The sequence below is a fragment of the Halorubrum sp. FL23 genome (assembly GCF_052439115.2).
GTDB classification, from domain to species: Archaea; Halobacteriota; Halobacteria; order Halobacteriales; family Haloferacaceae; genus Halorubrum; species Halorubrum persicum.
Genome location: NZ_JBQVRO020000002.1, coordinates 269,819 through 323,849, shown reverse-complemented (window position 1 = coordinate 323,849; position 54,031 = coordinate 269,819). Strand labels below are relative to the sequence as shown.

58 protein-coding genes and 1 pseudogene (2 of these 59 cut by a window edge) are annotated in these 54,031 nt (G+C 70.3%); 23 read left to right on the top strand and 36 right to left on the bottom strand.

Annotation, left to right across the window (positions count from 1 at the left end; translation table 11 throughout):
• On the top strand, positions 1-297 hold the final stretch of the coding sequence (locus tag ACT4MF_RS03820) for a hypothetical protein (protein ID WP_444681789.1). 297 nt of this gene lie to the left of the window's left edge; 297 of the gene's 594 nt are visible here — the last part of the coding sequence; its start codon lies off the left edge, out of view; it ends in the stop codon at positions 295-297.
• A gap of 28 nt (positions 298-325) precedes the next feature.
• On the opposite strand, the gene ACT4MF_RS03815 is transcribed toward ACT4MF_RS03820, so the two are convergent.
• Positions 326-1,681 carry a putative ATP-dependent zinc protease gene (locus ACT4MF_RS03815; RefSeq protein WP_180271789.1) on the bottom strand — a complete coding sequence of 452 codons (1,356 nt, stop codon included), beginning with the start codon at positions 1,679-1,681 and terminating at the stop codon, positions 326-328.
• Between the two features lie 136 nt (positions 1,682-1,817).
• Between ACT4MF_RS03815 and ACT4MF_RS03810 the strand changes: the two genes are divergently transcribed.
• On the top strand, positions 1,818-2,855 hold the full coding sequence (locus ACT4MF_RS03810; protein ID WP_099255588.1) for a succinylglutamate desuccinylase/aspartoacylase family protein: 1,038 nt from the start codon (positions 1,818-1,820) through the stop codon (positions 2,853-2,855).
• 33 nt (positions 2,856-2,888) lie between these two features.
• Here ACT4MF_RS03810 and ACT4MF_RS03805 read toward each other — a convergent pair whose 3' ends face one another.
• The 5 genes from ACT4MF_RS03805 to ACT4MF_RS03785 all read right to left on the bottom strand — a co-directional run bounded on the left by ACT4MF_RS03805 (position 2,889) and on the right by ACT4MF_RS03785 (position 5,614).
• Complete coding sequence (locus ACT4MF_RS03805) at positions 2,889-3,419, bottom strand: DUF7979 domain-containing protein (RefSeq protein WP_444681788.1); 531 nt, start codon at positions 3,417-3,419, stop codon at positions 2,889-2,891.
• A gap of 88 nt (positions 3,420-3,507) precedes the next feature.
• On the bottom strand, positions 3,508-4,053 hold the full coding sequence (locus ACT4MF_RS03800; RefSeq protein WP_444681787.1) for a DUF1684 domain-containing protein: 546 nt from the start codon (positions 4,051-4,053) through the stop codon (positions 3,508-3,510).
• Between the two features lie 107 nt (positions 4,054-4,160).
• Positions 4,161-4,862 carry a helix-turn-helix domain-containing protein gene (locus tag ACT4MF_RS03795; protein ID WP_099255585.1) on the bottom strand — a complete coding sequence of 234 codons (702 nt, stop codon included), beginning with the start codon at positions 4,860-4,862 and terminating at the stop codon, positions 4,161-4,163.
• A gap of 93 nt (positions 4,863-4,955) precedes the next feature.
• Positions 4,956-5,234 (bottom strand): DUF7521 family protein, encoded by a 279-nt coding sequence (locus ACT4MF_RS03790; RefSeq protein ID WP_444681786.1) that lies wholly within the window; start codon positions 5,232-5,234, stop codon positions 4,956-4,958.
• A complete protein-coding gene (locus tag ACT4MF_RS03785) occupies positions 5,231-5,614 on the bottom strand; it encodes an ArsR/SmtB family transcription factor (RefSeq protein ID WP_099255583.1) in 384 nt (127 codons plus the stop codon). Before ACT4MF_RS03785 ends, ACT4MF_RS03790 begins: the two co-directional genes overlap by 4 nt.
• A 100-nt stretch (positions 5,615-5,714) precedes the next feature.
• Between ACT4MF_RS03785 and ACT4MF_RS03780 the strand changes: the two genes are divergently transcribed.
• From ACT4MF_RS03780 to rnhB, 3 genes are all read left to right on the top strand, one after another.
• On the top strand, positions 5,715-7,349 hold the full coding sequence (locus ACT4MF_RS03780; RefSeq protein ID WP_444681785.1) for a potassium channel family protein: 1,635 nt from the start codon (positions 5,715-5,717) through the stop codon (positions 7,347-7,349).
• 111 nt (positions 7,350-7,460) lie between these two features.
• Positions 7,461-7,832: a 30S ribosomal protein S8e gene (locus tag ACT4MF_RS03775; RefSeq protein WP_099255581.1), complete on the top strand. Its 372-nt coding sequence runs from the start codon at positions 7,461-7,463 to the stop codon at positions 7,830-7,832.
• 70 nt (positions 7,833-7,902) lie between these two features.
• Positions 7,903-8,601, top strand: coding sequence for a ribonuclease HII (gene rnhB / locus ACT4MF_RS03770; RefSeq protein WP_444681784.1), 699 nt, complete (start codon positions 7,903-7,905; stop codon positions 8,599-8,601).
• 17 nt (positions 8,602-8,618) lie between these two features.
• Here the strand turns inward: rnhB and ACT4MF_RS03765 are convergent, their stop codons facing one another.
• The 3 genes from ACT4MF_RS03765 to secF form a co-directional block, all read right to left on the bottom strand.
• Positions 8,619-9,350, bottom strand: a complete 732-nt coding sequence (locus tag ACT4MF_RS03765; RefSeq protein WP_444681783.1) for a TMEM165/GDT1 family protein — start codon at positions 9,348-9,350, stop codon at positions 8,619-8,621.
• Positions 9,351-9,593: 243 nt separating this feature from the next.
• Complete coding sequence (locus ACT4MF_RS03760; protein WP_099255578.1) at positions 9,594-11,183, bottom strand: preprotein translocase subunit SecD; 1,590 nt, start codon at positions 11,181-11,183, stop codon at positions 9,594-9,596.
• On the bottom strand, positions 11,183-12,064 hold the full coding sequence (secF, locus tag ACT4MF_RS03755) for a protein translocase subunit SecF (RefSeq protein ID WP_099255577.1): 882 nt from the start codon (positions 12,062-12,064) through the stop codon (positions 11,183-11,185). The genes ACT4MF_RS03760 and secF overlap by 1 nt, the downstream gene beginning before the upstream one ends.
• 212 nt (positions 12,065-12,276) lie before the next feature.
• Here secF and ACT4MF_RS03750 point away from each other — a divergent pair, with 212 nt between their 5' ends.
• Positions 12,277-12,624: a DUF7968 family protein gene (locus ACT4MF_RS03750; RefSeq protein WP_099255576.1), complete on the top strand. Its 348-nt coding sequence runs from the start codon at positions 12,277-12,279 to the stop codon at positions 12,622-12,624.
• An 18-nt stretch (positions 12,625-12,642) separates the two neighbouring features.
• Here the strand turns inward: ACT4MF_RS03750 and ACT4MF_RS03745 are convergent, their stop codons facing one another.
• The 3 genes from ACT4MF_RS03745 to ACT4MF_RS03735 form a co-directional block, all read right to left on the bottom strand.
• The gene (locus ACT4MF_RS03745; protein WP_099255575.1) at positions 12,643-13,113 is read right to left on the bottom strand and encodes a DUF5812 family protein; all 471 of its coding nucleotides are present in this window, start codon (positions 13,111-13,113) and stop codon (positions 12,643-12,645) included.
• A gap of 111 nt (positions 13,114-13,224) precedes the next feature.
• The gene (locus ACT4MF_RS03740; protein WP_444681782.1) at positions 13,225-13,980 is read right to left on the bottom strand and encodes a DUF2064 domain-containing protein; all 756 of its coding nucleotides are present in this window, start codon (positions 13,978-13,980) and stop codon (positions 13,225-13,227) included.
• A 111-nt stretch (positions 13,981-14,091) separates the two neighbouring features.
• The gene (locus ACT4MF_RS03735; protein WP_444681781.1) at positions 14,092-14,688 is read right to left on the bottom strand and encodes an NUDIX hydrolase; all 597 of its coding nucleotides are present in this window, start codon (positions 14,686-14,688) and stop codon (positions 14,092-14,094) included.
• Between the two features lie 205 nt (positions 14,689-14,893).
• Here ACT4MF_RS03735 and ACT4MF_RS03730 point away from each other — a divergent pair, with 205 nt between their 5' ends.
• The gene (locus ACT4MF_RS03730; protein ID WP_099255572.1) at positions 14,894-16,300 is read left to right on the top strand and encodes an ATP-binding protein; all 1,407 of its coding nucleotides are present in this window, start codon (positions 14,894-14,896) and stop codon (positions 16,298-16,300) included.
• A gap of 43 nt (positions 16,301-16,343) precedes the next feature.
• Here ACT4MF_RS03730 and ACT4MF_RS03725 read toward each other — a convergent pair whose 3' ends face one another.
• The gene (locus ACT4MF_RS03725; RefSeq protein WP_444681780.1) at positions 16,344-17,351 is read right to left on the bottom strand and encodes a sulfurtransferase; all 1,008 of its coding nucleotides are present in this window, start codon (positions 17,349-17,351) and stop codon (positions 16,344-16,346) included.
• A 153-nt stretch (positions 17,352-17,504) separates the two neighbouring features.
• Positions 17,505-18,080, bottom strand: coding sequence for a class I SAM-dependent methyltransferase (locus ACT4MF_RS03720; protein WP_099255571.1), 576 nt, complete (start codon positions 18,078-18,080; stop codon positions 17,505-17,507).
• A gap of 83 nt (positions 18,081-18,163) precedes the next feature.
• On the opposite strand from ACT4MF_RS03720, the gene ACT4MF_RS03715 reads away from it, so the two are divergent.
• Positions 18,164-18,757 carry a GNAT family N-acetyltransferase gene (locus ACT4MF_RS03715; RefSeq protein ID WP_444681779.1) on the top strand — a complete coding sequence of 198 codons (594 nt, stop codon included), beginning with the start codon at positions 18,164-18,166 and terminating at the stop codon, positions 18,755-18,757.
• A 70-nt stretch (positions 18,758-18,827) separates the two neighbouring features.
• Here the strand turns inward: ACT4MF_RS03715 and ACT4MF_RS03710 are convergent, their stop codons facing one another.
• On the bottom strand, positions 18,828-19,868 hold the full coding sequence (locus ACT4MF_RS03710; RefSeq protein ID WP_099255569.1) for an AI-2E family transporter: 1,041 nt from the start codon (positions 19,866-19,868) through the stop codon (positions 18,828-18,830).
• A 74-nt stretch (positions 19,869-19,942) separates the two neighbouring features.
• Positions 19,943-20,539, bottom strand: a complete 597-nt coding sequence (locus ACT4MF_RS03705) for a DUF6149 family protein (protein WP_099255568.1) — start codon at positions 20,537-20,539, stop codon at positions 19,943-19,945.
• Between the two features lie 118 nt (positions 20,540-20,657).
• On the opposite strand from ACT4MF_RS03705, the gene ACT4MF_RS03700 reads away from it, so the two are divergent.
• From ACT4MF_RS03700 to ACT4MF_RS03675, 6 genes are all read left to right on the top strand, one after another.
• A complete protein-coding gene (locus tag ACT4MF_RS03700) occupies positions 20,658-21,236 on the top strand; it encodes a DUF1684 domain-containing protein (protein WP_099255567.1) in 579 nt (192 codons plus the stop codon).
• Positions 21,237-21,402: 166 nt separating this feature from the next.
• On the top strand, positions 21,403-22,641 hold the full coding sequence (locus ACT4MF_RS03695) for an NAD(P)/FAD-dependent oxidoreductase (protein WP_444681778.1): 1,239 nt from the start codon (positions 21,403-21,405) through the stop codon (positions 22,639-22,641).
• 74 nt (positions 22,642-22,715) lie between these two features.
• Positions 22,716-24,941, top strand: coding sequence for a PAS domain S-box protein (locus ACT4MF_RS03690; RefSeq protein ID WP_444681777.1), 2,226 nt, complete (start codon positions 22,716-22,718; stop codon positions 24,939-24,941).
• A 57-nt stretch (positions 24,942-24,998) separates the two neighbouring features.
• Positions 24,999-25,214: a DUF7979 domain-containing protein gene (locus ACT4MF_RS03685; RefSeq protein ID WP_245851617.1), complete on the top strand. Its 216-nt coding sequence runs from the start codon at positions 24,999-25,001 to the stop codon at positions 25,212-25,214.
• 85 nt (positions 25,215-25,299) lie between these two features.
• The gene (locus ACT4MF_RS03680; protein WP_099255564.1) at positions 25,300-25,716 is read left to right on the top strand and encodes a DUF7124 domain-containing protein; all 417 of its coding nucleotides are present in this window, start codon (positions 25,300-25,302) and stop codon (positions 25,714-25,716) included.
• Positions 25,717-25,794: 78 nt separating this feature from the next.
• Positions 25,795-26,418 (top strand): MogA/MoaB family molybdenum cofactor biosynthesis protein, encoded by a 624-nt coding sequence (locus tag ACT4MF_RS03675; protein ID WP_444681776.1) that lies wholly within the window; start codon positions 25,795-25,797, stop codon positions 26,416-26,418.
• Positions 26,419-26,468: 50 nt separating this feature from the next.
• On the opposite strand, the gene trpG is transcribed toward ACT4MF_RS03675, so the two are convergent.
• The 6 genes from trpG to ACT4MF_RS03645 form a co-directional block, all read right to left on the bottom strand.
• Positions 26,469-27,062: an anthranilate synthase component II gene (gene trpG / locus ACT4MF_RS03670; RefSeq protein WP_444681775.1), complete on the bottom strand. Its 594-nt coding sequence runs from the start codon at positions 27,060-27,062 to the stop codon at positions 26,469-26,471.
• Positions 27,059-28,738, bottom strand: coding sequence for an anthranilate synthase component I (gene trpE, locus ACT4MF_RS03665; RefSeq protein WP_444681774.1), 1,680 nt, complete (start codon positions 28,736-28,738; stop codon positions 27,059-27,061). The genes trpG and trpE overlap by 4 nt, the downstream gene beginning before the upstream one ends.
• Positions 28,735-29,379, bottom strand: a complete 645-nt coding sequence (locus ACT4MF_RS03660; RefSeq protein ID WP_444681773.1) for a phosphoribosylanthranilate isomerase — start codon at positions 29,377-29,379, stop codon at positions 28,735-28,737. Before ACT4MF_RS03660 ends, trpE begins: the two co-directional genes overlap by 4 nt.
• Entirely contained in the window at positions 29,379-30,464 is a 1,086-nt protein-coding gene (gene trpD, locus ACT4MF_RS03655) for an anthranilate phosphoribosyltransferase (protein ID WP_444681772.1), read from the bottom strand. The genes ACT4MF_RS03660 and trpD overlap by 1 nt, the downstream gene beginning before the upstream one ends.
• Before the next feature lie 120 nt (positions 30,465-30,584).
• Positions 30,585-33,026, bottom strand: coding sequence for a DUF2309 domain-containing protein (locus ACT4MF_RS03650; RefSeq protein WP_444681771.1), 2,442 nt, complete (start codon positions 33,024-33,026; stop codon positions 30,585-30,587).
• A complete protein-coding gene (locus tag ACT4MF_RS03645) occupies positions 33,023-34,525 on the bottom strand; it encodes a proton-conducting transporter transmembrane domain-containing protein (protein WP_444681770.1) in 1,503 nt (500 codons plus the stop codon). Before ACT4MF_RS03645 ends, ACT4MF_RS03650 begins: the two co-directional genes overlap by 4 nt.
• Before the next feature lie 363 nt (positions 34,526-34,888).
• Between ACT4MF_RS03645 and ACT4MF_RS03640 the strand changes: the two genes are divergently transcribed.
• Entirely contained in the window at positions 34,889-35,905 is a 1,017-nt protein-coding gene (locus ACT4MF_RS03640) for an amidohydrolase family protein (RefSeq protein WP_444681769.1), read from the top strand.
• Between the two features lie 11 nt (positions 35,906-35,916).
• Here the strand turns inward: ACT4MF_RS03640 and ACT4MF_RS03635 are convergent, their stop codons facing one another.
• The 3 genes from ACT4MF_RS03635 to ACT4MF_RS03625 all read right to left on the bottom strand — a co-directional run bounded on the left by ACT4MF_RS03635 (position 35,917) and on the right by ACT4MF_RS03625 (position 38,506).
• Complete coding sequence (locus ACT4MF_RS03635; RefSeq protein ID WP_099255556.1) at positions 35,917-36,390, bottom strand: Lrp/AsnC family transcriptional regulator; 474 nt, start codon at positions 36,388-36,390, stop codon at positions 35,917-35,919.
• A 79-nt stretch (positions 36,391-36,469) separates the two neighbouring features.
• Complete coding sequence (locus ACT4MF_RS03630) at positions 36,470-37,168, bottom strand: universal stress protein (RefSeq protein WP_444681768.1); 699 nt, start codon at positions 37,166-37,168, stop codon at positions 36,470-36,472.
• Positions 37,169-37,222: 54 nt separating this feature from the next.
• Positions 37,223-38,506, bottom strand: a complete 1,284-nt coding sequence (locus ACT4MF_RS03625) for a tRNA pseudouridine(54/55) synthase Pus10 (protein ID WP_444681767.1) — start codon at positions 38,504-38,506, stop codon at positions 37,223-37,225.
• Between the two features lie 124 nt (positions 38,507-38,630).
• Here ACT4MF_RS03625 and ACT4MF_RS03620 point away from each other — a divergent pair, with 124 nt between their 5' ends.
• Positions 38,631-39,023, top strand: a complete 393-nt coding sequence (locus tag ACT4MF_RS03620; protein WP_444681766.1) for a DUF5830 family protein — start codon at positions 38,631-38,633, stop codon at positions 39,021-39,023.
• A 120-nt stretch (positions 39,024-39,143) separates the two neighbouring features.
• Here the strand turns inward: ACT4MF_RS03620 and ACT4MF_RS03615 are convergent, their stop codons facing one another.
• Positions 39,144-39,467, bottom strand: a complete 324-nt coding sequence (locus tag ACT4MF_RS03615) for a hypothetical protein (RefSeq protein WP_444681765.1) — start codon at positions 39,465-39,467, stop codon at positions 39,144-39,146.
• 225 nt (positions 39,468-39,692) lie between these two features.
• Here ACT4MF_RS03615 and ACT4MF_RS03610 point away from each other — a divergent pair, with 225 nt between their 5' ends.
• From ACT4MF_RS03610 to ACT4MF_RS03595, 4 genes are all read left to right on the top strand, one after another.
• The gene (locus tag ACT4MF_RS03610; RefSeq protein WP_444681764.1) at positions 39,693-40,553 is read left to right on the top strand and encodes a TatD family hydrolase; all 861 of its coding nucleotides are present in this window, start codon (positions 39,693-39,695) and stop codon (positions 40,551-40,553) included.
• On the top strand, positions 40,550-41,671 hold the full coding sequence (locus ACT4MF_RS03605) for an SDR family oxidoreductase (protein ID WP_444681763.1): 1,122 nt from the start codon (positions 40,550-40,552) through the stop codon (positions 41,669-41,671). The genes ACT4MF_RS03610 and ACT4MF_RS03605 overlap by 4 nt, the downstream gene beginning before the upstream one ends.
• Before the next feature lie 203 nt (positions 41,672-41,874).
• Positions 41,875-42,456 (top strand): DUF2150 family protein, encoded by a 582-nt coding sequence (locus ACT4MF_RS03600; protein ID WP_444681762.1) that lies wholly within the window; start codon positions 41,875-41,877, stop codon positions 42,454-42,456.
• A gap of 153 nt (positions 42,457-42,609) precedes the next feature.
• On the top strand, positions 42,610-43,092 hold the full coding sequence (locus tag ACT4MF_RS03595; protein ID WP_444681761.1) for a DUF456 domain-containing protein: 483 nt from the start codon (positions 42,610-42,612) through the stop codon (positions 43,090-43,092).
• 32 nt (positions 43,093-43,124) lie between these two features.
• Here the strand turns inward: ACT4MF_RS03595 and ACT4MF_RS03590 are convergent, their stop codons facing one another.
• The 5 genes from ACT4MF_RS03590 to ACT4MF_RS03570 form a co-directional block, all read right to left on the bottom strand.
• The gene (locus tag ACT4MF_RS03590) at positions 43,125-43,943 is read right to left on the bottom strand and encodes a DUF63 family protein (protein WP_099255547.1); all 819 of its coding nucleotides are present in this window, start codon (positions 43,941-43,943) and stop codon (positions 43,125-43,127) included.
• Positions 43,943-44,392: a universal stress protein gene (locus ACT4MF_RS03585; protein ID WP_444681760.1), complete on the bottom strand. Its 450-nt coding sequence runs from the start codon at positions 44,390-44,392 to the stop codon at positions 43,943-43,945. Before ACT4MF_RS03585 ends, ACT4MF_RS03590 begins: the two co-directional genes overlap by 1 nt.
• A gap of 70 nt (positions 44,393-44,462) precedes the next feature.
• Positions 44,463-45,389, bottom strand: coding sequence for a DNA adenine methylase (locus ACT4MF_RS03580; RefSeq protein ID WP_444681759.1), 927 nt, complete (start codon positions 45,387-45,389; stop codon positions 44,463-44,465).
• A gap of 114 nt (positions 45,390-45,503) precedes the next feature.
• On the bottom strand, positions 45,504-45,806 hold the full coding sequence (locus tag ACT4MF_RS03575; protein WP_444681758.1) for a DUF7344 domain-containing protein: 303 nt from the start codon (positions 45,804-45,806) through the stop codon (positions 45,504-45,506).
• Between the two features lie 70 nt (positions 45,807-45,876).
• The gene (locus ACT4MF_RS03570; protein WP_444681757.1) at positions 45,877-46,281 is read right to left on the bottom strand and encodes an abortive infection protein; all 405 of its coding nucleotides are present in this window, start codon (positions 46,279-46,281) and stop codon (positions 45,877-45,879) included.
• Positions 46,282-46,535: 254 nt separating this feature from the next.
• Between ACT4MF_RS03570 and ACT4MF_RS03565 the strand changes: the two genes are divergently transcribed.
• Positions 46,536-46,814: a hypothetical protein gene (locus tag ACT4MF_RS03565; protein ID WP_444681756.1), complete on the top strand. Its 279-nt coding sequence runs from the start codon at positions 46,536-46,538 to the stop codon at positions 46,812-46,814.
• An 83-nt stretch (positions 46,815-46,897) separates the two neighbouring features.
• Here ACT4MF_RS03565 and ACT4MF_RS03560 read toward each other — a convergent pair whose 3' ends face one another.
• Both ACT4MF_RS03560 and ACT4MF_RS03555 read right to left on the bottom strand, forming a co-directional pair.
• Positions 46,898-47,935, bottom strand: a complete 1,038-nt coding sequence (locus tag ACT4MF_RS03560; protein ID WP_444681755.1) for an NAD(P)/FAD-dependent oxidoreductase — start codon at positions 47,933-47,935, stop codon at positions 46,898-46,900.
• 69 nt (positions 47,936-48,004) lie between these two features.
• On the bottom strand, positions 48,005-48,526 hold the full coding sequence (locus tag ACT4MF_RS03555) for a universal stress protein (protein ID WP_444681754.1): 522 nt from the start codon (positions 48,524-48,526) through the stop codon (positions 48,005-48,007).
• 398 nt (positions 48,527-48,924) lie between these two features.
• Between ACT4MF_RS03555 and ACT4MF_RS03550 the strand changes: the two genes are divergently transcribed.
• On the top strand, positions 48,925-50,253 hold the full coding sequence (locus tag ACT4MF_RS03550; protein WP_444681753.1) for an OFA family MFS transporter: 1,329 nt from the start codon (positions 48,925-48,927) through the stop codon (positions 50,251-50,253).
• 45 nt (positions 50,254-50,298) lie between these two features.
• Here the strand turns inward: ACT4MF_RS03550 and ACT4MF_RS03545 are convergent.
• The 3 genes and pseudogenes from ACT4MF_RS03545 to ACT4MF_RS03535 form a co-directional block, all read right to left on the bottom strand.
• Positions 50,299-50,490 (bottom strand): annotated as a pseudogene (locus ACT4MF_RS03545) (DUF7260 family protein); the annotation flags it as partial.
• A gap of 46 nt (positions 50,491-50,536) precedes the next feature.
• A complete protein-coding gene (locus tag ACT4MF_RS03540; protein ID WP_099255539.1) occupies positions 50,537-50,872 on the bottom strand; it encodes a hypothetical protein in 336 nt (111 codons plus the stop codon).
• Entirely contained in the window at positions 50,869-53,307 is a 2,439-nt protein-coding gene (locus ACT4MF_RS03535; RefSeq protein WP_444681752.1) for a penicillin acylase family protein, read from the bottom strand. Before ACT4MF_RS03535 ends, ACT4MF_RS03540 begins: the two co-directional genes overlap by 4 nt.
• Before the next feature lie 94 nt (positions 53,308-53,401).
• On the opposite strand from ACT4MF_RS03535, the gene ACT4MF_RS03530 reads away from it, so the two are divergent.
• Positions 53,402-54,031: the 5' portion of a competence/damage-inducible protein A gene (locus tag ACT4MF_RS03530; RefSeq protein WP_444681829.1), read on the top strand. Its footprint extends 120 nt past the window's final position; the window shows 630 of its 750 coding nt (coding positions 1-630); its start codon is at positions 53,402-53,404; the stop codon falls past the right edge of the window.

The following is a 54,031-nucleotide window of genomic DNA, read 5'->3' as shown; positions in this document are numbered from 1 at the left end:
GCGTTCCTCGCCTTCCTCGAGGCCGCGGGCGTCTCGCCGCTCGACGTCGACGAGGTCGTCGGCGCCCGAGTGCCGGCGACGTACGAGGGCGACGGCTGGCGGCTCGACGAGTCGTACCTGCCCGACGCGGTCGACGACGCAGGGGCCGCCGCCGGCGATAGCGACGGTCTCCGCCCCGGATCGGCGTGGGCGCGGTCGAAGGAGTGGCTCTGGACGTACCGCTACTGGCTGTTCGCGGCGGTGCTGATCGGCGGCGAGCTGCTGTTCGTGGCGCTCGTCATCGCGCTGTTCACCTGACCCCGCCGCTGCCGGCGCGAACGGGCGATTACTCCTCCTCTTCGAGGATCTCGCCCGCCTCGCCGCGCTCGGTCTCCTCCACGTCGGCGCGCTTCCGGACGTCGACCCGGTAGTCGGTGAGGATGTCACGGCCCAAGAGGAGCGGGTACTCCATGTGTCCGCGGTCCTCGACGCTGGCGGTGACGGTGTGCTGGTTGCCGCCGATCCCGATGACGAGGTCGACGACGGGGCGGGCCTTCCCGCCCTTCATGCTGCCCGACTTGACTCGGGTCATGCTCTTGATCGGGCCGGCGCCGATCTCGGCGGCGAGCTGGGTGTCGATGCTGGTCCGGGTCGCTCCCGTGTCCGACTTCGCGAGCGCCTGGTCCGACCCGGAGGTGCCGGTGACGACAACCTCCTCGATGTAGCCGATCACCGGCTGTTCGGTGGGCGTCGGCTTCGGCATCGGCGCGCAGGAGGGACGCGAGTCGTCGAGCGTCGCCGAGATGCGCTCGACCTCGTCGTCGTCGACCTCGCCGCCGACCGCCTCGATCGCGAGCTTCGCGATGTGCGGGGCCGGGCTCGTACCGGTCGCCTCGAACAGCCCCTTGAACCCGGCCGTCGGGTTCACTTCGAGGACGTACCAGCCGTCGTACCCCTCGACGAGGTCGACGCCGGCGTAGTCCAGATCCATCACGTCGGCCGCGTACAGCGCGGTCTCGGCGGCCTCCTCGGGCATGTCGTCGGTGGCGTCCTCGACCGCCCCGCCGAGCGCGACGTTGGTGCGCCAGTCGCCCTCGGGGGCGTAGCGGTACATCGAGCCGATGATCTGGTCGCCGACGATGTACACGCGCAGGTCGCGGTGCTTCTCGTCGTCGCGGTCGATGAGCCGCTGGAGGAACGCCTGCCGGTTCCCGACCTTCGGGTTCACGCGCTCCGTCAGGTCGACCTTCCACGTCCCGCCGCCGTGCGTGCCGATGGCGGTCTTGTACACGCCGACCTCGCCGAAGCGCTCGCGCCCCTCGTTCAGCCGGTCGTTCGACAGCGCGAGCAGGGCGTCCGGCACGCGGATGTTCCAGTCGGCGAGCGTCGCCGCTGTCGCGAACTTGTGGATCGACGCGAGCACGGCGTTCGGCTCGTTGAGCATCGGCCGGATGCGCTCGAACGTGGTCGCCAGCCCGAGCAGCTCCGCGGGCTGGTCGGTGTTCGAGAGCAGCAGCCGGTTCGCGATCACGTCGACGGCGGGCTCGACCGACACGTCCCCGTCGTCGACGCTGATCGCGGCGTTCTCCTCGCGGAGCCAGACGGGCTCGTGTCCGAGGTCCTCGACGGCGTTGCAGATCGCCTTCGTTTCCTTGCTGTTGTGTAGCGACAGCACTCCCACCCGTACCGGATCCGAACTCATGCGAGCATCTGCGCGGTCCCCCGTAAAAATTCGACCGATCGGTGAGTCCGGGGTGCAGTGCCGTCGACGGGGGCGGCTCGGGGGACCGAATCCGCGGGTCGCCATATATATACCTGCCGCCGTGCTCCGCTCTGGCATGAGCGACGATCGGATGTTCACGTACAACGGCGGCGCGGTGTCGCCGGGCGAGACACAGAACATCCGCTACGGCATCAGCGAGACGTACCTCGGCGACCCGGTCCGGATCCCCGTCACCATCGTCAACGGCGAGCGCGACGGCCCCACCGCGTTCCTCACGGCGGCCGCCCACGGCGACGAGCTCAACGGTATCGAGGTCGTCCGCGAGGTCGCCCACGACTGGGACCTGTCGGAGCTCGCGGGCACGCTCGTCTGTCTCCCCGTGCTCAACGTGCCGGGATTCATCGCCCAGCAGCGGTACCTCCCCGTCTACGACCGCGACCTGAACCGGTCGTTCCCCGGAAAAGCCGGATCGACCAGCTCGAAGCGGATGGCCCACCAGATATACGAGAACTTCATCGCGCCCTGCGATTTCGGGCTCGACTTCCACACCTCCACCCGCGGTCGGACGAACATGCTCCACGTCCGCGGCGACATGACCGACGACGGCGTCCACCGGCTCGCGCTGTCCTTCGGCTCGAAGGTGATCATCGACAGCGACGGCCCGAGCGGCACCCTCCGCGGCGAGGCGACCGACGCCGGGATCCCGACGATCACGATCGAGATGGGGGAGGCCCACCGGTTCCAGCGCCCGCTCATCGACGACGCGCTCGCGGGCGTGCGCTCGGTGTTCGCCGAGTACGGCCTCCTGGAAACCGACACGGTGCGGTGGCCCGGCTGGCGGACGATCGTCGCCGGCACCGGCGAGAAGACGTGGCTCCGCGCCGACTCCGGCGGGATCGTGGACACGCACTTCGAGAGCGGCTCGCTCGTCCACGAGGGCGAGCGGATCGCGACGATCACCAACCCGTTCAAGGAGGACGCGGTCGCGATCGACGCGCCGTTCACCGGCCTGTTGATCGGACTGCTGGAGAATCCCGTCGTCTACCCCGGAAACCCGCTGTGTCACCTCGTCGAGATCGACGAGTCGACGCGTCGCGCGATCGAGACCGGCGACGCTCCGAAACCGGTCGGACAGCCGAACGCGGCGGACTGAGGCCGGTAGATCGCCCGGATCGATGGGAGGTAGCTAGCGCCGTCTCCGTTCTCCCGTCCCCTCCGAGCGTCCCCGAACCCCGAGTGCGGCCGCGGCGAGCACGGCGACGAAGCCGGCGAGGAACGCGACCGGCTGGACCGCGATCCGCTGGGCGACGACGGCGCCGGGCTCGCGCTCGACGGTCCGCGTCCAGAACTCGTAGCGTGCGCCCTCGTACTCGACCACGAGGAGGCCGTCACCGAGCGTCGGATCGGTGGGATACGACAGCGAGTCGACGCGGTCGTCCGGGTCCTCGACGCCGAATCCGGTCTCAGCGTCGAGCGCGCGGTCGAACGCCGCCCGGGCCGCGGGGTCGAGGTCGTCGTAGTCGACGACGCCGGCGGCGGTCCCGTTCCCCACGTCCGGCGTCTCGATCCCCGCCACGGGCGACCCGCTCTCGACCGGGCGGACGGTGTGGGTGTACGCGGGGTCGGGGTCGCCGATCGGCACGGGGAGGTACAGCGGGTTCGCCATCAGGAGGACGCCGACGGCGACGAGGCCGGCGGCGGCGAGCCGGGCGCGCATGTGCGGGGTTCAGCGGGGGAGGGTTTGAGGCTTTCCGCGCGCGGTGCGTCCCGGCTGCCGGTCCGCGGCGCGGCGACGCCGCCCTCGACTACTCGATGTCGGGCGCCTTCTCGCCCGCGGGCACGACGATCTCCAGCCAGTTCTCCTCCGGCGGGAGCGGGCAGGAGAACGTCTCGCTGTACGCGCAGAAGGGGTTGTACGCGAGGTTGAAGTCGACCGTCACCGTGTCGCCGTCGGTGAGGTCGCCCTCCGGCTCCAGCTCCATGTACCGCCCGTTGTGGTACGTCTGCTGGCCGGTCGTCTTGTCGCGGAAGGGGACGAAGATGGCGCCCTCGTCGCCCTCCTGACGGTACCCCGCGAGGGTGTGCTCCTCGCCTCTGACTTCGAACGCGAAGGTGACGATCCGGAGGTACCGCACCGGGTTGCTCGCGGTGGTCTCCATCTCGACGGGCTCGGGGTCGTCGTGGACGGTGACCGTCGCCTCGACTCGGTAGTCGGGGTTCGGCTCGAAGTAGTCGAGTCCCTCGAAGTCGTCGCGGTGCTCGGGCGGGATCGGCGACTGGGGGTGGTCGCCGAAGAACTCGTCTTTCTCGCGGCGGTTCGCGCGGAGCCGCTCGGCGTAGTCGTCGCTCATACCCGCGGAGAGGGACGCCGGGGGTTTCAGGGTCGCGGTCCGGTGGCGAGCGTCGACCGGAGAGGGAGCGAACGTCTACCGGGAAGGGATCGCCCGGTGTGACCGCCTCACAGCGCCTGCAGATCCGCCAGGCAGTCGTCTAAGTCGCGGGTCGAGGTCGCCAGCGAGAACCCGTCGACCCGGGCGAGATCGGCGGCGTGGTCCCACAGGTCGCCGTCCTCGATCCCGTGGAGCACGACGGCGTTCGGCGTCGGGCTCACGACCCGCAGCGCGACCAGCGGCGACTCGCCGCGCGTGACGCGGGTGAACACGAGCGCGCGGTTCGTCGACTGGCCGTACAGCCGGTAGAACTCCTCGCTCGACAGGCGGGTGATCGCCTCGATCGAGTTGATGACGGTGTGGCCGTTGACGTGGTCCTGCTCGCCGCGGACGATCTCCGTCGCCCCCATCGCCTCGTAGAACTCCGCCAAGGGGACGGCCGTCGAGTACTCCCGGAGATCGTGGACAATGTCGCTCTCGAACCCGGCGGAGAGCACCCGCGCGTACTGACGGAGCCGTCCGCCGCCGCGCCGCTCGTCGATGTCCAAGAGCCCCTCGACGGTCCGCCGGACGACGCCGATTCCCGGACTCTCGCGGCGCCCGCTCTCGTAGTCCGAGACGACCGACGAGGAGACGTCGAGCTGGTCGGCCAGCTCCGTCTGCGAGACGTCGAAGTCGGTCCGCCACTTCCGGAGGGTCGCTCCGGGGTCGTCGCTGAGCGCGATCTCGCCCGCGATCCGGCGAGAGAGTTCTTCGCGTGCGTCGCTCATGACGCGAACCGACGACCGAGCGCCGCAAAAGGGTACCGAAAGCGGGGTTCGTCGAACGTCGATAGCGACCGGGGCGCGGAGCCGCCGCCCGGCTCACTTGACGATCAGCGAGTAGACGACGACGCCGAAGCCGACCGCCGTCAGCAGGCTGTTGATCGCGATCCCGACAGCCAGCGTCGATCCGATGATCTGGTGGGAGACGCCGCCGATCAGCGCGCCGACGGTGACGATTCCGAACCCGATCGCGAGCGCGCGCAGCGAGGGATTGCCGGTCCGGCCGTACGCCCGGAGCGCGTAGTAGGTGATGCTGCCACCGAGCACCAGGATGGCGGTCTTTGCGACGATGATGAACAGGTTGATGTACGTATTCATGTTTCCTCGCGTAGCTCTGACCACAGGTCGGCCAGTCGTTCGTCTCGCGTGCGCTCCGGGCGCGTGAACTCGACATCGAACTCGCGGTCGTCCGCCTCGTCGATGGAGACGGTCACCGTCTCGAACGAGACCGAGTAGCGGGTCGTGTGTTGCCCGTCGCGGCGGATGTCCGTCGACTCCGCCAGCAGGGACGCCTCGGTGAGCAGTTCCAGCTTTCGGTAGGTCGTCGACAGGGGGATGTCGCACTCCTCCGAGATGTCACTCGCCGTCTTGGGCTCGGAGAGCGCAGCGACGATCCGCCGTGCGTCGTCGTCAGCGAGCGCGTCCAGCACGTCGGCTACCGACGGCGGATCCTTCTCGCGCGACGGGTCCCGCACCATACCTCTCCCTTCGACCGCCGAGACTTAAAGCATCGAACTTCCGTCCGCGGCGCCGCGAAACGCGGCCCGTTTTAGTGGGTGGGTTGCGTACCGTGGTTCGATGGACTCGTGGAAGCGCCGCGTCGGCGGATACTTCACCTTCGTCCTCTTCGTGCTGATCTTCACCGCCGTCATCTACCGCTACGGCATGCGGGTGTACGAGGGGGACCCGCGCACGATGATCGAGGCGCTGCGCTTCTCGGTCGAGATGTTCACGACGACCGGCTTCGGCGGGGACTCGCCCTGGGAGAGCCAGCAGCTGAACGCGTTCATCGCGGTGATGGACCTCGTGGGCATGGTGCTCCTGATCGGCGCGCTGCCGGTCGTGGTGACGCCGCTGTTAGAGGAGGCGTTCTCGACCACCGTTCCCTCGTCGCTGGACGACGACCTGTCGGGCCACGTCGTCGTCTGTTCGAACTCCTCGCGGTCTGCGGCGCTCCTCGAGGAGTTCGACTCCCGATCGATCCCCTACGTGATCGTCGAACCTGACCCCGACCGGTCGGTGCGGCTCCACGAGGCCGGACGACGGGTGATCCGCGCGGATCCGGAGTCGACGGTGGGGTTGGCGGCCGCGAACCTGCCCGACGCGCGGGCGCTGGTGACGGACGTCTCCGATCAGGTGGACGCGAGTATCGTGCTCGCCGCGAAGGAGCTCTCGCCGGCGGTGCGCGTCATCAGCGTCGTGGAGGACCCGGAGCGCGAGCGGTACCACCGGCTCGCGGGCGCGGACGAGGTGCTCTCGCCGCGGTCGCTGCTCGGCGAGAGCCTCGCGGCGAAGGTGACGACGGCGTTCCAAACGGACCTCGGCGAGGCGATCGAGATCAGCGACACCCTCCGACTCGCGGAGGTGTCGGTGCCGCACGGCAGTCCGCTCGCCGGTTCGACGCTCGCCGACAGCCGGATCCGCGAGCGCGCCGGCGTCAACGTGATCGGCGTGTGGTTCAACGGGGAGTTCGACGCCGCCCCGCCGCCGGACGCGACGCTATCGGCCGGGACGGTCCTGCTCGTCTCCGGCCCCTCGGACCAGTTGGAGCGGCTCGTCGAGCTGACGAACTCAGCCACGCGGCGGTTCGGCGCGGGCGAGACCGTGGTCATCGGTTACGGCCAGGTCGGCCGAACCGTCTCCGAGACGATCGCGGACGCCGACCTGCCCGTCACGGTCGTCGACCGCGAGGACGCCGAGGGCGTCGACGTGGTCGGCGACGCCACCGAGCCGGAGACGCTGCGGGCCGCCGGGGTCGAGACGGCGCAAACGGTCGTCCTCGCGCTGCCGGACGACACGACGACCGAGTTCACGACGCTCGTGGTCCGGGATCTGGCGCCGAACATGCAGGTGCTCGCCCGCGTCGAGGAGCCCGCGAGCGTCCGGAAGATGCACCGGGCGGGCGCCGACTACGTGCTCTCGCTGGCGACCGTCACCGGGCGGCTGTCGGCTTCGACCGTCATCGAGGACCACGACGTGCTCTCGCTCAACCAGCAGATCGAGGTCATCAGAAGCCGCGTGCCGCGGCTGGCCGGGAAGACGATCGCGCGGGCGAACGTCCGCGAGGCCACCGGCTGTACCGTCCTCGCGATCGAGCGCGACGACGAGACCGTCACCGAGATCGGTCCCGACACGCGGATCGGCGACGACGACGAGCTCGTCGTCGTCGGCACCGACGAGGGGATCCGGGAGTTCGAGCGCCGGTTCGCGTGAGCCTCCACGGCGGCGTGGCGGGCGGGACGCCCCCTCACGCCGCCGGTATTGGGGTCGTCGATGCCGACACGAGTCGAACGCTTCAAGTATTCGCTGGGTGTTCGTCCCTGTATGAAAGACCAGGGACGCTCCACGCGCAAGCGGACGGGCGGTCGACTCAAGCACGCCTCGAACAAGAAGCGCCACCAGCTCGGTCGCGAACCGGCCGAGACGATCCTCGGTGAGACGCGGGTCCAGTACATCGACTCCCGCGGCACCGACAAGAAGGTTCGCGCGCTCGCGACCAACGTCGCGCAGGTCGCCGACGGCAGCGAGGTCAGCGAGGCCGAGATCGAGAACGTCGTCGACAACCCCTCGAACGTCAACTACGCCCGCCGGAACATCATCACCAAGGGCGCCATCATCGAGACGTCCGCGGGCCGCGCGCGCGTCACCTCCCGTCCCGGCCAGACCGGTCAGGTCAACGCGGTTCTTCTCGACTGAACGGCGTTCGACTCGCTCGCCGGCGACCGCTTTCTGAACCTATTTACCCGTTCGAGACGACCAGCGACGCGTGTATCTCGGCGTCGACGAGGCCGGCAAGGGCCCCGTGCTCGGACCGATGGTCGCAGCGGCGGTGCTCGCTGACCCGGCGGACCTCCCGGCCGACGCGGACGACTCGAAGCGGATCGCCCCGTCGCGTCGCGAGTCGATGGACGACGCGATCCGAGCGGCCGACGCCGTCGCCGTCGGCGTCGCGTTCGTCGAGCCCGCCGAGATCGACCGCCCGGACACGGACATGAACACGCTCACGGTGCGCGGGCAGGCGCTGGCGGTCCGAGACGCGCTCGACGGCGGGCTTCCCGCCGACCTCGGCGACCCGATCCGGGTCGTCGCTGACGCGGGCGACACCAGCGAGGCCCGGTTCGCCCGGCGGCTCGGGGCGTTCATCGCCGACTCGGACTTCGACGGCGGCGACCCCCCCGACGTAGCCGTGTCCGCCGCCCACGGCGCTGACGAGACGGATCCGGTCGTCGGCGCCGCGAGCGTCGTCGCGAAGGTGGCCCGCGACGAGCGAATGGCGGCGATCGACGCCGACTACCCCGCGTACGACGGGGTCGGCAGCGGCTATCCGAGCGATCCGACGACGCGGGAGTTCCTCCGCGCGTACGTCGCCGACCACGGCGACGTCCCCGACTGCGCGCGGCGGTCGTGGGCGACCTGCGACGACGTGTTGGCGGCCGCCGAGCAGTCCGGGTTGGACGAGTTTTAGTCCGGGCTCTCAGTCGCCTACATCAGCCCGGCCGCCGCCGCGCTCACGGCCCCGATAAACGTCTCCCAGACCGAGAAGCCGGCGACGATGGAGAGCACGGTGTCCGCGCCGAAGAAGGCGAACAGCGCCGCGGATCCGAGGTGGGCGCGCCGCATGTTGAACCGGTGTGCGAAGGTGTGAAAGAAGTACGCGTTCGCGAGACTGATCGGGACGATAGCCAGCATCTCGCCGAGCCAGATGGCGGAGGTCGCGCCGTACTGGACGGCCAGTCCGATCGTCACCAGCTGGGTCTTGTCACCGAACTCGCCGGTCGCCATGAGCACGAAGATCGGGAGGAACCCTCCAAACGAGCCGGCGTAGCGGTCGAGCGGTCCCGGAAGCGTCACCGACTCCAGCGCGTCGAGCGTCGCGTCGTTCGGCTCCGGCTCGGCGGCGTCCGCGTCGCCGGTGTCGCCGATCCGGCTCGGCTCCCGGTCCGGCATCGACCGGTACAGCAGATACGCGAAGACGAAGAACAGCGTCGCGGTGACGGTGTCGAGCACGATCCCCGGCAACGCCGACTGCAGGGCCTGGCCGAAGGCGATCTCCACCGCGGTCCAGCCGGCGAACGCCGATCCAGCGGCGGCGACGACCACCTTCGGGTCGTACCGCGTCGACAGCGCGGCGATCATGAACTGGACCTTCTCGCCCGGGAGCACCGCGAGCTGGGCGACGAACGCGACGATCAGAATCTCCGTGTAGGCGGTCATGTGGACTCGCCCCCCGCGTCCCCGGCGCTCACGGGTAGCTGTCCGCGCACACCCTCCCACGCGGTGGCTGGCGTTCCCGCTTGCAGGGCGCGCGAGCCGGTCGAGCCGAGGCGGTCGTCGATCGTCACGGGGGATTTAGAGTGGTCTAAATTAATAGTTTGTCGACTTCCAGACTTTTGCGGCGCGGAACGCGGCACGGCGCACCGCCCGCGCCTCCCTCTCTCGATCGTCAGCAGACGGCGCTCACCGGACCGTCAGTAGGCGACGGAGGATGTCGCCGTACGCGGGGCGGGTGATCAGCACGCCGATCAGGACGCCGAGGATGGTGAAGATCGCGAACCCGGAGAGGTCACCGAGCGACAGCACCATCAGCGGCGACATCGCGATGATCGTCGTCGCTGCGGCGGCGCCGATGACCCAGAAGGCGCGGCGGAACCGGGAGTTAAACACCTTCTTGGAGTTCACCTCGCCCTCGCTCATCACCTCGTCGGCGATGATCACGAGGTCGTCGACGCCCGTCCCGACGACCGCGATGAAGCCGGCGATCACGGCCAGTTCGAGCGGATAGCTCAACAGCGCGGCGAAGCCGAGCAGCGCGTACACCTCGGCGAGCGCCGTGACGATCATCGGCAGGGCAACCGCGGGCTCGCGGTAGCGCAGGAACACCATGCCGGCGACCGCGAACACCGCGAGGATCCCGGTCACGAGCGAGTAGGTCTTGTAGTTCTCTCCCTGGGTCGCCGAGATGGACCGCGAGGTCCCCTGCCCGCTGATGTCGAGTTCGGCCGGGAGCGCGCCGGCGCGCAGGTTGATCGAGATCCGCTCGGCCTCGCTGAACTCGCCGGTCGTGAGCCGGAAGCCGCCGTCCGTGGCCCACGTGCCGCTCGCCATGCTGTCCGCGAGGTCGGGGTCCATCCCGAAGGAGTTGACGACCTCGCCGTCGACGGTGAGCAGGAGGCACGGATTGCTCACGTCGTCCGGATTCTCGCTGTAGTCGCACTGGTCTCCCGGACCGTTGTACGCCGAGGCGAACCCGCGATCGGCGACCGCCTGCTGGAAGCTGTGGGCGGGCGACTGCTCGCCCTCCGGCGCAGTGTTTTGAACCGTCACCGGCACGTACGCCCCGGTTCCGCGCTCGGCCTGCGCGGCGGACCCCAGATCCTCGAAGTCGTCTTGGGTCAGCACGTTCTCCTGGATCTCGGTCCCGTTGCCGCCCGGATACGCGATATCGATCGCGACCGTCCCCCGGTCTTCGAGGAGATCGATCACGCTGCTGCGGTCCTCCCCGGGAACCTCGACGAGGATGAAGTACTCGCCGGTGAGCGACTGCACCTGCTGGACCGTCCCGCCAGAGAGGCCGGTCTGATCGATCTTGTCCTGGATGATGCGCTCGGCGACGTCTCGGGTCTCTTGGGTCACGCCGGACCGGACGTCATCGTAGGCGTATCCCGACGCGTCCATCGCCGACCGGAACTCCGACTCGGTCACCGAGGTATCGGTCACCTCGACGGCGTTCTCTTCAGGGACCGCGGTGACCTCCACCGTGGACGTGTCGCTCAGCTCCGCCGCGACCGCCTCCGCCACATCCGGCGCCTGATCGCCGCCGAAGTCGACCTCGGTGGCGGTGTAGCCGACGAGGGGGGCGCGGACCCGCGTCCCGCCGGCCAGATCGAGCCCGTACTGGAGGTTCGTGACGCCCTGTTGGGCCTCGGAGACGTTCCCGCCGGGCGGGGTCTGGGGACCGAACTGCGGCGCGAACAGCGCCACCGTCGCGCCGAGCACGACGACGACCAACAGCAGGATCCGCCAGTTGTTCTTGATGGGTTCGAGCATCAGCGTTTCACCCCCTCGAACTTGTACCAGCGAAGCAGTGAGACGTTCAGCAGGTACGTGTTCATCAGGTCGGCACAGAGCCCGACGGAGAGGATGATGCCGATGTTCCGGAGGAGGTCGACGCCGAACAGCGCCGCGACGATCGCCATCACGATCATCGCCGCCATCGACGTGAGCGTCATCGTGACACCGGTCCGCATCGCGCGGCTCACCGACTCGTAGAACTCGCCGGTCTGGCGCAGCACCGAGTTGTTCAACAGGATGTCGGAGTCGACGCTGTACCCGATGATCATCAGAAGCGCCGCGATCGTCCCGAGCGTCATCTTGATCCCGAGGAGGTTCATCACCGCGACGGGGACCGCCAGGTCGGAGAACGCCGACGCGACGACCGCGAGCGACGGGACGAAGGTCCGGAACAGCGCGAACACGAGCACGCTCATCCCGAGGAAGGCGAGGGCGACGCCGAAGATCGCGGTCCGGGCCGTGTCGGACGCGAAGCTGGGCGACACCTGATCGATCGCGGTCGTAGTCAGCCCGGCCTCGTCCGCCTGCGTCGACAGGTCTTCGGCCAATCCGCCCGGGTCCTCGTCGGCCGCCCGGAACGTCACCACGTACACGCTGTCCGCGGGGATCGACCTGACCGAGTCGGGTTCACGATCGAACGCCGTCTCGATCTGCTGTTCCACGTTGCTACCGTCGTCGGCGATCCGGAGTTCCACGCCGCCAGTGAACTCCAACCCGAGATTCGCCGGCGCACCCGTGACCAGATACCACCCGCCGATGATCGCGAGCGCGAGGACGAGGACCGCGAGTGGGATCGCCACGAGTTGCCGGTTCGTGTACTCGGTGTAGTTGACCTCCGGTACCTCGATCGCTACCATAAACCCGCTTCCTGCGCGGGCGCGAATAAGCCTTCTTACTCACTGCTTCCTCTCGTCGTTCAGTATCTCGCCGCTCGGCTACTCCAGTATCTCGCCACGTGCTCCGTTCTCTCCCCCACCCGCGAGGAGAACGGACGGCGCTCGCCCCGCTGCCCTCCGAGACGGGGTCTCGCGCCGCAACGGATTAGCCGGTGGGCGCCGTATTGTGAAACATGGACCAGACTGCCACCCGCGTCGTCCTCTCGTACCCGGAGGGGCTCAGCGACTGGGGACGCGATCAGGTCGAGGCGGACCGATACCGGAGCTACTTCGCCAGAGTCCTCGACCGCGTCGCCGTCGGAGACGTCCGCGAGGAGTTCGTCGACGTCGGCTGTTGCGGCGACAGCCTCGACGTACCGTTCCGCGTCGAGCGGATCGAGGCCGACGGCGACGCGGTCGACGCCGCGCTCGTGGGCGACGCGACGGCGGTCGACTACGAGACGCGGCCCGGTGACGTCGACGGCGGCTGGCGCGTCCAGAGCGCGTCGGGGCCGTCGTGTTCGGCCCCCGAGCAGGAGTAATCCGATTCTCCGCGGGGGCTACGGCATGTATCGCACGCTGACCACGCCCGGCTCCGACCGGATCTCGACGCGGTTCACGCCCAGCCGAGCCGCCCGCGAGAGCGTCGCCTCCCGGTCGTCGATCACGTCCGCGACGGCGTCCGTGGTGTCCGCTTCGGGGGGCGTCAGCACGTGGACCTCGCCGACGCCCGCGCGCTCCTCGCGGGCGAGATCGCCGGTCGCCGTTTCGGCGGCGAGTTCGCGCTCGTGGACGGTCGGCGGCTCGTCGCTCTCCTCGATCGAGAGGGACCGCCGCTCGGCGACCTCGACGACCTGATACGTGACTTCCATCGGCGGATCGGGGGCGACGGTCGCCTCAACGGCGTCGTCGACCGCGAGCCCGGGGTTCGAGCTCAGCGTGTGCACCTGCCCGTCGTGAACGTCTTTGAGCACCGCGGAGTCGCTCTCGACGTGCGTGACGAGGAACGTGCTCTCCTTCTCGTCGGTCATTACCGGACGTAGGTGGCCGAGCCTTTTCGGGGTTTCGAGGCGCGCTGCTGGGGGTTTCGAGGCGCGTCGATCCGGGTTCTGTTCCGGCGCGTCAGTGCAGGCGGGCGGGAGTCAGTCCCGGACGATCCGTGCGTCTCCGCCTTCGACGACCACGTCCAGCCCGTGTTCGTGAACGAACGCGGCGGTGTAGTCGGGGACGACGCGCTCGGCGGCGAAGCGGGCGCGGAGGAGGGGAACCGCGTCGAGGAGGTCGTCGCCGTCGGTCATCGAGGGGGACGACTCCAGGAACTCCACGTCGAGGTCGGCGTCGGCGCCGCGGGCCGCCAGCGTCGGGAGGCTCGGCTCCTCGAACGCGCCGTCGAAGTCGATCGGCGCGGTGAAGCCGGCGTAGTAGGTGCGCCCGCGGGTGGAGGGACCGAGCACGACCTCGTTCGTCCGGAGCTTCATCGCGGCCGAATCGATCACGGTCCGCGAGAGCAGCGGCGCCTGCGGGGTGACGATCGCGACCGAGTCGGCGTTCTCCTCGCGCAGCAGGTGGGTGACGGTGTTGCCCGCGCGCGCGCCGAACGACGAGCCGACCTGCCGCTCGAACCGGGCGTCCTCGGTGCCGCCGAGGGTGTCGGCGACGAGGGTGCGCAGTTCGGCCTCGGGGCTCGTGTCGGTACGGTGCTCGGCCGGGAGGTCCTCGTCGACCGGATAGTTCACGAGGAGTTCGCCGCCAGAGCGATCGACCGCGAGGACGGCGTCGCGGAACAGCGCCTCGTACAGGTCGGCGGCCTCGGCGGTCGACAGCGGTGTCGACTCCGCGATTCCGGTCGCGACGAGCCCCTCGCGGGGCGGCTTCGCAAGCACGGCGACGACGGTCATATGCGGATCGGAATCGCCCGCGCGCCTTCAAGTCGCCGCTTTGTCGCGACCGTGGCGGGGACTGACCGCCCGATTCGGAGGCGGCCCGCACGGGAGTCGGTCGGACGACGCTCAGGCGAAGTCGCGCCGCATCGCGATCTCGAACCACGGGCACAGCCGGAGCTGCCGGTACAGCGCCGGATTCTCGTGGAGGTGTTCGTAGTCGGCCCACAGCATGCCGCCGATCTCCTCCTCGTCGGGGTCGAGCGAGGTGTCGTCGAGGGTCACTTTCAGCACCGAGCAGACCTCCCACTCGACGCCCTCGTTGGGGTAGTAGCGCTTGTACTCGAACTTGTCCGTCACTCGGAGGTCGCCGTACTGGTCCGGAGAGATCCCCAGCTCCTCTTCGAGGCGCTGTTCGGTCGCGTCCTCCTGCGACTGCCCTTCGACTGGGTGGGAGGCGACCGTTCCGTCCCAGTGGCCGTCCCACAGCCGCTTGGTCGGTGCGCGCTGGGCCAGCAGGATCCGGCCGTCGGTGTCGTACACGAGACAGGTGAACGCCCGGTGGCGGATCCCGTCACCCGTGTGCGCGTCGAGGCGGTTCACCGTCCCCCGTTCGGCGTCTTCGGGATCGACGGCGATCACGTCTTGGAGCGCGTTCTCGTGGTCCGTGTCGGTGCCGACCTGACCGGCAGAACCGCCGGCGTCGGCCGCGTCCTCGGAGCTCATGCGAAGTAGGTCGATCACCAGGGCTAATAAGCGTTCGATACGGCGTTCGAGGTCCGTTGGCACAGGGGTCGGTGAGCCAGTCGGCGGACTGGTCGCGGGTCGGTCGGCTGACCTGTCCGCGCGCCGATGTGGTATCCCCTTCGTTCGCCCCGTTCGCGGCCGCGGTCCGACGCGCTTAACCGCCTCCCGCGGCTACGTCGCGCGGATGAGTGACCCGGCGCTCGACGTCGTCGAGTTCGTGTTGACGACGCACCTCTACACCGAGAACCGCGACCTCGACGAGAACGACCTGCCGCCGCGCTTCCGGCAGGTGTTCTGGTCCGACGACGCCGCTGACGACGCACCGGGCGGCGTCGAGCGGCCGCTCAAGGCGACGAGCGAGACAACACGCACCGCGACGGGTGTCGATCACCCGTGGGATGCCGTCTCCGACTTACTCTTCACCCAACGGACGGAGTTCTCCGGAGAGATCTCGCTGACCCAGCCCGCGATGGCGCTGGAGTGGTACCGCGACCACGCCGACGACGATCGGATCGCCCAGAATCCGACGATCGTCGCCGCGCTCGAGCTCGCGGAGGACCTCGACGCCCCCGTGACCCACGAGGCCGCGCGCGACAACGTCCGCCCGATTCAGGCCGACCGAGTCTGGATCGACGCCCTCCTCGAGGAGTACTTCGACGAGGACGAGGACGGCGAGATGCTCGACCTCGTCAACGTGCAGGCCCCCGAGGAGATCGAGACGACGCTCGCCGACCTCGTGCTCACCGGCGATCAGGAGGGCGAGATCCAGAAGATCGTGAAGGCGATCGAACACCGCGAGTACCTCGCGAGCATCGGGCTCCGCGAGATCGGGAAACTGCTGTTCGTCGGTCCGCCGGGGACCGGAAAGACCACCGTCTCGCGGGCGCTCGCCCACGAGCTCGGCATTCCCCTCGTCGAGGTGAAGATGTCGATGATCACGAGTCAGTACCTCGGCGAGACGGCGAAGAACGTCGAGAAGACGTTCGAGGTCGCCAAGCGGCTCTCGCCGTGTATCCTCTTCATCGACGAGTTCGACTCGGTGGCGAAAACCCGGCGCTCCGACGAGCACGCCGCCCTGAAGCGCGCGGTCAACACCCTCCTCAAATCGATCGACGAGGTGTCGCTCGTGCGCGACGAGGTCCTCCTCATCGGCGCCACGAACCACCCGGACCAGCTCGACGCGGCGGCGTGGCGCCGCTTCGACGAGATCGTCAACTTCCCCAAACCCGATCGCGACATGCGCGCGGACATCCTCCGCGTCGTCACCCGCGAGATGCAGATCGCCGACTTCGACCCCGACGAGGTCGCCGACCGCACCAGCGGTCTCACTGGGTCTGACCTCCGGATGGTGCTCCGGGAGGCCGTCCTCGGTGCGCTCACGGAAGACCGGATGACGATCACGCAGGAGGACGTGATGGAGGCCGTCGAGGACTTCGAGGAGCGCGACAACCTGAAGAACATGGACATGATCGACGGCGAGGGCGCGGAGGTGCTCGGCGAGACGGACCCGGAGGGGCAGGACCACACGCACGACGAAGGGGCCGACGACGCCGCCCACGACCACGGCGCGCACAGCCACTCGCACGACTGAGACGCGACCGATCGGGACGCCGCGCCGCACGCGGGACGCCGCCTTACGCGAACGTGTCGACGACCGTTCCCGTCTCCTCGCCGGTGGTGTAGTAGTAGCCGTCGGCCTCGGAGAGCGTCCCCCAGTCGGCCCAGCTCCCCTCGTAGTTGCGCACGTCCTCCCAGCCGAGCTGATCGAGGACGAACCAGCCGACCGACGCGCGGATCGCGGTCTGACAGTAGGCGACCGCCGTCTCGTCGGGCGAGATACCGGCGTCGTCGATCCACAGCGTCTCCAGCTCTTCTGGCGAGCGGAGCCGCCCCGCCTCGCCGTCGATGCTCTGGACGAAGTTGAGGTTGGTCGCACCGGTGACGTGGCCGAACCGGTCGAGATCGCCCCGCTCGTCGACGCCCCAGTACTCCTCGGGCGAGCGCATGTCGAGGATCGGAATCGCGGCGCCGTCCTCGTCGACGTTGCCAGCGACGAACTCCCGCGTCGCCACCACGCTCGTGTCGAGGTCGGGCTCGTAGGTGGCTTCCTGCGCCTCGGGCGCGTCCGAGACGGTCTCGCCGCCGGCGGCGTCCCAGACGGTGAACCCGCCGTCGAGCAGACTCACCTGCCCCTCGTGGCCGAGCGCGTTGAGGGTGTAGATGGCGTACGTCTCCCAGAGGTTCGACTCCGCGCCGTACACCACGACGTCGTCGCCGCGCTCGATCCCCGCCTCCGAGAGCGTCCACGCGATCGCCTCCGGCGAGACCTCGAATCCGTCGGGGGTCTCCTCGGCGTAGCTGTCCAGCATCTCGGAGTCCGGGAAGTGGTACGCGCCGGGGATCCGACTCTCGCTGAACGCCTCCTCGTCGCGGGCGTCGAGCAGGTGCACGTCGTCGAGGTTCGACTCGAGCCACTGACTGTCGACGACGCCGTCGAACTCGGCCGCGGCGGGCGTCGTGTACGCCGCGGGCCGTTCGCCGTCGCCGTCAGTCGACCCGAGACAGCCGGCCGTCGCCGCGAGCGCCGCGCCTGCCGAAGCCAACACCGATCGTCTGGAGGTCCGCGTGGATCTGTCGTCCATTCGCTCGTCGCTTGCGCTGTGACCCCGATAACCCTGTTAGTCAAGGCCCGTGTTACCGTCGGCTCCGACGAGGACCGGGCCGGCGTCCCCGTCACCGGACACACTTGCGAGGGCCGAGAGCTTCGCGGCGACGGGCGGTTCCGACCGACCGGCTCACTCCCGGACGCCGACGACCGTGTAGCCGAACCCGCGGTCGACGATCCGCGGGTCGAATCCGGCGTCGACGAGCGCCGCGGCGAGCTCGTCCGGCGCCCGGAACCGCGACTCCATCCCGATCGCGCGCTCGCTCGCGGCGAGGACCCGCCCCAGCGGGTGTGTCGGGTCGAACTCCCGGATGACGAGCGCGCCGCCGGGCGCGAGCACGCGAGCGACCTCGTCGATCGCGGCCGTCTGGTCGGGCAGGTGGTGGAACGCGTCGACGACCGTCGCGGCGTCGACCGACCCGTCGCGGAGCGGAAGCCGCCCCGCGTCCCCGGCGACGACCGAGCGGTCGCGGTGTTCGCGAGCGCGCGCCAGCATCGCGAGCGAGGCGTCGACGACGGTGATCTCGGGGCCGGTCAGCGCGGCCGCGGCGCGCCCGGAGCCGCCGCCGACGTCGATCAGCCTGTCGATCGGCCGCGTCGCGTGCGCGAGCCCCGCCGCCAGCGCCTCGCCGTCGGCCGGCGGCATGACGCGGTCGTACAGCGGGGCGATCCGGTCGAAGAAGCGAACGTCGCCGAGACCGTACATGACGGTGATCGACGGCGGAGCCAACTAAAAGGCGGTCGTCCCGACCCCGCGTTCATTTATCGGAGCGGGCCGTATCGGTCGGCATGGAGTACGCGTTCCTCGGCGGCCCGGACGCGGGGGTGACGCTGCGACTCGACTACCGGACGTTCGCCTACGCCGGCAAGTTCGTCGTCGGCGCCCCGGGAAAGGCGGTGCTGCGGACCGCCGACGGCTCGCCGGCGGTGCCGGACTGGGTGCCGGAGGAGCCCCTCCCGCCGACCGTCGACGCGGACGAGTTCGACGAGGACGTGGCCGCGGCGGTCTCCTTCTCGCCGGACCGGACCGACCCCGACTGCTGTCGGCTCCGGTACGTCACCGTCCACGTCGCGCGCCGCGGCGAGGGGCTCGGGCCGCGACTGATCGACCGAACCGTCTCGCGGCTCGCGACCGACGGGTACGACCGGGTGCGGATCGCGGTCAACAACCCGTTCGCCTACGCGGCGCTCTCAAAGTGCGGCTTCGCGTACACGGGCGAGCGGACCGGGATCGCCGAGCTGGAGCTGGAGCGCCCGGCCGCCGAGCCGGCGCCGGGAAGCGACGTGGGCGATGAGCGGTACCGGGCGGGCCTGCGCGCCTTCCGCGACGGCGACCGCGACCTCGACCCGGTGGAACGGGAGTTCATCGCGTCGCGGCTCTGAGCGCCCCGCGGCAGCGGTGGGCACGGTTGACGGCACGGGGGGCGCGCGAGGGGTCAAACCGACCCCGCCGCTAAATCACGTCGTAATCCTCTCGGAACGTCTCCAGCGTGGCCGCGAGCACCCCGATGACGATGGGTCCGACGAACAGCCCGGTGAAGCCGACGGAGTAGATCCCGCCGAACACGCCGAGGAGTATCACGGCCGGGTTGAGGTGGGCCTGCTGGTCGATAACGATCGGGCGCGCGTAGTTGTCCACCATCGCGATGACGAGGACCCCGTACACCGCGAGCAACGCCCCGGCGGCCACCTCGTCGATCGCGACGAGGTACGCCGCCGCCGGCCCCCAGACGAAGAACGCTCCGACCAGCGGCACCAACGCCAACACCGCCATCACGAAGGTCCAGAAGACGACGTTCGGGATCCCGGCCGCCCAGAGCCCGAGCCCCGCGACCAGCGCCTGCAGCAGCGCCACGACGATGTGGCCGATCACGACCCCGCGGGTCATCGCGTCGACGCGGTCGACGAGGTCAGACGTGACGTTCGACGGGAGCGGGCTCGTCTGGCGGAGCCACCCGATGAACGCCGGCCCGTCGAGGAGGGTGTAGTAGACCAGGAACACCGCCAGCGAGAGCCCGACCGACGCGCGGATCGCGGTGGTGACGATCCCACCCACCCCGCCGAACAGCGTGTTCGCGAGCACCTGTCCGGCCGTCGCGAGCATCTCGCCGACCTCGATCTGCTCGCCCGTGAGCGCCGCGAGCTCCGTCTCGATGGCCGCGACGTCGATGCCGGTGTTCCCCCGCGCGATCGCCGTGAGATCGCGGACGAACACCCACGAGATGTACGCGAGCGGCAGGATGACGGCGACGATCGACGAGAGAATCAGAAACAGCGCGGACAGCATGTTCCCCAGCCGGTGTGACATCGACTCGCGAACCCGACCGGCGAGCACCGTTCGGAACCGCCGCGAGAGGCGCGCGTGGAACGGGTAGAGGACGTACGCGAGGATCGCGGAGGCGATGACGTACTCGATGAAGGGGCTGATGATGAAGATCGTCAGGACTGTGACCGATCCGATGAGGAGGAGGAGAAACGATTGCCCGCGGTTCATGTCAGCCACTCACGCCGGTAACGTATAAACGTGGGCGGGGTCGGTCGCGTCGGCAGTGGGGCCGTCGGCGCCGGTCAGGCGCTCGCTTCGTCCTCGTCGAGCCCGGGCGCGGCGGACGGATCGACCTCGTCGGGCTCCTCGGTCTCGCCGCCGACGACCGTCTCCCCGTCGTCGGTCTCGACGTACACGTCGTCGGCGAAGCCGGCGAGCGCGTTCTCGTACTCCGGCGTCTCCAGCTTCTCGGGCGTTTCGGGGGCGTCGACGACGCCCGCCTCGGGGACGAACTCGCCGAGCGGGTCGTCGATCGTGATCCCGTGGTCGGTGAAGAAGGACTCGTAGCGCCGGTAGTGCTCTTCCAGCTCGTCGCCGGGGATCTCCATCATCTCCGTCCAGCCGTGGTTGAAGAAGTCGAAGTTGGCCTGGACGTGGGTGATCTCGCGGGCCTCCGCCTCCGGAAAGCCCGCCTCCAAGGCGGCGACGTAGGTGTCCATCGTCGCGTCGAAGAAGCTGTCGAGGTGAGCGCGCCGCTCCTCGCGGCGGTCCTCGTCGGCCTTGTTGAGGAAGATGCTCGTGTGGAGATCGACGAGCTTGTCGTTCGCCACGTCCCCGACGACCGGCGTCGTCAGCGCCTTCTTGGCGGCCCAGTGACGGATGTTCTGCCGGATCTTCATAACGCTCGTTGGGGGGCGACGACCTTGAATCTGTGGCGACGCGACCGCGTCTCGGCCTCCCGGCGCCGCTGCTCGCCCCCGACGAAAGCGTTATTGCACGAAACACACAATATAGTGTATGAACGAAATGACTCCCGAGGAGGACTGGGCCGCACAGATCGAGGCGGAGCGGCAGGCGAAGATCGAGCAGTTCCGCGACTCGGGGCGGTCGCCGCTCCCGGTTTCGATGCGCGGAGACGCCTTCCCCGGGCTCGAATACTTCGACCCGGACCCCGCGTACCGGTTCGTCGCTCCCCTTCACGAACACGACGAGAAGGAGACGGTCACCGTCGAAACGACCGCCGACGGCGAGCAGACGTACCGGCGCTGGGGGGAGTTCCGCCTCGACGTTGACGGCGAACCCGTCGTCGTGCAGGCGTACCGCCCGGCCGACGGCGCCGACCGCTTCTGGGTCCCCTTCCGCGATGAGACCAACGGCGAGGAGACGTACGGCGCGGGTCGATACATGGACTTAGAACCCGGTCGGGACCGCGTCGACGGCGAGTGGGTGGTCGATTTCAACGTCGCGTACAACCCGACGTGCGCCTACAACCACGCGTACGAGTGCCCGCTCATCCCCGCGGAGAACTGGCTGGACGTTGCGATCGAAGCGGGCGAGAAGGCGTTCCCCGCCGAGCCCGCGGGCGCCGACCGTTGACGCGGTCCGGCGCGGTGCCGAACGTCCCCGAGTCAGACCGGTCTGCGCCGTGCGAGTTCGCGCCGAGGGATCGTCTATCGCCCCGTCGGGAGCGCTTTGCGGGGGCTTAGCACGGTTCCAGCCGCGGATGACAACCCACATTAACCATGAATCCGAACGCCCGCGTATGAGCGATTCGTACGTGATCATCGGTGATGGTATCGCGGGCGCGTCCGCGGCCGAGACGCTCCGCGAGGAAGCCCCCGACGCCGAGATCACGGTTCTCACGGACGAGGGTGAGTCCCTCTACAACCGGATCCTGATCAAGGAGTACGCGAAGGGGAAACTCCCCGAAGCCCCGATCTCGATCCACCAGGAATCGTGGTACGACGACCACGACGTCGACCTCCGGCTCAACACGGTCGTCGTCGACATCGACGTCGAGAACGACGCGGTCCACACTCACGAGGGCGAGACGTTCGAGTACGACTCCCTGCTGGTGGCGATCGGGGGCACACCCCAGCAGCTCCCGGTCGAAAACGCCGACGCCGACGGGATCCACCACTTCTGGACGTTCCAAGACGCCCGGCGGATCAAAGAGAGCGTCGAGGACGCCGAACAGGCGGTCATCGTCGGCGCCGGGCTCTTGGGCATCGACTTCGCGGCGATCTGCGGCGCGCAGGACGTCGAGGCCAAGTACCTGATGCGCGGTGACAACTGGTGGCGCTACGCCCTCTCCGAGGAGGGCGCGGAGATCATGCACGACGCGATGCGCGAGCGCGGCGTCGAGCCCGTCTTCGGCTCCGGCGTCGACCACTTCGAAGTCGACGACGACGGCCACGTCACGGCCGCGGTCGACCCGAACGGCGAGCGCTACGAGTGCGACTTCGCCGGCGTCGCCATCGGACTCGACTTCAACACCGAGCTCGTTCAGGACACGCCGCTGAAGACCGATGACGGCATCGTCGTCGACGAGTTCATGCGCACCAACGTCGACAACGTGTTCGCCGCGGGGGATATCACCACGTTCAACGACCTGATCCTCGGCGAGCGGGCGAAAAACGGCTCGTGGGGGTCGGCCAAGGAGCAGGGGACGATCGCCGCCCGCAACATGATCGACTACGGGTGCGAGGAGTTCGAGTGGGTCTCCTCGTACTCGATCACCCACTTCGACTTCCCGTTCCTCTCGTTCGGCCACCCGACGCTCGGCGACGACTCCGTCGAGGCGACCACGGCGGAGGGCGAGTGGCGCCGCGTCGCGCTGAAGGACGGCAAGGTCGTCGGCGGCGTGCTCATCGGCGACCTCTCGCCGCAGTCCGCGTTCAAACAGCTCATGCGCGAGGGTCGCGACGTGAGCGACCAGACGGATGTCCTGATGGAGCCCGGCTTCTCCGTCGACGACCTGGCCGCGCCGACCGAGCAGTAACCCCAGTCGCGGCGTCGCGGTGGGCGTCCGTCGTCCAGCAGCCTTTCCCGGCTGTGTCTCTTTCGTTCTGTTAGATGTCCCGTGGAGCCTCTACCAATAGCCCGCCGACGCCGGGAGACGGATTCTTCCGGTCGTTCGTTCAGGGGTGTTCTGATCCGGTCCTCTCGATCGACGACGGGGGTCGGATCGTCTACGCGAACCCGGCGACCGAGTCAGCAATCGGATACGCTCCCGACGATCTCCGCGGTCGCCGCCTCGCGTCGCTGATCGACGACGACACCTCGGACGAGGGGACGCACTGGCTCCGCGGACGGTTCGAATCTCCCGACGGCCTCGGTGGCGCCGGCCACGTCGCCGTCCCGGTGGCGCGCGCGGACGGCGGAACGACGACGTTCTCGGCGACGTTTCACGAACACGAGGGGCTCGACCACGCTCGCGCGGCCGACCAGTCGGCGGGCTCGACCGTGTACACCGGCGTGTTCCGCGACGGTGTCGAGTCGGCGTCCGAGCGCGAGCGGAAGACGTTCCGTAACCTCATCGAACACGCCGGCCACGCCGTCTACGTGACAGATACGAGCGGCACGATCCAGTACGTCAACCCGGCGTTCACCGAACACACCGGCTACGAACCCGCCGACGTGGTCGGGGAGACGCCGGCGATACTCAAATCCGGTGAGATGTCGGACGAGTACTACGAGTCGCTGTGGTCGACGCTCATGGCCGGCGACGTGTGGGAAGAGGAGATCGTCGACCAGCGGAAGGACGGGAGCCGCTACCACGCCCACCAGACGATCGCGCCCGTGACGGACGAGCAGGGGACGGTCTCGCGGTTCGTCGCGATACAGATCGACATCAGCGACCGCAAGGCGGCGATGGGGCGGTTGAAGCAGTACCGTGACATCGTCGAACAGCTCGACGACCCGGTTTTGCTACAGGACCTCGACGGGGGGTTCGAGCTGTGCAACGAGGCGGTCTGCGAGCTCGCGGGGAAGCGCCGGGAAGCGCTCTACGGGACCGACGAGTTCGGGTTCATGGACGACGAGACGGCCGCCGAGATCGAAGCGCACCGCCAGTCGGTGATCGAAACGGAGTCCGTCGCCGAGTACGAGGTCTCTCCGGACTTCCCGCAGAGCGACCGAGATCCGACGTTCAGCACGCAGCGGTACCCCTACTACGACGGCGACGGCGAGCTCTCGGGAACGTTCGCCGTCTGTCGCGACGTGACCGAGATAAAGGCGCGCGAGGCCGAGCTGGAGCAGTACGAGCGCGCGGTCGAGGGGGCGACGGATCTCATCGCGGCCGTCGATCGCGAGGGGCAGTTCCTCTTTGCGAATCAGCAGTACCGCGCCTACCACGACATCGGCGTCGACGAGGAGATTGCCGAACTGGCCTTCGAGGACGTCGTGGACGGCGAGCAGTACGCCGACGTGGAGCGCTATATTGACCAGACCCTCGAGGGGCGGAACGTCGAGTACCGAACGACGCGAGTCCACCCGAACCGCGGGAAGCGGACGCTCGACGTTCGGTACTACGCCCTCGTGAACCCCGCCGAGGACGACGACGGAGTCGCCGGTGTCGTCGGCGTCCTCCGAGACGTGACCGACAGCGAGAGCCGGGCGCGCCAGCTCCGCGTCGTCGACCGGGTCCTCCAGCACAACATCCGGAACGCGCTGACGGTGATCCGCGGCCGGGCGGAGCAGGTTGCGGAGCTCGACGCGCCGGAGACTGGCTCCGGCGCGGAGGCCGCCGTCGACGTCTCTGGTGCCGCCTCGGATATCGTTAACCGGGCCAACGCGCTCCTCTCGACGAGCGAGAAGTCCCACCACATCACCGAGATCCTCGGCGACGCGGCCGAGCGGGAGCCGGTCGATGTCGGTCGCGTCGTCGAACAGCTCGGGTCGGTTGTCGAGACGGAGTTCCCCGCGGCCGAAGTGTCGATCTCCGTCCCGGACGACCCGTCGATCGCCTCGGTGACGACGTGGATCGACCGCGCGTTGGGCGAGCTGATCCGGAACGCGATCGAACACCACGACCGAAAGCGACCGGTCGTCGACGTCGCGGTGGAAGCGAAGCCGGGGGCGGTCGAGGTCCGCATCGCCGACGACGGCCCCGGGCTGACGGACATGGACCGGGACGTGCTCGAGACCGGGCAGGCCGTGGAAGCGCTGTACCACGGGAGCGGACTCGGTCTGTGGCTCGTCTACTGGGTCGTCCAGCGGTCGGGCGGGTCGGCGACCGCCCGCGACGCCGACCCCCGCGGGACCGTCGTCACGCTCACGCTGCCGCGAGCGCCCCGATAGGGCTCGCCCGGTGGACGCCCCACAACGTTTATGATAAATAGTGTCATATGGTACCACATGCCACTTCGAGAGACGAACAGGTGTATCCGCCTGCGGCGCACCGGAATGGTCCCGTCCGACGCGCGGGTCCGCCACTACGACGAACTCGACGAGGAGACGCAGGTCACCGTCCGCGAGCTCGCGGGGCGGCCACAGACGGCGCCGGAGGTTGACGACCTCGACGACGGCGACGTGGTGAAGTTCACCGACTACTACGAGGTCCGCGCCCGCTGAGTCGTCGGCTGTCGGCCTCGCGTGGGGCCGACGGTGACGGCCCGGGAAGCGAAGTTGTTTTCGCCCGCCGCGAGAACACCGATCCATGGACAGTGGCGGATCTACCGACATGACGCTGGCGTTCGAGCTGGAGGCGTTGAAGGCCCTCGCGGACCCCAATGACGTGTTCAACAACGCCCGGCAGTGGACGGAGTACGTCGGCGTGGTCAGCGAGAAGCCGACCTACGTCGTCACGAACTTCACCCGCAAACACCGCGTGCGCCAGGACTTCTTTTCGGGGCCGCGCGGCGTCGAGGAGAGCCTGGAGAACATCGCCCAGCAGTTCGACACGGACCGGCACGTGTTCGTCGGCGTCGACGAGGAGGACGAGGCCCTCGCCGAGGCGACCGGCTGGGAGTTCCTCCACGTCGAGGACGCGGCCGACGCCGCGGGCTGGATCCTCGCCAGCGGGGAGGACGAGTCGGAGCCCGCCCCCGACACGTCGCGCGACGACTGGCCCTGAACGGCGGTCCGCCGGCTGCGGGTCGATCGGCCGTCACGTCGGAGAGGTGTTTTCACCGTCGACGGGATACGTGGTGCCATGAGCGACGCGCACGATCACGGCGAAGGAGACGACGCGCACGACCACGGCGAGGGAGACGATGCGCACGATCACGGTCACCACCACCACGACGCCGACACCGTCTCGATCGCGCTCGTCACGGTGTCTTCTTCTCGGTCGTTGGACGACGACCCCTCCGGCGAGTACCTCGTCTCCGCGTTCGAGGAGGCCGGCCACGAGATCGCCGTCCGCGAGCTCGTCCCAGACGAGTACGACAGCGTGCAGGGGGCCGTCGACAGGTTGGCACGGCGGAAGGACACCGACGCGGTCGTGACCACCGGCGGGACCGGAGTGACGCCGGACGACGTGACCCCGGAGGCCGTGAAAGGGCTCTTCGCGAAGACGCTGCCCGGCTTCGGCGAACTGTTCCGACGGCTTTCGTACGAGGAGGTCGGGACGCGCACGATCGGCTCGCGGGCGATCGCCGGCGTCGTCTCCGCCACCCCCGTCTTCTGTCTGCCCGGATCGGAGAACGCGGTCCGGCTCGGCGCCGATGAAGTGATTCTCCTCGAGATCGAGCACCTCGTCGGACTCGCCGGGCGGGGCGTGGAGGAGGATGGGGATACGGAGGGCGACGACGGGGAGACTGCAGACACCGAGTAGCGGCGGAGATCGGGAAGGTTGCCGCTCCGGTTAAGAGGTCGCCGCCCCGGTCAAACCGACGCGAGGAAGTTCCGGATCAGGTCGTGGCCGGCGGCGGTCAACACGCTTTCGGGGTGGAACTGCACCGCCTCGATCGGGTAGTCGCGGTGGCGGATCCCCATCACGATCTCCGCGCCCTCGTGGTCCGTGGTGGCGGTTATCTCGAAGGCGTCGGGCACCTCGGTGGCGGCCAGCGAGTGGTAGCGCCCGGCGCGGAACCCCTGGTCGAGCCCCGCGAACACGCCCTCGCCGTCGTGGTCGACGGGGAACGCCTTGCCGTGGATCGGCTCGGGGGCGTGGCCGACGCTCCCGCCGTACTCGTAGACGGCGGCTTCGAGGCCGAGACAGACGCCGAGCGTCGGGACCTCGGGGGCGAGCTCGCGCAACACCGGCATCGTCACCCCCACGTCGCGCTCGTTCTTCGGGTGCCCCGGGCCGGGGCTGATGAGGATCGCGTCCGGGTCGGCGTCCGCGATCGTCGACAGCGACGCGGTGTTTTTGAACACGGCTACGTCGATCGCCTCGCCGTCGAGCGGCTGGTCGGAGACGTACTCGACGAGGTTGTAGGTGAACGAGTCGAAGTTGTCGACGATGACGACCTTCATTCGTCGACCTCCGTGCCGGCGGGGAGGGGGTCGTCCGCGGCGCCCTCGCCGGCGGTGGCGTCCTCCCGGATCCGGTCGATCGCGGTCAACACGCCGTCCATCTTCTGTTCGGTCTCCTCGTACTCGGCGGCCGGGTCGGAGTCGGCGACGAGCCCGGCGCCGGCGCGAACGGTCACCGCGGTCTCATTCGGGCCGCGCGCGTCCGGCGGCGACTCGTCGAGCGTCGCGGTCCGGATCACGATGGCGAAGTCGGCGTCGCCGGTCCACGCGTAGTAGCCGACGCCGCCGCCGTACGCCTCCCGCGGGGTCGTCTCCAGCTCTTCGATGATCTCCATCGCGCGCACCTTCGGCGCGCCCGTGAGGGTGCCCGCGGGGAACGTCGCGCGCGTCGCGTCGAAGGCGTCGGAGCCGGACGCCAGCGTCCCCGTCACGGTCGATTCGATGTGCTGGACGTGGCTGTACTTCAGCACGTTCATGAATTCCTCGACGCGGACCGACCCCGCCTCCGAGACGCGCCGCACGTCGTTGCGCGCGAGGTCGACGAGCATCGTGTGCTCGGCGCGCTCCTTCGGGTCGGCGAGCATCTCGCCCGCGAGCCGGCGGTCCTCGACCGGGCTGGTCCCCCGCGGACAGGTGCCGGCGATCGGGTTCGAGACGACCCGGTCGCCCCGCACCGACACCAGCGTCTCCGGGCTCGCGCCGACGATGCTGCGGTCGTCGTGGCGCAGGACGTACATGTACGGCGAGGGGTTCACCTCGCGCAGCGCCGCGTACAGCCCCAGCGAGTCGACCTCCCCGCGAAGCTCGCGGCTCCGAGAGATCACGCCCTGGTAGATGTCGCCGTCGAGGACGCGCTGTTTGGCCGTCCGCACCGCCTCCTCGTACGCCTCGCGGGGGCCGGCGGACTCGTCGTCCACGCGGATCCCGTCGGGCGCGGGCGGGGACGCCTCCCGGAGCGCTTCGCCGACCCGCTCCGCCTCGGCGACGAGGTCGTCGTAGACGGCCGCGGGGTCGTCGTCGACGCCGACGACGGGAGTGAACACGAGATCGACGGTCCCCTCCTTGTCGTCGAAGACGACGGTCCGGGTCGTCAGCGCGAACTCGGCGTCGGGAAACTCGGTCTCCGGGCGGTCGACGCCGACCTCCTCCAGCCAGAGGTCGTAGACGGCTTCGTACGCGAGGAACCCGACGAACCCTCCCGAGAGAATCTGCCGGTCGGTGTCCGGGAAGCCGCGCAGGCTCACGTCCGGGAACGCCGCCCGGATCCGGTCGATCGCGTCGCCGGCGCCGGGACCGAGATCGGTGCCCGAATCGCCGCGGTCCGCGTCCTCCCCGAGGAACGCCGCCGCGGGGCCGAGTCGGGTCACGTCCGTCCGGTCGGGGTGGACCGAGACGATCGCCTCGGGGTCGTAGCCGACGAAGGAGTAGCGGGCGTGTTTGTCGGCGTCGCCGTCGGCGGTGAACGCCCCGTCGGGGTCGCTGGAGGCGACCTTCTCGCCCGACTCCAGGAGGAACCCGTACGGCCCCTCGCCGACCAGCGTCGCGTACGCCGCGAGCGGCGTGACGTCGGGGTCGAGCGACGCGGACGCGCGGACCACGACCGGCTTCTCGGCGTCGGCCGCGAGGTCGACGAAGTCGGCCTTCGAGCGGTCGAGCGGCGTCGACGCCTCCGTCATGCCAGCTCCATCTCGCGGCCCGCGTTCGCCACGAAGCGGGCCACCGCGTTGTGGTCTTTCCGCCCGTCGGACAGTTCGACGCCGGAGGCCACGTCGACCGCGAACGGGTCGGCGGCGCGAACCGCCTCGGCGACGTTGTCGGCCGTGAGCCCCCCGGCGAGGACCACCGGCGACGTGAGCCGGTCGGCGAGGTCGCCGGCCCGCTCCCAGTCGTGCGTCTCGCCGGTGCCGCCCGCGCCGGACTCGTCGGTCGAGTCGATCACGAGCGCGTCGGCGACCGCGTCGAACTCCTCGGCGCGCGCCGGGTCGTCGGCGTCGACCGCGAGCAGCACCTTCCGCTCCGTCTCCGCGCGGATGTACCGGATCTCGTCGGGGGTCCACCCGCCGTGGAGCTGGACGGCGTCGGGAGCGACCGTCCGGAGGAGTTCGACCGCGCGCTCGGCGGATTCGGGCATGGTGACGAGCGTCGCGGTGACGAAGGGGGGCACGTCCGCGAGCAGCTCCGCGGCGGTCGCCGCGTCGACCTCGCGCGGGGAGTCGACGGGGACCTCAGCGATGACCCCCACCGCGTCGGCGCCGGCGTCGACCGCGGCCCGGAGGTCCGCGCCCCGGGTGAGCCCGCAGATCTTCACCCGCGCCATCAGTCGTCGTCCTCCGGGCCGACGGCCGTTGATGCGGTCCCGGCGTCCGCGGCGGCCGCCTCGCCGCTGTCCGCCACCGCTCCCTCGTCACCGCAGAGGGCCGCGAACTTCTCCGCGGCCGCGCCGGCGTCGATCGCCTCGGCCGCGCGCTCGACGCCCGCCGCGAGCGTGTCGACCTCGCCGGCGACGTAGATCGCCGCGCCCGCGTTCGCCAGCACGAGGTCGCGTTTGGGGCCCGTCACGGAGCCGTCGACGATCCCGCGGAGGTCGGCCGCGTTCTCCTCGGGCGTCCCGCCCGAGACGTCCTCGATCGGGGCGCGGTCGAGGCCCAGATCGTCGGGGGTGATGGTAAACTCCCGCACCTCGTCGCCGTCGATCTCGGCGGCGACCGTCTCGTCGTGGATCCCGATCTCGTCCATTCCCGCGCCGTGGACGACGAGGGCGCGCTCGACGGGCATGTGCGCGAGCGACCGCGCGATGAGGGGGACCAGCTCCGGGTCGTACACGCCGAGCACCTGCGCGTCGGCGCCGGCGGGGTTGGTGAGCGGCCCGAGCACGTTGAAGATCGTCCGCATCCCGAGCTCCTTCCGGGGGGCGATGACGGCCTTCATCGCCGGGTGGAACACCGGCGCGAGCATGAACCCGATCCCGTCGTCCTCGATGGCGTCCTCGACCGCCGGCGGCTCGGCCTCGATGTCGGCCCCGGCGACCTCCAACACGTCGGCGCTCCCGGAGGAGGAGGAGACCGAGTAGTTACCGTGTTTGGCGACCGGGACGCCGGCGCCCGCGGCCACGATCGCGGCCGTCGTCGAGACGTTGATCGTGTCGTAGTCGTCGCCCCCGGTCCCGCAGGTGTCCACGAGCGGCTCCCGGTCGGGCTCGATCGTCCGCGCGGCGCTGCGCATCCCCTGCGCGAACCCCGCGATCTCCGCCTCCGTCTCCCCCTTCGCGCGGAGCGCGGCGAGCAGCGCGCCGATCTGCGCGTCGGTCGCCTCCTCGAAGACGAGCCGCGCGGCCTCGCGCGCCTCGTCGACCGTCAGGTCCGCCCCGTCCGTCACGTGCTCGACCGTGTCGTTGATATTCATTGTGTACACCGATGTAGTGTTCCGCGTTGTGATGTACAAGTATGTACATCGGTATAACGCTGTCGCCGGGGCGGGAACCGATAGCACGCGACAGGAGGGGGTGAGAGCCGCCGGTCCGAGTCAGTCGTCCGCCGTCGCGGGCGCGGGTTCGGGCGCGCTCGGCGCCTCGGGCTCGGGCTCGGCCGCGGCCGGCTCGGTCGCGGACGGGTCGGACACCGGCTGCCACTCCATGTCGCGCTCGTACTCGAACGCGCGGTGGTCCCGCGTCGGGTCGACGACCGTCAGCGAGAGCCAGTCGTTGTCCAGCAGTCCGGCGACCGTCTCGTTGTCGGCGAGGGCGTCCGTGACGCGATCGACCGGCGCGTGGACGACCGTCGAGAGGCGGAGCGGCTGGTGGTACGGCTCGTCGGCGTCGGCCATCAGCGACTGGAGCGGGAGCCCGGTCATCAGGTCGCCGCCGTTCCCCTGATAGACGCCGACGTTGCCGACGGGGTTGTGTGTCACCTTCGACCCGCTCCCGTACACCGCGTTGTCGACGGTCGAGAAGTAGTACTGGGCGTTGATCCACTGGGTGACGACCATCGGCCCCGCGAGGATCGCCTCCAGCGCGTCCCCCTCGGGGTCGGTCGACCAGTCGTACGAGTGGAGGAAGGCGCGGCCGTCGAGGTCGAGGTCGCTCGTCAGCGCGCGCGGACCGACGACGAAGCCGGCGTTGCCCGCCAACCCCCACTCGGGGCGCGTCTCGGCCCAGTCGGCGGCGCGGCGCTCGGTCTCGTCGACGCTCGCCGCCGGGTCGCTCCCCATCGACTCGGCGCGCTCCGCGGTCGCGTTCTCGCGGGCGACCGCGAGGTCCGCGCGCAGCCGGTCGAGGTCCGCCTTGTGGCTCTCGGGCACGTCGCCGTAGAGCTCGATCTCGTCGGTCGTCGTGTTGTGCTCGCCGGCGAGGAAGACGGTGTCCTCGGGGATCTCGAAGCCGCGCTCACGCAGCGCCGCCTTCACGTCGGGGTCGGCGCAGATCGTCGCCAGGACGCGGGCGTTCGGCCCGCCGGGGCTGCCGGCGCACGCGCCGCAGTCGAGGCTCGCGTCGTACGGATTGTTCGCCGTCTCGCTCGCGTGGCCGGTGAACACGACGAGCCGACCGAACTCGGTCCAGCCCATCAGCTCGAAGGCGGTCGCGGCGTACTCGACCTTCTCCTCGCGGGTCAGCCCCACCGGAAGCCCGTCGGCGTGGGTGTGCTGGTGCTGGACGATCTGCTCGCAGAACTCGTGGTCGTCGGGCACCGCCGCGTCGGCGGTGTCCAGCAGGTCGCGGACGCGACCGGGGACGAGCGTGCGGGCCGCGAGCGCCAGCCCGTAGCCGCTCCCGGCGTTCTCGACGAAGCCGAAGGCGCTGGCGGGGTTCGCCTTCAGCTTCGCGACGACCTCGCCCGCGACCTCGCGGACGCTCGACCACCGGTCGTGACGCTCCCGCGTGTCATCGTCGGTCGGGACCTCGCTGATGCGGTGTTCCGCGTCGACGATGGGCGGGCAGGCGTCGACCGGAGCCGCCGCGTCGTACCCCCGATACTCCATCGGGACGCCGAAGAAGCCGGCGTAGCCGTGGGTCTCGTACGCGCCCGCGGCCTCGATGTGCCGGCGGATCACCTCCGAGCGGGTGTCGATACAGAACACCAGCTGCGCGTCGGGGCGACCGGACGGCTCGCTGTCGGCCCGCTCCCGACTCTCGGCGGCGACGCGCTCGACGACCTCGGACCGGTAGCTCGCCTCCCACGCGCTCAGGAACGCCTCGGCGAGCTCGTCGGACGAGTCGGTGCCGGGAGCGTCGGGCCCCGTGGACGGCTCGAGGTCGACGCCGACCCCGTCGAGGAGCGCGAGGCGGACCGCGAGGTACTCCGTGAGCGTGATCGGGCACGCCGACTGCCACGCCCCCTCGTCGTCCGCGCGCTGCTTGATGAGTCCGGTCCACCCCGGGAGCGCCGCCAGCTGCTCTTCGAAGACGGGCACCCACTGCCCCTCCGGGTACGGCTCCAGGGCGGCCTCGATGGCCTCGATCGGGTCCTCGGGCAGCGACGCGACGACCCCCGAATCGGGGACCTCGGCGTCGTGCGGGGCGACCCCCCTGAAGGCGGCGTAGAACCCGTCGTCGCGGTCCGGCATCGACCACTTGGCGTGGCCCTCGTCGAGGAAGGCGGACAGCCACTTCGACAGCACGCGGTCGACGCGCTCGGCGTCGGTGCCGTCGTCCGTCGGCTCCGACTCGACGCTCGTGTCGATGCGTTCGAGCAGGGTCGCCGGATCGGCCTCGTAGCCGCGGTCGGCGAGTTCCGATTCGAGCGCGTCCGGGTCGATCCGGCCGTCGTCGAGCGCCGCCCGGAACGCCTCGCGGCTCGGGTAGCCGCGGCCGCCAAGCAGGTCGGCAGCCTGCGTCACCGCCTCGCCGAACGGCAGGTCTTCGAACCCCGAGAGGGGGTTGGCGGTCACGAACGAGTGGATCGGCCAGACCGACCCGACCGTCGCCGCCGCGTCGTCGATACCGTCTTCGATGGTGGTTTGGGTGCTCATTGGGTGCCTCCGTCGTCGTACTCTTCAGCGTTCGTCAGCAGGGTGCTGGGCGAGGGTTGGCTCGCGTTCAGGAGCGCGACGTACAGCCGCCGGCTCCGCTCGTGGACGCCCGCCTCGATCGCGACGTACGTGCCGAGGAAGGCGACGGCCACGAGGCCGTGGAGCGCGGTCAGCTCCGTCGGCGCCGTGACGACCGGGACGCCAGTCAGAGCCGCCGAGACGCCACGGTACACGAGCGCGTACAGCGCGATGGCCGGGAGGAACACCAGCGGCACCGCCCCGTAGCGAACCGTCGCCGGGAGCGACGACCGCCCCACCGCGCCGCGCGCCGCGTGGAGGGTGGTGAACACGACGAACAGGACGAGCAGGAAGCCGCTGTCGACGCTCGTCCCCTTCCCGGTTAGCAGGACGAACACCGCGCCGCCCGCCAGTCCGGTCGCCAGGGTCGCGGCGACGGCGGCGACGGCGGAGCCGTCCGCCGAGCGGCCCGCCTTTTTGCCCGGCGTCGTCCGCTCGACCTGTGCGCCCGAGCTGAGGAACTGGTAGGCCTTGTAAAACCCGTGCAGGATGAGGTGGGTGAGGGCCGCTCCGAAGAACCCGAGCCCGGCCTGCATGATCATGAACCCCATCTGTCCGACCGTCGAGCAGCCGAGCTTGCTCTTCACGTCGGGGCGGACGGATTTGAGGAGCTTTCCGAGCAGCGCGCTGGTCGCACCGACCGCGACGATCGCGAGCATGAGGGCCTCGCTGACCGTGACGACCGGGGCGAAGCGGACCAGCAAGACGCCGCCGGCGTTGACGAATCCGGCGTGCATCAGCGCCGACGCCGGCGTGGGGGCGGTCATCGACGAGAGCAGCCAGCCGTGGAACGGGACGAGCGCCGACTGGATCATCGCCGCGAGGACGAGCGCGGCGGCGGCGACGACCCAGACCGGACCGCCGAGCGTCCCGGCGGCCGCCGCGACCCCGGAGATCGTCGTCGCGCCGGTCGCCCACCAGAGCGCCGCCAGCGCGACGCCGAGGAGCGCGCTGCTCGCGACGAAGTACCGCCGGGCGACCGCCGCGGCCGCCTGCGCCTGCTCCCACTCGCTGACGATGCCGATCAGCGTCGCCATCACCAGCCCCATCGCCAGCCACAGCAGCCCGAACAGGGCGAGGTGGTCGGCGGCGACGAGCGTCATCACGGTCGCCGCGAACCCGAACACGGCGAGGAAGAACGTCGTCTCGTGGGCGCTCCCCGCCATGTAGCGGCGGGAGTAGCTGAGGACGATCCCGCCGAAGAAGGCGACGACCACCCACATCAGGACGGTCAGTCCGTCGACGGCGATCACGCCGGGAATCTCCGGAGCGAAGCCGAATCGGACTCGCGCGAAGAGGACCGCAACGCTCGTGGCGAACAGCGACCACATGAGCAGCGTGAGTGCGGCGGGCACGTACGGCGACTCCGCCGCCGTGTCCGGAAGCGCTCCGACCGTCGGTTTCGAGGTGGATCCTGCCATCGTTCAGTCCGTCCGACCGTCCCGCGGTGCCGACGCGCGCCGCCGGACCGGGACTGGTCGTCTTCGCTCACAGTAAAGAACAGATTGTCTATTAAATCTATCTATGCTCACAAAACGTTCGAAATACGGTGGGTAATAGAACATTATAAAACATTATAGATTCGAGGTCGGGAGCGTCAGCCGCTCCGTTTCCGTTTCTCGTTCCGCGGATCGACCGCGCGCTGAGAGGTGTCTCACCGTCGGTCCCGCTCCGGGCCGGTCCGTCTGCCGCGGCGACCCGGCACCGGAAGGGGGAGAGAATTACCGAGTCGTTCGATGTGCGCGTTCAGAAAACCATATCGTTACCGGCCCCGGTGTGCCCGTATGGAGGAAGTCACGGGGACGATCCTCGCCGGGGAGTCGTTCGAGCCGATCCGCGGCCGCCTCGTCGTCGAGGACGGTCGGATCGAGGCGATCGAGGAGGCCGACACCGAGTCGACGGACATCGTCTTGCCGGCGTTCGTCAACGCCCACACGCACCTCGGCGACTCCGTGGCGAAGGACGCCGCCGTCGGGCTGTCGCTCGACGAGGCGGTGGCCCCGCCGGACAGCCGCAAACACCGGCGGCTGGCGGCCGCCGATCGCGCCGACCTCGTGGCGGCGATGCGGCGAACCCTTCGGTTCATGCGACAGACCGGAACGGTCTCGTGTCTCGACTTCCGCGAGAACGGCGTGTACGGGGCGCGGGCGCTCCGCGAGGCCGCCTCATCGGTCGCCGTCGACCCGTTCATCTTCGGGAGCGACGACGCCGCCGTCCTCGACGTCGCCGACGGATACGGCGCGTCGGGGGCGAACGACAACGAGTTCGCGGACCAACGCGCCGCGTGCGCCGACCGCGGGGTTCCCTTCGCCATCCACGCGGGCGAACCGGACGCGACCGACATCCACCCGGCGCTCGACCTGGACCCGGACCTGCTCGTTCACATGGTGCACGCGGAGCGGGAGCACCTCGAACGCGTCGCGGACCAGTCGGTCCCGATCGCGGTGTGTCCCCGCGCCAACACCGTCCTCGGCGTCGGCGACGCGCCGATCCGGGACCTGCTCGAACACACGACGGTCGCGCTCGGCACCGACAACGTGATGTTGAACGTGCCGTCGATGTTCCGCGAGATGGCGTACACGGCGACGCGGTTCGACGTGACCGCCCGCGAGGTGTTGCGGATGGCCACCGCCGCCGGGGCCGAGATCGCGGGGCTCGACTGCGGCGTCATCGCGCCCGGCCGCCGGGCGGCGCTCCTCGTCCTCGACGGCGCGTCGGACAATCTGGCCGACTCGGTCGACCCGGTGGAGGCGGTCGTCCGGCGCGCGACCGCGCTCGACGTCAACCGGGTCGTCGGATAGCGGGCCCCCGGCTACGAATCGGTCTCGGCGTCGAACCTGCCGAACGGCGTCGTCTCGTGGCTCCGAACGAGCACCTCGTCGGCGACCGTGAGCCCCATGTCGAGGAGCTCCTGCGCGACGGGCGTGATGTCGTCGTCCGATTCGCCGACCACCGTCACGAGGAGGTTCTGTTCGCCGGTGACCAGCTCCTGGACCGAGACGACGCCGTCGATCGCCAGGATCTCCGGGATGCGGTCGCCGCGCTCGGGTATCGATGCGGTGCAGTAGAGCAGCATCCGGAGCGGATACCCCGACCCCTGGAAGTCCACCTCGGCGCTGTACCCCTTGATGATCCCGTCGGACTCGAGGCGCTGGATGCGCTTCCGGACGGTGCTGTCGGACGTGCCGGTTCGCTCCGCGATGTCTCCGGACGACATGTTCCGAGCGTCCTCCTGTAACGCGTACAGGATCGCCCTATCCACGTCGTCGATCGCTTCGTCGGCCATACCGGGGGGTGCGTGGCATAGCTACTTTATGCTTGTATCTCGGCCATCTCGCCCGGGAAGGGTCGCGACGGGAACCGCTCTACGCGCCGTCGAGCGCGGCGTCCCCGTCCGCCTCGACGACGACCACGGGGACCGCGGCGTCGTCGACGACGGTGTCGGTCGTGGAGCCGAACACGAAGCGCCCGACCGTCCCGGTCGTGGGAGCCCCGACGACCACGAGGTCGTAGTACGGCGACTGCTCGACGATCGCGCCCGCGGCCGACCGGTCCTCGACCAGCCAGCGGTCGACCCGGTCGAACTCCCCGAGTCGGTCGCGGGCGGCGTCGAGGACTCGTTCCCCGGTCGCGGCGTAGTCGTCGCGCTCGCCGCCTCCCGCCTCCCGGGCGTCGGCGCCTGCGCCCCCGTCGGCACCAGTTTGAGCGTCCGCGAGCGCAGCGTCGGTGGGGACGACGTGAAACAGCTCGAGCCACGCGTCGGTCGCGTCCGCGAGCGCCCGCGCCACGTCGACGGTCGCCCCCGAGTGCGGACCGTGACCGACGGCGACGAGGACCGACGAAACGCGGTCCGGACGCGACGCGCGGTCGAGGCCTTCGAGCGTCGTGTCGGCCGCGGCGGGCGCCGACGCGGCCGCCTCCGCCACGGTCGACTCGACGATCGGATCGCCGACCGTGGCGTCGATGTCAGCGGTCTCGGCGTTCAATCCCCCTGAGCCGGTGTCTCCGTCCATCTGCGACCCAGTCGCTCCGCCGCCCCCACCGTCGGCGTCGCTCCCGTTCATGCCCTATCGTCAGACGTGCGTCTGATAAATCCCGTTGGTCCCGCAGCCGACGTGTCAGTCGCGGAAAAACTCCTCGCGCTCGAACGGCTCGGCTTCGCCCTCGACGGCCACCACGTCGAGCGCGGTGACTTCGGCGCCGACGCCGAGCAGGCCGGCGAGGCTCGGCTCCGTCCGGCCCTCGTCGCCGGAGATCAGCTCCTTGATGTAGAGTCCGCCCTCGCCGTGGATCTCGACGGTCGCGTGTCGGGCGTCGCCGAGCTCGGCGGTCGCCTCGTACACGTCGCGCTCGCGCGTCATGCTCGCCCGGCGGTGGTCCACCCGGTTCGGGGTGTACTGCTCGACGGTCGTCCCCTCCAGCTCCCCGACCGCGGCGGCGAGCGCGTCGGCCTCGACGTCGGCGTCGAACGCCACCTGCGCGCGGTAGCGCTTCGCGGCGTCGTGCTCCTTCACGCGCTCGACCATGTCGTACGTCGCGAGTCGGAGCCCCTCGACCTCCACGGCGCCGTCGGCGAAGGCGTTGATGTCGGCCTGCAGGCGCTCCACGTCGACCCGGCGGCGCCTGGGCTCCTCGACCTCGATCACGAACGGGCGCCCGGTGCCGAGCATCAGGGCGTCCACGTCCTCGCGGCCCGCGCCGTGGAACGTCGCCTCGGTCCCGTCCATCACGTCCTCGACGATCGGCGCGGTGTACTCCTCGACGCTGTCGTCGTAGAGGTAGCCGGAGCCGCCGCAGTGGTCGCAGGGGTCGGCGCCCTGCCGTCCCGAGCCCTTACACTCCCGGCAGGGCCACTCCGTCTGGGGGATGTCGCGTTCGAGCTTCCGGTAGCGCCCGTACACGAACGTGGAGTTCACCTTGGCGTCGATCGCGTCCTCGGCCAGGTCGATCGTGAACTGCACGTCCGGGCGGTCGAAGGAGACGTCGGCGTCCGTGAGCCGACCGACCCGCTTGCCGACCTCGCGGTTGAACTCCGATTTGAACGGCTCCCCGGCGTCGTCGTCGAGCCCGGCCTCCTCGCGGAGGAGCGCCTCGTTCTCCTCGATCAGCGGCGGGGGGCGGGTGCCGACGTTGTAGGTGGCGAACTCGACGCCCTCGACCGCCTCGGCGGCGCGCTCGGCCCACTCGTCGAACTCGGTACAGCGCCCCTCACACACCCAGCAGTCCGCGGTGTCGACCGGATCGTGGTCCTCGTCGTCGCGGAGCGCGAGCGCGGTGCGCAGCGCCGACCCCCGCTCGGCGTTCGACAGCCCGAAGCTCCGGTCGGCGACGAGGCGGCCGAGACACGCGTCGCACACCGGTCCCGTTCCGGTGGCCCGCGCCGCGACCTCGAGTACGTCCATACCGTCCCCAGCGTCCCCCGTGGTAACTGTCTTACTACATCGCAGGCTGTCGACGGCAGGGCCGCGGGCGTCCCCCCGACCGCCTCCCGCCCGACTTAAGGCGGTTCGCATCGTTTCGGCGGGCGTGAACGAGTCGGCCTCGCGCGAGGAGAAGCTGGAGCTCGGCGTCGAGCTGTTGGCCCACCTCGAACACGAGGAGCTGGCGCTGCCGGCCGCGATCGACCGGATCGAGACGGTGACGACGAGCCCGTCGCTCACCCGCGAGATCCTCGACGCCGCCGAGAAGCGCGGCGTCATCGAGCGCGAGAACGCCCGGCTCCGCGTCCAGCGCGGCGGCACGTACGTGAACTACGAGAGCCAAGTGGTCCAGCGCGAAGGCGAGTTCGACTGCCGCCGCTGCGGGACGACGATCTCGACCGGCCACTTCGTGAAACTGGACGCCGGCGAGCTCGGCCCCTTCGGCTCCTCGTGTGTCCGGAAGGTCACCGGTCGCGACGGCGACGCTGAAACGGCGTAGCCGGCGGGTCCGCAACGAGCGACCGTCTCGCCATCGAAGGGGGTTCTCTCTTCGGTCACGGGACGGAACGCGGACCTGCGGTTTATAAGAGACGACAGGTGGCGGGAACAGGTCGCCAGCTCACCGAACTCGCCGCCAAGACGGACTCGCTTCGAGGTGTTCCGTCGCGGCGTCGAACTCCGAGCGCATCGCCCCGTAAAATCGCTCCCGGCCGACGGGCGTCCGGAGACAGATGATGACGGTCGCGGTCGTCACCTCGTGAACCGACAGCCGCCACGCGCTGTTCTGGTGTGTCCACGTCCCGAGAGTGGTCGCCCGATCGCCTTGCACGGTGGATTTGCCCAGCTCCCAACTCTGTCGGGTCAGGTGATCCAGCTCGAACGGGACCACGGCAGGCAACGTGGCAGCGCCCCCGCTTTCCTCTCGGTTGCTACGGACTGCCATAGCGAGGTATCCGCGATCGTTCATGAAAAATGTGTCTATCTCCCAGACCAGGCGGTGACCGCATTCGGCGCGGCGGTGCGGCAACGCGGACCGACGCTCGGTGCTGTCCACCCTCCCGTCCTCGCGCCGGGCTTGCTGCGTTCCGCGCGAACCCGTCGGCTCGCGAACCGCGTCGCGACACCCGCGGTCGTTGTTTATAAGCGTCGTCCGGTCCCTTCTCCGTCCATGACCGACGATCTCGACACGCCGGTGCTCGACAACCACCTCCACCTCGACCCGCGTCACGGGCGCGGCATCGACGCCGTCGAGGACTTCGTCCGGCTCGGCGGCACCCACCTGCTCGTGGTGAACAAACCGTCGTGGCACCTCGGCGTCGAGCCGGACGAGCCGGGCGACTTCCGAGCCGTCTTCGAGGAGACGCTCGACGCCGTCGCGGCCGCGAACGACGCCCTTCCGGGACGCGCGTGGCCCGTCCTCGGCGTCCACCCCGGCCTTATCAGTCGGCTCGTCGACGAGCGGGGGTTCTCGCCCGAGGACGCCCGCGACCTGATGCAGGGCGGGATCGAGGTCGCGGGCGAGTTCGCCGCCGACGGCGACGCGCTCGCGCTGAAGTCGGGACGCCCGCACTACGACGTGAGCGACGCGGTCTGGGACGCCTCGAACGCCGTGACGCGGCGCGCGTTCGAGCTGGGCGCCGCGCTCGACTGCGCCGTCCAGCTCCACACCGAGGCCAGCGAGGACCTCACCGATCTGGCCGCCGTCGCCGAGGAGTCCGGACTCGATCCGACCAACGTCGTGAAACACTACGCCGAGGGGCGGCTCGCGGGACCGACTCCGAGCGTGATGAGCGAGAAGGACCGCCTGCGGCGCGCGGCGGAGGCGGGCGAACCGTTCCTGATGGAGACGGACTTCGTCGACGACCCCGAGAAGCCGGGGATGGTGCTCGGCCCGAAGACGGTCCCGCGCCGCGTCCGCTGGCTGCTGGAGCAGGGGTACGACGACGCGGTCCGCACCGCCCACGTCGAGACGCCCGAGGCGGTGTACGGGATCGACACCGAGGGAACGCTGGAGGAGCCGACACCGTGAGCGATCCCCCCGCCGCCCCGCCGCCGGAGGTCCTGTTCACGGGGTTCCCCGGCTTCCTCGGCTCGGCGCTCCTCCGGCGGGTCCTCGCCCGCGGCGACGGGCCGGTAGCGTGCCTGATCCAGCCGCAGTACCGCGACCTGGCCGAGAGGCGTGCGCGGGAGATCGTCGCGGCGGTCGAGAGCGACGCTCCGGGCGAAGCGGCGGTCCACCTCTACGAGGGCGACATCACGGAACCGGACCTCGGGCTCGGGCGGGCGCTCGACGACCTGGCCCTGCTGGCGGAGGTCGGCGAGGTGTACCACCTCGCGGCGGTGTACGACCTCGGCGTCGACGCCGACCTCGCGGAGGCGGTGAACGTCCGCGGGACCCAACACGTCCTCGACGCGTGCGACCGGCTGGCGGTCGACCGCCTCCACTACGTGAGCACGTGTTACGTCAGCGGCCGGTACGACGGCGTCTTCACCGCCCGTCACCTCCGCGAGGGGCAGTCGTTCAACAACCACTACGAGGCGTCGAAGCACCGCGCGGAGGTCGCGGTGCGGGAGCGCATGGCCGACGGGCTCCCGGCGACCGTCTACCGCCCGGCGATCACCGTCGGCGACAGCCGGACCGGCGAGACCGACAAGCTCGACGGGCCGTACAACCTCCTCCGGCTGCTCACGGCCCAGCCCGAACGGCTGGCGTTCGCCTTCTCGGTCCCGGGCGCGGACGAGACCGAACTGAACGTCGTACCGCGCGACTACGTGGTCGACGCGATCGCGGAGCTGAGCGGGCGGGCGGACGCCGTCGGCGAGACGTACCAGCTCTGCGACCCCGCGCCCCTGACGGTCCCGGCGTTCGTCGCGGCGCTGAGCGACGCCGCGGGCCGCCGGACGGTGACCGTCCCGACGCCGAAGCGGGTTGCGGAGGCGGCCGCCCGCCTGCTCTCGGCCGCGGGCGTCGACGTGGAGCCGGCGACGATAGATTACTTCGACCATCCGACGCGCTATCGCTGCCCGAACGCGCGGGACGCGCTGGCCGGGACCGGCGTCTCGGTCCCCCCGTTCGAGTCGTACGTCGACCGACTCGTGGCGTTCGCCCGCGAGAACCCCGATGTCGGAGACGACCCGATGGTCTGAGTGGAGCGCGACGGGTCCGTTCCGCGGCGAGCCTCCTCAGGCAGCGACCGCCCGACCCCCCGACCGTCCGATCGGGGCCGGGGCCCGACCCGAACGCAGGACTGGAGCACGGCACCTGAATCCCGGCGTCGAGCGGGTGAGACGCCCTCTCTCGGGGCGATCGATAGGAAAGGCATTTGAGTAGTCCGGGCGACGTACAGCACATGACCGACGACGACGCCGTCGAAACGTTCTATACCGACGAACGGTGGCAGAACTGGCTCGACAGGCTCGAAGAAGAGGATTTAGACCCCGAAAACGAGGACTCCGCGCGCCTCCTCTTGAACCTCCAAGACGACGCCGCGATCGCGATCGTGAAGGTGCTCGCGGCGCTCGACGACGGGCGCATCGACGAGGACCGCGCGGTCGAGGAGATCCACACCGTCCGCGACATCGTGCTCGCCGACGTGGAGTTCGACGACGAGGACAAGGTCATGCTGATCGACGGCGTCCAGACCTCGCTCGTCCCCGTCTTCTACGCGGCCGAGGAGTACGTCGTCGGCGGCGTCGTCGAGGGCGACGTGAGCGAGTTCGTGCGCGCGGCCGCCGACGCCGAGGCCGAGGACGACCTCGACGCCGCGCTCGGCTACGTCGTGCAGGCCGGCACCCGAATCATCGACGGCGAGCCCCTCGACATCGAGCTCGTCGAGGATCTGGAGTACGGGCTCGTCTCCGAGTGGGTCAACGGGCTCGACTCCCTCCAGTCGGCCATCGAGGACCCGGAAGTCGTCGAAGAAGAGGACTGAGCGCGGCGGTCGGCCCGATTTCGCTTCTCGCGGCTCACCCCGGTTCGGTGAGCCGTCGGGCCGCCGGACCACCGGACCCGCGACCGACCAGGGCGACGGGTCCCGGCATCGCCCGGGGTGAACTGTTTTGCCCCCGCGCGACCTGCGTGTCGTATGGCGTTCCCCGCGGCCGAAACGGCGATCCTCCTGCTCGTCGTCTGGACGGCCAGTGCGTTCGTCCCGTTCGTGCCGAGCGGCGTCCTCGCGGCGCTGACCGTCGTCGGGTACGCGTACACCACCGACTTCGCCGAGCCGGGGCTCGTCCTGTTGCTGGCGCTCGTGTTCGTCTCGCTTCTGGCCTCCGTCGTGGATCTGGTGTCCGGCATGGTCTCCGGGAAGATCGGCGGCGCGTCGACGCGGACCGTCGTCGTCGGCACGCTGGTGGGGATCGCGCTCCTGCTCCCCTTGGGCCCGATCGGGTTCGTCATCGGGTTGGCCGGCACCGTCTTCGTCACCGCCCTCTACCGGAACGACGCCGATCCGGACGTTGCCGCTCGTCAGGCGGCGTACGCGGCCGTCGGCGTCCTCGCCAGCGCGTTCGTTCAGGCGGTCATGCTGGGGAGCGTCGCCGTCGTCTTCGCGATCGCCGTCTGGTGAGCTGACCCGGAGCGGTGGGTATCGCTCCGCGGTCAGGCGGCGACGGAGAACAGCAGCAGGTTGTGAGCCCCCGGCCCGAGCCCCATCGCCGCGACGAACCCGAGGAGCAGGTATCCCTCCGCCGGGGTCTCACGGACGTACGCCGCGAACAGCCAGACGACGGCGCTCGCGACCGCGAGCTTCACGAGCAGGAACACCCACCCCTCGCCGAGCACCGGGATGGGGGGGATCCAGCCGAACTCCAGCAGGATCCGCGAGACGGGCGTGCGCTCGCCGAAGCCGAGCTGGGTCGTCCCGACCGCGGTCGAGACGCCGTCGAGCGCGTGGCCGAACACCGCGAGGGCGCCGACGCCGCCGGTGATCGTAGTCTCGGGCCGGAGCCGCGTCAGGGCGGCCCAGGCGACGCCCGAGATCGGCAGGCTGAGCGCGACCGCGAGCGTCGACCAGCGAGCCCCCGTCGGCGAGAGGTCGGTCGCGAGCGCGACCGCGACGACCGGGATGAGGAGGAGCGCGCCCGACACCGCGAGGCTCTCCGCCACCCGGTCCGGACGGGCGGCGTCGGCGGCGATCCACGCCGCGCCCGCCAGCGACCCCACCGTCAGGTAGACGGTCGGCGACCCGGCGAGGGGGAAGACGAGGGCGGGGAGCGCGTCGAGGACGTAGAGGACGTGGGCCGCGGAGCCGAGCGCCATCCACGGAGCGAGCGCGAGCACGCGTCGGCCGGTGACCCGCGGGCGGCGTCGGCGGAGCGCGGCGACCACCCCGCCGGTCGCGAGCAGGACGACGACGAGGTACGGGAGGGGCGGCAGGGTCGTCCCCGCCGGGAGGAACGAGAGGAGGCCGCCGACCATCAGACGGACAGCACGGGCTGGCTGGCGTACAGGAGGACGTACTCCGCCGCCTTCCCGAGCACCTCGCCGGGGTCGCCCGAGACGGGCTCGCGCGGGACGACGATGAAGTCCGACTCGAGTTCCTCGGCGGTGTCGAGCACGACGCTCCCGGGGTGGACCGTCTTCACTTCGGTGGAGAAGCCGTAGGCGATGGAGTTGCTGTGGGGGACGCCGGCGGCCTCCGCGCGCCGCGCCACGGAGTCTGTGAACGCCTCGGTGTCGTCGGCCACGTCGTCCTCGTCCACCACGCCGTGGTCGATAGCGCGGACCACGTCCTCGTCGAGCACGTACAGGGCGTGGACGCTCGCGCCGTACTCGGCGGCGACGGCGATCGCGTAGTCGACTGCCTCGTGGGACTCCTCGCTGCCGTCCACCGACACGAGGACGAGGTCGATGTCGAGATCGGTCATACGCGACCCGTCGGCGGGGGAGGGCAAAAAGCCCGCCCTCTGCGGTCGCCGCCGCGACGACCGGGCGCGCTCATCCTCGGAACTCGGCGAGGTCGCGCTGCCCGGCCGCGCGTCGCTCGCTCGGCGGGACGTTGGTCGCGACGATCTCGTCGACCTCGTCGCGGTTTCCGGCGTCGCTGTTGATCGCGCGAGTCGCGCCCTCGATCTCGACGCGGAACCCCGCCTCCGCGTACGGCTCGTACATCACGCCGCTGTTGCTGAGGACGACCCACACGCCGGCCTCGTCGAGGTCGTTCGCGACGTCGAGCAGCCGGCGCTGGTCCTCGCGGTCGAACCCCTCGGCGCTGTACTCGTTGAAGCTCGCGGTCGCGCTCATCGGCTCGTAGGGGGGATCGAAGTAGACCAGGTCGCCCGGCTCCGCCGCGTCGAGGACGTACCCGAAGTCGCCGTTTCGGATCGTCGCGCCCGCGAGCACGTCGCTCGCACGGCGGATGCGGTCGCGTTGGACCCAGTCCGGGTTCGCGTACCGACCGACGGGGACGTTGAACCCGCCGTCGGCGTTCTCGCGGTAGAGCCCGTTGTAGCAGGTGCGGTTGAGGTACAGGAGGAGCGCGGCCTCTTCGAGCGGGTCGAACGTCCCCTCGTACGGGCGCCTGTTGAACCGCGCGCGCTGCTGGTAGTAGTAGCTCTCCACCTCGCGGCCGCGGGCCGTCTCCTCGGCGTACGGGAGCGCCGGATCCGGGTCGGCCTCCGGGTCGTCGAACGACTCCAGCCGCTCGATCAGCGCCTCGGGATCGTCGCGCACCCGCTCGTAGAAGTTCACCAGTCGCGCGTTCGCGTCGTTGACCGTCGCGTCCGGCGGTTCGAGGTCGAAGAACACGGCGCCGCCGCCGAGGAACGGCTCGTGGTAGCGACCGTGCGTCGCCGGGAACCGGGCGTACAGCTCGTCGAGGAGCTGCCGCTTCCCGCCGGCCCACTTCAGTATCGGCTCGGCCATGCGATGTCTGGAGTCGCCCGTCGCGGCGTATAAACGTCCCGGGCGTGGCTCGGACGGGGGCCGGTGCGGGTCGACGGAGCCCCTCGGCGACGGACGCGACCGGCGTCCCGCCGGTCAGTCGTCCGCGGGCTCCCCGTCCGGATCCGGGAGGTCGGCGACGTGTTCGGCCGCCTCCTCGAAGTTCGGACCGGGCTCGATCGTCCCCGCTTCCCGGTCCCACTCGATGTACCCGGCCTCCTCCAAGGCGGGGAGGTGAGACTCCCGGAGTTCGGCCGCGATCTCGTCGGCCCGACCGCGGACCTGCAGGTCCTCCACCGTCTCGACCGCTTCGTCCGCGAGGCCGGCGATGATGCGGCGATGCGCCGGCGTTGCGACGGTCTCCGTCTCCTCGGAGGCGGCGTTGTGTGTCACTACCATTGACTGTTCGTATCTACATCACCGTTTGCGACGAATAAAAGTACTGCGTGTGTGAACGGTTCGCGCCCCGCTATCGGACTCGCAGTCCGCGATGAAGCGTGTACCCGGGAACGAGGAGAAACAGGAGGGGAACCCCGGTGAGCGGATGCGCCAGCAGGGAGCCGGCCGCGAGGATCAGGTACCCCTTGTCCGGCGGCGACCACGCGGTCCGGGTCCGCATCGCGTCGAGCTCCGCGGCGAAGGCGTACAGGAACGCGCCGGCGACCGCGATCCACAGTGCGCCGCCGCCGAGCGTCGCAGGGAGGGTACCCGCCGCGTCGACGACCGCCGGGGGCACGCCCCGCCGGCCAGCCGCGTACGCCGGGTCGACCAACGCGCGGGCGATGATCGAGGCCGGCAGGTACAGCGCGGCGACGGCGACCGTCGTCCAGTAGGGGACGTTCCCCCGTCCGCCGACCGTCGGAGCACTGGTCATGCTCGGACAGTGGCGGGCGACGGTGAGAAGCCCTCCGATCGCCGGCCCGAGGCCTCTCCCCGCTTCGATCGATCCGGCGCCGTCTCGGCCGCACTTGATAGTTCTGTTACTGGTGTATGAACGACTACCATGTCACCGATTACACCGCATTAACGACCGTTTCAGACCGTTTCGTGGTGTGTCGTGTGTGAATGAGTCTCAAAACATATTTGCGATATGAAAGGTATTTATCGCCCGGCGACCTACGCGTGTCTATGCAACCAATGAAAGACGGGCTCACGGCCGCCGGCCAGGCGCCGGGTCCCAACGTCTCGCCCGACGGCAGCGTCCGCGTCTCGTTCGCGTTCCTCGCTGTCGTCGCGCTGGGCGTCCTCGTGGCCGCCTACCCGCTCGCCTCGCTCGCCGTCCTGACCGCGGTCGTCGCGCTCGCGGCCATGGCGCGCTCGTTCGTCCGGGACGTCGCCCCCGAGACGGTCGGCCGCGTCAGTCTCCCCGGACTGGGCACGGTCGAGTACCGCTTCACCCGGGGGTAACGGCGCGGCGACGGGGAACTGACGACCGCACAGCCGTCAGCCGACCGGCGATCGAACGCCTTCTTCTCCGACTCGCCCGCGACTCAGATCCCGTCGGCGACTCGTTCGCCCACGTCGAGCCCGTTCGCGAGCGCGGCGTGGAGCCGCCCCTCGCCCGCGACCCAGTCGCCGAGGAGGAACAGTCCCTCACGTCGGGCGGCGTCGATCGGCCCCTCAGCGACTCCCGACTCCGGCTGCGCGTACCGCCACCCCTGGTGATCCGTCCACGCGGGGTCCGCGAGTCGGTCGTCGCCGACGATCTCGGCCGCGTGTTCGGCCAACGCCGCGACGTTTTCGGCGGCGTCCGCATCGTAGTGGTCGACCGACCAGTCGTGGTTCGCCTGCACGACGAGCAGGCTCTCGCCGTCGGGGACGTGGCCGGGCTTGCACTCCTCGCGGGAGAGCCAGCCGACCGCGTGCGCCTTGTCGGTGTTGACGAGGCCGTAGTAGGGCGCGTCCAGCGGGAAGCGGTAGTGCAGCACCGCGGTCCAGACGGTGCGGTACGCCACGTCGCCGACCGCGTCGACGAGCGCCTCGCGGATGACCGAGTCCCACTCCGCGTCTCGGAGGAGGTCCGCGGTCTGTGGCGCCGGGGGATTCAACAGCAGGGCGTCGAACGGTCCCCTCGTCTCGCCGTCGGCGTCCTCGACCTCCCAGCGCTCTCCGACTCGCCTGACCGTCTCGATCCGCGTCCGGCGGTGGACCGTCGCGTCGGTCCGACCGAACAGCCGCTTCGCGATCTGGGTGAGCCCCCGTCGGTAGCTCCACTTGTGCTCGTCCGCCTCGCGGCCGGGTGAGACGTCGCCGGCGGCGTCAAACACATGGACGGGCTCCGCGATCTCGACGAGCCCCTCGTCGTCGAGCGTCTCCGTGATCAGCTCGACGACGCGCTCGTCGTCGGCCTTCAGGTAGTTCGCGCCGTAGTCGTACGTCAGCTCGCCGTCGCGACGGGTCGCCGCGCGGCCACAGAGGCCGCCCGACTTCTCGAAAACCGTCACGTCCGCGTCCGGGACCGCGCCGTCGACGGCGAACGCCGCGGCCGCCGCCCCCGCGCCCGCGCCGACGATGCCGATGTGTGTCACGATCACTGGAAGGGAGCGAAGCCACTTAACCGGTCGCTCGGGGAGCCCCGGCCGCCGGAGTCGACCCGCTCACCCCCCGTCGGGACCGACGACCATCACCGGCGACGAGGCGCCACGCTGAACCCGAATCGGGACGCGCTCGGGGTTGACGAACCGGTCCAGTCCGCTCCGTCGCGCGGAGCCGACGACGATGAGGTCGGCGTCGTGTGCCGCGGCGAAGTCGAGCACCTCCTCGTGGGGGGTGCCGTAGCGGAACCACTTCTCGACGTCCACCCCGGTCGCTGCCCCGCGTTCCGCGGCGCCCTCGACGAGCCGCTCGCCGGTGCGCTCGCGCCGCTCGACGACCACGTCCCACCCCACGGCGGTGTCGACGACGAACAGCGCGTCGACCGTCGCGCCGTGAGCCGCCGCGAGTTCGACACCCGTCTCGACCGCCGCCTGCCCCGCCTCGTCGTCGCGGGTGACGACGAGGACGCGATCGAAACGGTCGGCGACGGCGGCGCCGTCGTCGGCGGTCAGCGACTCGGCGGTCCCATCGGCGGCGGTCGGCGATTCGGCGGTCCCGTCGGCGGTGTCTCGTTCGGCGGACATGGATACGTGTTCTCGGCGGCTCCGGGTCTCGGAGGCCGCGCTCTCGGCTCCACGTTGCGCTGCGGGCGACTTAACGATTTTTGACAGGATAAACGATTATCATCATCTATCGGCCTTTGTGTCTTGTTTGTCAATATCTTGTCTTAGATGCCTCCTGAACACCCAGTCGACAGCGATGTAACCGATCATTAGGTGATCTGTCCGCGGTCGGATCCGGAGTGTCCTCGTGCGCCGGTCGGGCGCCGCGCCGCCGACGAGGGGGCAAGAACCTCCCCGACGGCGCGTTTTATCTCCGAGTGTCGACAGCGTCCGAACACGAATCGCCGGTGCGGCGGCCGGACCGGCCTCTGAGGCACCCATGAACCACGACACGATCGGTCGCGAGGCCGACGGTGACGATGGCTGACGACGACGCTCCCTCGGCCACCCCCGATGCCGACGGCGGCGACGGCCTCGACTACGCCGGGCGCGCGGCGGACGCCCTCGGCTTCTCGCGCTGGTGGCAGATCGTCGCCGCGGCGGGGATGATGGCCGCGGTCAGCCCCTACCAGTACGTCTGGTCGTCGATCGAACAGCCGCTGGCCGAGCGCCTCGACATCGCTCTGCCGGCGCTCGGCGCGGTGTTCTCCTTCTACGTCGTGTTCCAGTCGCTCTCGCAGTTCCCCGCCGGGAAGTGGCGCGACAGCCGCGGGCCGGGCGCGCTCACGTTCCTCGCCGCCCTGCTCGCCGGCGGCGGGTACATCGGGCTCGCGTACGCGACGAGCCTCTGGCAGCTGTACCTGCTGTACTCGCTCGGCGCGATCGGCGTGGGGATCGTGTACACGGTCGCGGTCAACACCGCCGTCAAGTGGTTCCCCGACCGGACGGGACTGACGACGGGCGTCGGCACGATGGCGTTCGCGGCCGGGAGCGCGCTCGTGGTGCCCTACGTGCGCGCGAACGCCACCGTCGCGGCCTACGGGGACGTCCTCCGAAACATCGGGATCGGGATTCTGGTCGTGACGCTCGTCGGCTCGTTCCTCCTCCGGGACCCGCCGAAGGGCTGGCTGGACCGCGTGGACGATGCCGACGGCGACGACGAGGGGGTCGCCGCGTCGATCCGCGGCCACAACTACTCGACGCGGGAGATGCTCTCGACGTGGCAGTTCTGGCTGCTGTACGCGATGTTCATCGCGATGGCGAGCGCCGACCTCATCGTCATCGCGAACGTGGTTCGGTTCGCGGAGAACTTCGGGCTCGCGGCGCTCATCGCCACGCTCTCCGCGACGCTTCTCCCCGTCGCCGCAGGGGTCTCGCGGCTGATCCTCGGCGAGGCGATCGACCGGTTCAGCCGGAAGCGCGTGATGGCGGGATCGTTCCTCCTCGCCGGGGCGTTCCGGATCGGGCTGGTGGGCGCCGGCGAGGCGGGCAACGGCGCCGTCTTCGTCGCGTTCGTCCTCGGCGCGATGTTCTTCTCCTCGCCGCTGTACGTCTACTTCCCGTCGCTCCTGGCGGACTACTACGGCGCGGCCAACTCCTCCGGCAACTACGCGGTCCTCTACACCGCGAAGGTCGGCGGCGGGGTGTTCGCCGGCACCGTGACCGGCTACCTCGTCGCGACCGCCGGCTGGGTTCCGACGTTCGCGCTCGGCGGCGGGCTCGCGATCGCCGCGGGGGTGGCGGCGCTCCTGCTCCGACCGCCGAGCGGCTCCGGGTTGGTGACGGACTCGGCGGCCGCGGCCGAGTAGGCCGCCGACCGATTCGCTCTCGGGTGGTGGCCGTGACGCGCTCCGCTACGCCTCGGCCATCGCGCGCTCGATCCGGCGCTTCAGACCGTCGAGCCGGTCGCCGACCGCGCCGACGGTCGCCAGCACGGGGTACGTCGTCGAGAGGTCCTGATAGAGGTAGGTGGGAATGTCGATATCGCCGTCGATCGCGAGCTCTCGCTCGTTCGACGCGTGCTCCCGCTGGCGGCGCGCGGCGATCACGGACATCTCAATAGGGCTCCGGAGCGGCGCCCGTCGGCCGCGGTCAGCCCACGCCCCTCGCGAGCGACCCCAGCACCGGGAGCCCGAGGGCGCTGGCGACGGTGACGTAGACGACGGGGCGCATCTCGGGGACGACCGCCGCCGCGGGGCCGAGCGCGACGGCGAAGGCGACGAGCGCGAGCACCCCCGCGACGAGCGCGTACCCGACACCGCGGCGGACGGTCGGAGCCACGAGCGCGGCGGCCGCGCCAGCGGCGACGAGCCCGAGCCAGTGGACGGACGCGAGCGCGACGCCGGCGGCGAGCGCGACGCCGAGCGAGACGGCGTGCGTCCGGGGGTCGGTCCGAATCCGGGCGAGGAGCCCGTCCGAGTCGGTCACGACGACTCACCCTCGAACGCGACCGTCGCTCCGGTCTCGCCCGCCTCGTCGCCGGCGGTGCCGTCGCCGCCGACCGGCATCGGCTTCTGGTCGTTCTCCAGCCACGCCCGGAGCTGGTCGTCGTAGTGGGCGGAGAAGAAGTCGCCGGAGTTGCCGCCCGGGATCACCGCCGTGGCGTCGGTCCCCGGGCGGACGACCATCCGCCAGCTCGACCCCACCGCGTCGTCGACCCGGTAGTTCATCACCGTGGCCCGGGAGCCGTCGGCCGGGAGCTCGTCGTAGTTCAGAAACGGTGCCTCGCCGCCGAGCGGGTGGGTTATCGACCGCGTGGAGTTCCAGTCGCCGTACACCTCCCAGCCGGCGTCGTCGATCGCCGCGAGCGACGCTTCCAGCGCCGCGACCATGGTCTCCGCGCGCGAGCGGTCGTCGAAGACCGGGTCGTCCGCGGACAGCGTCGCGAGCACCCAGTCGTTCGGGTGGTACGTCTCGTCGAGGTCGACCGCGTCGAACGTCGGCTCGAAGGCGAGCCGGCGGAACCGGGCGAGCCACCGCGCGAACACGAGCGCGGCGCGGGAGTCGCTCTCCATCCGGTAGTCCCAGTCGGCGAGGGCGTCGGCCGCCGCGACGGCGCGGTCCGACGGGTCACCGGCGGCCGCCTCGACCGCCGCGACCAGGTCGGGGACCAACTGGGCCGCGCGCCCGTCTCGCACGTCTCGCTGGAGCGCGCGGTGGAACGCCGGGTCGGTCGGCTCGCCCGACGCGACCGCGTCGTCGAGCCGGTCGGCGATCCGCATCCCGCGATAGGGGGTCGCGTACGCGACGCCGACGTAGTGTCGCGGGTCGTCGATCACGCGCTGGTTCGCGGTCGAGAGCACGTCCGGGTCGATCGCGTGGGGCTTCTCCTCGAAGGGGACGAACCCGTCCCACGAGGACCGCCCGAACGGCTCGAACCCCGTCCACTCCCCCTCGCCCGCCGAGCCGTCGAAGATCCGGTCGCCGGGAACGACCTCGCCGTCGACCTCGCGGATCGGGAGCTTCCCGGTCGCGTAGTACAGCGTCCGCCCGTCGGCGTCGGCGTACACGAGGTTCTGGGTCGGGAGGTCGAACTTCCGCGTGGCCGCGAGCGCGTCGTCGACCCCCGCGCTGCGTCCCAGCTCCTCGATCGCGACCGTGGTTCGGGTCGCGGTGTGGCCGGTCCACGCGACGCCGACCCGCCGCTCCTCCCGCTCGATCAGGGGGCCGTGGACCGTGCGCTTCACTTCGATCCGGCGGTCCTCGCCGCCGGACACCGGGATCGTGCGCGTCTCGGAGTCGAACTCGCGCCACTCGCCGTCGTACCAGTAGCGCTCGCCCGCGTCGTCGATCTCGTAGCGGTAACAGTCGAGCACGTCGGCGCCGACGTTGGTGAACGACCACGTGCCGCGGTCGTTGGCGCCCGCGATGACGAACGGCACCCCGGGGAACGTCGCGCCTCGGACGGACCGCTCCGGGGTCTCGACCCACTGTTCGTACCACAGGGGCGGGGCCATCAGCGACAGGTGCGGGTCGTACGCGAGGATCGGCGTCCCGCTCGCGGTGTGCTCGCCGGAGACGACCCAGCTGTTCGACCCGACCCCGGTCGGGGACTCGAACCCGGAGAGCCACGCCGTCAGGTCGGCGTCGACGGGGTCCGAGGCTCTCGCCCGCTTCCGTTCGGCGCCGGCGCCGCGGTCGGCGGCGTCGCCGCCCAGTCGCTCCTCGTCCCCGTCGAGGATCGTCGCGTCGTGGTCGAGGCGCCGGGGGAACAGGTCGGCCGCTCGGTCGGCACCGAGCCGCTGGGCGACGACCGCCCGGCGGAGCTCCGAGAAGTCGCCGGTGAGCGTCCACGAGATCTGCTTCTCCATCAGCATCGAGTCGACGGGCGTCCACGGGCGCGGCTCGTAACCGACCAGCGCGAACTCGAGCGGGAGCGGCTCGGCGTCGATCGCGGCGTTGACGCCGTCGGCGAACGCCTCGACCAGCGGGCCCGCGGGGGTCTCGCGCACCAGGTCCCACGTGGCCTCGGCGGCCTCGGCGAACCCCATCGCGACGTGGAACTCGTCGCTCTCGACGGTCGACTCGCCGACCGCCTCGGAGAGGCGCCCGCGCATCACCCGCCGCTGGAGGTCCATCGCGAAGAGCCGGTCGAACGCCTGGAGGTAGCCGACCGCGAAGTACGCCGCGGCCTCGTCGTCGGCCGCGACGCGCGGGACGCCGTACCCGTCGACCCGCACGCTCGCGTCGCCGTGCGGGCTCGAAACGGTCTCGGGGAGCGACCGGTCGGCCGCCTCCCACGCCTCGCCGGAGAGCGGCGCGAACGAGTCGAGCAGGTCGGCCGCGGACGAGGTCGCGACCGCCCCGGTGCCGGCCGCCAGCGCGGCGCCGAGGACGGCGCGGCGGGTGGTGTCGTTCGTCACGCCGTCACTCAGCCGCCGATCGCTCATTATTATTCCGGTGAATCGGGTGGCGGACGGGAAACGCACATCCGTGCGCCGCCCCTACGGTCGCGCGATGGAGGTCGCGCTGATCACGGTCGGCGACGAACTGCTCGCGGGCGACACGGTGAACACGAACGCCAACTGGCTCGCCGCGGAGCTGAGCGACCGCGGCGTCGCCGTGAAGCGGATCCTCTCGGTGCCGGACGATCGGGCCGTCATCGCGGAGCACGCTCGGGCGTACGCCGACGCGTTCGACGCCGTGATCGTCACCGGCGGGATCGGCGGCACCCCGGACGACGTGACGATGGAGGCGGTGGCCGACGCGTTCGACCGCGAGCTGGCCCCGACCGACCTGACCCGCGAGGCGGTCGAGCGCCACCTGGCCGAGATCCGCGAGCGGCTCCCCGACAGCGACGTCGACGTGGACGTTGAGGCGGAGGCCGCGATCCCGGCCGGGAGCCGCCCGCTGCTGAACGACCCCGGGCTCGCGCCGGGCTGCGTCCTCGAAGGGGTCTACGTCATGCCGGGGATCCCCGAGGAGCTGCAGGCGATGTTCGAATCGGTCGCCGACGAGTTCGCGGGCGACCGGCAGTCGCGGTTCCTCTACACCGTCGAGCCCGAGGCGGACATCGTTCCCGCGCTGGAGGCCGCCGGCGAGCGCTTCGACGTCGCCGTCGGCTGTTACCCGGACCGCGAGGGGGGG

Coding starts and splice junctions, on each gene's coding strand:
- ACT4MF_RS03745 (WP_099255575.1), bottom strand. CDS start 13,113: ATGACCGACGAGAAGGAGAGCACGTTCCTCGTCACGCACGTCGAGAGC.
- ACT4MF_RS03720 (WP_099255571.1), bottom strand. CDS start 18,080: ATGTACGGTCTCGGCGACGTTCGCTTCTTCGACCGGATCGCCCCGCTG.
- ACT4MF_RS03555 (WP_444681754.1), bottom strand. CDS start 48,526: ATGTCCGCCGAACGAGACACCGCCGACGGGACCGCCGAATCGCCGACC.
- ACT4MF_RS03645 (WP_444681770.1), bottom strand. CDS start 34,525: ATGGCAGGATCCACCTCGAAACCGACGGTCGGAGCGCTTCCGGACACG.
- ACT4MF_RS03685 (WP_245851617.1), top strand. CDS start 24,999: ATGCCACTTCGAGAGACGAACAGGTGTATCCGCCTGCGGCGCACCGGA.
- ACT4MF_RS03625 (WP_444681767.1), bottom strand. CDS start 38,506: ATGGACGTACTCGAGGTCGCGGCGCGGGCCACCGGAACGGGACCGGTG.
- ACT4MF_RS03725 (WP_444681780.1), bottom strand. CDS start 17,351: ATGGACGACAGATCCACGCGGACCTCCAGACGATCGGTGTTGGCTTCG.
- ACT4MF_RS03590 (WP_099255547.1), bottom strand. CDS start 43,943: ATGGTCGGCGGCCTCCTCTCGTTCCTCCCGGCGGGGACGACCCTGCCG.
- ACT4MF_RS03735 (WP_444681781.1), bottom strand. CDS start 14,688: ATGAGCTCCGAGGACGCGGCCGACGCCGGCGGTTCTGCCGGTCAGGTC.
- ACT4MF_RS03635 (WP_099255556.1), bottom strand. CDS start 36,390: ATGGCCGACGAAGCGATCGACGACGTGGATAGGGCGATCCTGTACGCG.
- ACT4MF_RS03595 (WP_444681761.1), top strand. CDS start 42,610: ATGGCGTTCCCCGCGGCCGAAACGGCGATCCTCCTGCTCGTCGTCTGG.
- ACT4MF_RS03580 (WP_444681759.1), bottom strand. CDS start 45,389: ATGGCCGAGCCGATACTGAAGTGGGCCGGCGGGAAGCGGCAGCTCCTC.
- ACT4MF_RS03615 (WP_444681765.1), bottom strand. CDS start 39,467: ATGGCAGTCCGTAGCAACCGAGAGGAAAGCGGGGGCGCTGCCACGTTG.
- ACT4MF_RS03730 (WP_099255572.1), top strand. CDS start 14,894: ATGAGTGACCCGGCGCTCGACGTCGTCGAGTTCGTGTTGACGACGCAC.
- ACT4MF_RS03680 (WP_099255564.1), top strand. CDS start 25,300: ATGGACAGTGGCGGATCTACCGACATGACGCTGGCGTTCGAGCTGGAG.
- trpD (WP_444681772.1), bottom strand. CDS start 30,464: ATGAATATCAACGACACGGTCGAGCACGTGACGGACGGGGCGGACCTG.
- ACT4MF_RS03810 (WP_099255588.1), top strand. CDS start 1,818: ATGAGCGACGATCGGATGTTCACGTACAACGGCGGCGCGGTGTCGCCG.
- trpG (WP_444681775.1), bottom strand. CDS start 27,062: ATGAAGGTCGTCATCGTCGACAACTTCGACTCGTTCACCTACAACCTC.
- ACT4MF_RS03650 (WP_444681771.1), bottom strand. CDS start 33,026: ATGAGCACCCAAACCACCATCGAAGACGGTATCGACGACGCGGCGGCG.
- ACT4MF_RS03675 (WP_444681776.1), top strand. CDS start 25,795: ATGAGCGACGCGCACGATCACGGCGAAGGAGACGACGCGCACGACCAC.
- ACT4MF_RS03710 (WP_099255569.1), bottom strand. CDS start 19,868: ATGAACCGCGGGCAATCGTTTCTCCTCCTCCTCATCGGATCGGTCACA.
- ACT4MF_RS03740 (WP_444681782.1), bottom strand. CDS start 13,980: ATGACCGTCGTCGCCGTGCTTGCGAAGCCGCCCCGCGAGGGGCTCGTC.
- ACT4MF_RS03585 (WP_444681760.1), bottom strand. CDS start 44,392: ATGACCGATCTCGACATCGACCTCGTCCTCGTGTCGGTGGACGGCAGC.
- ACT4MF_RS03630 (WP_444681768.1), bottom strand. CDS start 37,168: ATGAACGGGAGCGACGCCGACGGTGGGGGCGGCGGAGCGACTGGGTCG.
- ACT4MF_RS03750 (WP_099255576.1), top strand. CDS start 12,277: ATGGACCAGACTGCCACCCGCGTCGTCCTCTCGTACCCGGAGGGGCTC.
- ACT4MF_RS03700 (WP_099255567.1), top strand. CDS start 20,658: ATGAACGAAATGACTCCCGAGGAGGACTGGGCCGCACAGATCGAGGCG.
- ACT4MF_RS03690 (WP_444681777.1), top strand. CDS start 22,716: ATGTCCCGTGGAGCCTCTACCAATAGCCCGCCGACGCCGGGAGACGGA.
- ACT4MF_RS03800 (WP_444681787.1), bottom strand. CDS start 4,053: ATGAGCGACGACTACGCCGAGCGGCTCCGCGCGAACCGCCGCGAGAAA.
- ACT4MF_RS03600 (WP_444681762.1), top strand. CDS start 41,875: ATGACCGACGACGACGCCGTCGAAACGTTCTATACCGACGAACGGTGG.
- ACT4MF_RS03805 (WP_444681788.1), bottom strand. CDS start 3,419: ATGCGCGCCCGGCTCGCCGCCGCCGGCCTCGTCGCCGTCGGCGTCCTC.
- ACT4MF_RS03705 (WP_099255568.1), bottom strand. CDS start 20,539: ATGAAGATCCGGCAGAACATCCGTCACTGGGCCGCCAAGAAGGCGCTG.
- ACT4MF_RS03550 (WP_444681753.1), top strand. CDS start 48,925: ATGGCTGACGACGACGCTCCCTCGGCCACCCCCGATGCCGACGGCGGC.
- ACT4MF_RS03780 (WP_444681785.1), top strand. CDS start 5,715: ATGGACTCGTGGAAGCGCCGCGTCGGCGGATACTTCACCTTCGTCCTC.
- ACT4MF_RS03790 (WP_444681786.1), bottom strand. CDS start 5,234: ATGAATACGTACATCAACCTGTTCATCATCGTCGCAAAGACCGCCATC.
- ACT4MF_RS03570 (WP_444681757.1), bottom strand. CDS start 46,281: ATGACCAGTGCTCCGACGGTCGGCGGACGGGGGAACGTCCCCTACTGG.
- ACT4MF_RS03610 (WP_444681764.1), top strand. CDS start 39,693: ATGACCGACGATCTCGACACGCCGGTGCTCGACAACCACCTCCACCTC.
- ACT4MF_RS03765 (WP_444681783.1), bottom strand. CDS start 9,350: ATGACCGCCTACACGGAGATTCTGATCGTCGCGTTCGTCGCCCAGCTC.
- ACT4MF_RS03815 (WP_180271789.1), bottom strand. CDS start 1,681: ATGAGTTCGGATCCGGTACGGGTGGGAGTGCTGTCGCTACACAACAGC.
- trpE (WP_444681774.1), bottom strand. CDS start 28,738: ATGACGGAGGCGTCGACGCCGCTCGACCGCTCGAAGGCCGACTTCGTC.
- ACT4MF_RS03565 (WP_444681756.1), top strand. CDS start 46,536: ATGCAACCAATGAAAGACGGGCTCACGGCCGCCGGCCAGGCGCCGGGT.
- ACT4MF_RS03795 (WP_099255585.1), bottom strand. CDS start 4,862: ATGAGCGACGCACGCGAAGAACTCTCTCGCCGGATCGCGGGCGAGATC.
- ACT4MF_RS03715 (WP_444681779.1), top strand. CDS start 18,164: ATGGAGTACGCGTTCCTCGGCGGCCCGGACGCGGGGGTGACGCTGCGA.
- ACT4MF_RS03785 (WP_099255583.1), bottom strand. CDS start 5,614: ATGGTGCGGGACCCGTCGCGCGAGAAGGATCCGCCGTCGGTAGCCGAC.
- ACT4MF_RS03760 (WP_099255578.1), bottom strand. CDS start 11,183: ATGCTCGAACCCATCAAGAACAACTGGCGGATCCTGCTGTTGGTCGTC.
- ACT4MF_RS03775 (WP_099255581.1), top strand. CDS start 7,461: ATGAAAGACCAGGGACGCTCCACGCGCAAGCGGACGGGCGGTCGACTC.
- ACT4MF_RS03640 (WP_444681769.1), top strand. CDS start 34,889: ATGGAGGAAGTCACGGGGACGATCCTCGCCGGGGAGTCGTTCGAGCCG.
- ACT4MF_RS03575 (WP_444681758.1), bottom strand. CDS start 45,806: ATGGTAGTGACACACAACGCCGCCTCCGAGGAGACGGAGACCGTCGCA.
- ACT4MF_RS03660 (WP_444681773.1), bottom strand. CDS start 29,379: ATGGCGCGGGTGAAGATCTGCGGGCTCACCCGGGGCGCGGACCTCCGG.
- ACT4MF_RS03695 (WP_444681778.1), top strand. CDS start 21,403: ATGAGCGATTCGTACGTGATCATCGGTGATGGTATCGCGGGCGCGTCC.
- secF (WP_099255577.1), bottom strand. CDS start 12,064: ATGGTAGCGATCGAGGTACCGGAGGTCAACTACACCGAGTACACGAAC.